This is a genomic window from Pseudomonas sp. NFACC14 (genome assembly GCF_900106885.1).
Classification (GTDB): domain Bacteria; phylum Pseudomonadota; class Gammaproteobacteria; order Pseudomonadales; family Pseudomonadaceae; genus Aquipseudomonas; species Aquipseudomonas fluorescens_AA.
Genome location: NZ_FNOA01000015.1, coordinates 1 through 53775, shown reverse-complemented (window position 1 = coordinate 53775; position 53775 = coordinate 1). Strand labels below are relative to the sequence as shown.

Below are 53775 nucleotides of genomic sequence, written 5' to 3'. Positions count from 1 at the left end.
GTCGCAGCGTGTGGTGATGGCCACGGCGATGGAGATCAGCTCGCGGGTCTTGGCATCGAGCACGTTGTTTTCAGCCGCGGCTTCGTCCAAGGCCATGTAGGCCTTGACCATCTTCGGATTGCTCTTGCCCAGGGCGCCAAAGGCGCTCTTGATGGTGGGCAGCAGTTCGGACCAGTTATTGAACATAGCGTTGACTCCTGTGAAAGAGGCGGGAGGTGAGCCCCTGTAGTCTTGACCATCCGTGACGATCAAGCCCGGTTCAGCGATGAAAAAGATCGGCACGCCCGGTTCAGGGCGCCCGGGCCGGCAGTAGCTTGAGGGTGGCGCGAGTATTGGCGACCACTTCTTCCTCGGCCAGGTGCGCCTGGTAATAGACCCCTTCGATGTACGCCTCGGCCTGATCCTCGTAATGCTTGTCGAACGGCACGCCGCTCTGGCCGACGGGGTTGATGGTGACGCTATGGCTTGGGTCGGCGAAGTCGATGATGCGCCGGGTCGAAGGCCCGTAGGTTACCGGCCACGGCGCCGGGCCGATCCTGGCGGAGAGGTTGTTGGGCACTTCATGGGTACCAGGGGCGGCAAACGGCCCCACGTTGAAGACACGGTCCAGCGGCTTTTGCTGGCCCAGCGGATGACCATGGGTCAGGGTGTGAGCCTTGCCCCATTGCCATTGCGTGGCATCGTCGCCCAGGGTGGCCCGCAGGTGCGCCAGGCTTTTCTTCCAGGCGACACTCACCGTGTCGGCACGGGTTTCGGTGCCCAGGGTCGTGCGGTCATCCCACCAGGGTGAATCCTTCGAGGCCGCCAGGCGTGGCAGGGCCGCGTCGATCACCCGGGTCGACAGCGCGGTGTCGAAGAACCCATCGCCCAGTTCATCGTGCAGGGCGGCGTCGGCCAGGTTGAACAGGAACTGGTTGAACAGCGTGGCGCTGATGGAGTCCAGCGGGTAATCGCCCGGCCATTGGGCCAGTTGTTCCACCCATTTGCGTTCCTGCGGGTCGCTGACCACTTCACGCAGCACCGGCAACAACGGCGCGAGCACGCGAGGGCCGTAGGCGGTGGTGGTGCCCAGTTGCAGCTTCTGGGTGCTTTGGATGTCCCATTTCGCCTGCTTGTCGCTGAGCTGCTGGTTGAGTTGCTGGCCGCGGTCGGCGAGGTTGTAGTAACCGGGGATCTCGATGCCGCTGGCCGGCACGGGCTGGAAGTTGGCCGAGACGATGTAGCCCCGCGCCGGGTTCTCTTCCTGGGGGTTGCTGCTGAACGGGTAGAAGCCTTCCTTTTCCGATTCCGCGCTGCTGCCATCGAGGATGAACCCGGACTTCACGCCGGCGGGGCGCTTGGGCAGTTGCGCGGCGGCCCACCAGCCGATATCGCCCTTGGCATTGGCCCACACCACGTTCAGCCCAGGGGCATGGATCTGGGCCGAGGCGCCACGGGCCTTGGCCAGGGTATCGGCGCGGTTGAGCTGGTAAAAGGCGTCGAGGATCGGATTGCGACTTTCCAGGAACCCCCACCACATGGCGACCGGGGTCTTGCCGGCGTTCGCACCGAGGGCATCGTTGACGATCGGACCGTGGGGCGACTGGCGCAGCACCAGCGTCACCGGCGCCTGGCCCTTGACCGCGATCTGCTGTTCGCTGCGGGTCATGTCCACCCATTGGTCGCGGTACCAGACCTGCTCGGGGTTGTCCGGATTGACCTTCTCGGCGATCAGGTCCAGGTCGTCGTTCTGGAACATGGTGATGCTCCAGCCGAAATCCTTGTTCATGCCCAGCGTCGCAAAGGGCATCAAGGCTTGATAGTGCCCGTAGAGTTCGAAGCCCGGCGCGGACAGGTGCGCCTCGTACCACACCGACGGCGTGGAAAAACGGATATGCGGGTCGCCCGCCAGCAACGGCTTGCCGCTGTGGGTACGGCTGCCGGCGACCGCCCAGGCGTTACTGCCCTCGAACTGCGGCAGGCCGTTTTCCGCCAGGGCCTGTTCGCTCAGGCGGGCCAGGGCATTGAGGTCTTTCCAGTCGGCGGCGGCCAGGGGCAGGCCGCGCTTGGGACCGTCGGCCAGCACGCCCTGGGGCTGCCAGTCGAGGTCGAAGATGTTCAGGTACTCGGCGCCCAGTTGATCGCGCACGTAGGTCAGCAGCGGTTCGGTACGGAACGCCGCCGCGAAGCTGTAGGCCATGTAGCCGGTAATGCTCACGGTGTCTTCGGCCGTAAAGGGGCGCTTGGGAATGCCCAGCACATCGAACTCCACGGGCCGGGTGTGGCTGTCCTGGTAGGCGTTGATCCCGTCCAGGTAGGCCTGCATGGCGACCCAGGCCGGAGATTGCGGGTCTTGTTCGGTCACATAGGCCGCGGCGCGCTCGCGAATGCGCAGGCTGCGCATCAGTTTGTCGGTGTCGAGCAGCTTCGGCCCCAGCACCTCCGCCAGTTCGCCCCGGGCGAGACGACGCATGATCTCCATCTGGAACAGCCGGTCCTGGGCATGGACATAGCCGAGGGCGCGGTACAGGTCGGTTTCGTTCTCGGCGCGGATATGCGGCACCCCACGCTCGTCGTAGCGCACCGTCACCGAGCCCTGGAGCCCTTGCACCTGCATCGTGCCCTGGCGGGTGGGCTGCTTGCTGTAGAGGTAGCCGCCCGCGACGATGATGGCGGTGACGACCAGTGACAGGAAGGCGATGAGGGTGCGTTTCATGGTGATTCCTTATTCTGATGACAGCGGTTCCATGGTCTCGCTGTTGATTCCCTGTTTAGCATGCCACTGTTTTCCTGCGCATCGCCCCTCGGAGGGATTTCTTATTCTTTGGCGGATGTGTCCTCGCCCCACGGACAATAACAACCCACCGCCATCGTATGGGTCGCATTGACTGCCCGGCCAGCGCTCAACGCTTCGAGAATCGGCTCGATGAAGCTGTTGCTCGAATTGCAGGTCAGACCTTCACTGTAAGGGCCGAAATACGCCAGCTGGCCGCTGTGATCCCAGATCGCCACCGCTGGGCTGGCAGGAATCTGGCTTGAACCCGGAAGCGTCGGGAGGGTTTTCAGGCTGTTCAATGTGGCCGGCAGTTGACCTTGGCTGCCCGCTTTTTGCACGGCATAAAACTCAACGCCTTGCGGTACATACTTATCGACCAGTTCGGCCAGGTGCTGTTGGTTGCCAACGTTGCACGGGCAAGCCGGGTCCCAGAAATGCACCAGGCGGATCGCGCCAGGGCCGGCCAGCTCGGTGGGCAGGCGCAGAGGGTCGCCGGAAAACACCGCAGTGTGTTGACTGAAGGCCCGCAGGAAACGGCCCTGGAACCAGTCGTAGGCCACCCACAAGACGACGGCGCATCCGAGGGCAAGCAGGCTGGCAAGCAAGGTCGTGCGGTGGGACGGGCGCATGGAGTCGATCCTCTGAAGCCGCGTAGCTTGCCATGCTTGCCGCGACAGATGAATATCGCAGGCCTGTAAAGTCTGTTTCGCGCGATGCGCCCATGCCTGGAAACCTTGATGCCTGCCACTTTCGACCCCGATCTCCTGCGTGCCAGCCTGCAACCGCTGGCCCGGTGGCAAGCCCTGTCCGAGCAAGCCCAGGCTTACCAGCGGTTCTATGGGCTGGATTTTCCCCTGCGCAGTGTGCGCAAAGGGTTGGGGCGTTTCGAGGTGGGCGGGTATGAGCTGGTCAGCCAGGTCTGGTGGCCGGAGAAAGCCGTGGCGACATTGTTTGTGTTCCACGGTTACTACGATCACATGGGGTTGTACCGGCACTTGATCGAGTGGGCCTTGGAGCAGAAGTTCGCGGTGATCGCCTGCGACCTGCCGGGCCATGGCCTGTCCAGCGGCGAACGCGCCAGCATCGAGGATTTCGCCGAGTACCAGGCCACCTTGCAGGGGCTGTTGGCCGAGGCCGCGACGCTGGACCTGCCGCACCCCTGGCACCTGTGCGGGCAAAGCACCGGCGGGGCGATCGTGGTCGATCACGTGCTCAACCAGGGGGCGCAGAGTCCGGCCCAGGGCCAGGTCATCCTGCTGTCACCCCTGGTGCGGCCACGGGCCTGGGGCTGGTCGCGCCTGAGTTATTACTTGCTCAAGCCGTTCGTGACCGGTATCGCCCGGCGTTTCAGCGAGAACTCCAGCGACCCGCAGTTCCTGCCATTCCTGCAAGCCGACCCGCTGCAACCGCTGCGCCTGCCTACTGCCTGGGTGGGGGCATTGGCGCGATGGATCAAGCGTATCGAAGCGGCCCCGAGCAGCCCGCGCCAGCCATTGATCGTGCAGGGGCAAGCGGACATGACGGTGGATTGGGCGCATAACCTGCAAGTGCTGCGCGCAAAGTTCGACCGGCCGCAGGTGTTGATGTTGCCTGAAGGGCGGCATCATCTGGCCAATGAGGCTTTGGCGTTGCGGCAGGAGATGTTCGGGTTCTTGAGTAAGCGGATGAGTCGGTTCCGGGGGTGACCTGGATATAGCTATCGCGAGCAGGCTCGCTCCCACAGGGGGATTGGGTGAAATCGAATATTGCGACCGGCCACGATCCAATGTGGGAGCGAGCCTGCTCGCGATGGCGTAATCCCAGGCACTGGAGTTCTATCTACTGCCCCAGATTCTGCCCCACCGCCAACCCCGCCCGAATCGCCGCCAGGGCGGCCTGATAGTAAGCCTGGCCCTCGGCCGATTCGGCGAAGGTGGCGAACTCTTCCAGCTCGGTATCCGACAAGTCACGGTAGACGTACAACAACGTGTTGTTGAGGTCCGCGCCGATCTGCTCCATCAGTCGCTGGCGCTGGCCGTTGAGCATGCCTTGGGCCTGGCCGGCCCCCAGCAGGCCGGGGATCATCGAACTCAGGCTGTCGGCCGCCACGCCGGCGATCGCCAGGCTGACTTCGGCGCCGGCTTCGCGGGCGGGCAGAGCCTGGGCCAGGTGGCCGATGATCAACAGGCGGTTGTCGCTGGCTTGCATCTTCGGCAGGCCCTTGGCGTTTTTCGCCAATTGATCGCGCCGGGTCGCCAGCAACTCGGCCGCCACGACCTTGCGGCCCAAGGGCGACTGGAAAAAGGCCAGGGCCGGGTTCGGGTCTCGAAGCTTGCTGCGTAATTGCGCCTCGGCCCGCTGGTCCATGGCCTGGGGGGCGAAACGTTGATTGCTGTTGTTGACCAGCGCCTGGAACACCGCCGGCGGCAGGCTGCTCTGATAGCGCTGCTGGGCGGCGCTCAAGGCATCATTGAAATGCGCCCGCTGTTCCGGCCAGCCGGCGACCTTGTACAACTGGTCGTAGCTGTCTGCCCAGGCGGGCAAAACGCAGAACATCAACAGTGAGAAAAGCAAACGGCGCATAGGGACTCCTGTCAGCAGCCGACTATTCTCCGTGGGGTGTGGGGTCTTGTCGAGAATTCGTATCAAGTTCCTACGGTGGTGCTATCCGACGCAGCGAAGCCGCTGCGTGGCGCTGTCGGTTTTGCAGGCACAGGCATACTATGCGCGCCATGCGAATACCTTCTGATCACCCGCTGCTGTTACGTATCGTCGACGACCTGGCCGAGCGCGGCTGGTCGCAGCAGAACCTCTTCCTGCCGGACGCGCTGACCCGTGCCCTGGCGGCCGAATGCCGCCAGCGTGCCGCCGAGGGTGAGCTGGCTCCGGCAGCGGTCGGACGCGGGCCGTTCTCGGAGATTCGCGAAGGCATTCGCGGTGATCGCATCCAGTGGATCGAACCCGGCCAGGCGCAAGCCTGCGACCGTTACCTGGGGCTGATGGACAGCCTGCGCGAGGCGATGAATCGCGGGTTGTTCCTGGGGTTGGAGGATTTCGAAAGTCATTTCGCCCTGTACCCGCCCGGTGCGTTCTACCTCAAGCACGTCGACCGCTTCCGCGATGACGACCGACGCGCGGTGTCTGCGGTGCTCTACCTCAATGACGATTGGCTGCCGGAGCATGGCGGCCAGTTGCGCATGTATCTGGAGGATGGCGTGGAGCGTGACGTGGTGCCCACCGGCGGTTGCCTGGTGGTGTTCCTGTCGGGCGACATCCCCCATGAAGTACTGCCGGCCACCCGGGATCGCCTGTCCTTGACGGGGTGGTTCCGACGCCGCGGCAACGAGTTGTTCTGACGATGGAAAAGATCCTGGTCAGTCGCTGCCTGCTCGGCCATCGCGTGCGCTACGACGGCGGTGCCAGCGGGCCGTACGATCAACTCCGGCACTGGCTCGACGAAGGCCGGATCGTGGCGCTGTGCCCGGAAGTCGCCGGCGGCCTGCCCACGCCCCGGGCGGCGGCGGAGATTCCCGGCGGGCAGGGCGGGCAAGTGCTCGACGGCCACGCAGCCGTGATCACTACCGACGGTGAAGATGTCAGTGCGCAGTTTTTGTCGGGCGCGTATCAAGCGCTGGAACAGGTGCGTGAACACGGCATCCGTATCGCCGTGCTCAAGGCCAACAGCCCGTCGTGCGGCAATCTGCTGACCTATGACGGGACGTTCAGCGGTGTGAAGGTCAGTGGCGAAGGCGTGACGGCGGCGTTGCTCAAGCGCCATGGGGTGCAAGTGTTCAGTGAGCTGGAGTTGGCTGAAGCGGCGGCGGCCCTCAAGGCCTTGAACAACGACTGACTACGGGGCAGCGCTGCTTTTTTGTGGTGAGGGGATTTATCCCCGTTGGGGTGCGAAGCGCCCCCAAAATGGTTGAACGCTATTGACCTGACAAACCGAGGTGCCAGGTTTTGGGGCTGCTGCGCAGCCCAGCGGGGATAAATCCCCTCGCCACAAACTGTGTCCACCTTATCTCCGGTTCAGGCAGGGGATGTCTAGAGCTGCTCAGCCAACTGCTCGATCAGCTCCTGGCGTTCTGCCTGGCTCAACCGCGCCTGGGGATTGAGGGATGACCATTGTGGGTGCGCCCGGGCCTTGTTCAGGGCGTCGGGCAGCTTGCCTTCGCGCCAGGTCTTGTCTTGGGGCGTGGCGATGCGGATGCTGTCCATCGCCGCGTGGCCGCGCAGGTTGAGGGCTTGCAGCAATTGTCGTTGGCGCAAGGCCAGCAGGCGCAGCACGCCATCGTCCACCGTCAGTTCCCGTTGCCCCTTGAGCTTGCCCATCAGCCGGTTGCCGTAGCTGCGGGCGGTTTGCAGGGTGCCGCCGACAATGGCCCCGGCCAGGGCGGCGGCACCGAGGGTCAGGCCGCCCACCAGCAAGTCCACGCCGGCACCGGCCGCCGCCCCTGCCGCGATTCCGCCGCCGACGCGTACGCCCAGTTGCTTGAGGGTTTCAGGGTTGAACAAATCATCGCCCCAGCGTCCGTCGAGCAGCGGCAGGTCGCTGGCGGCAGCGTCCTGGGAGCGAAACGCGTAGAGCTTGAGCAGGGCTTCGACGCAGCGCTGTTCGCGCTGACGCACCGCGTTGCGCAGCTCACTGATGGCCTCGCGTTCCAGCTCGGCATCATTGGCCACGCTGCGTCGGCAGGCAGCGCAGTCGATCAGCAATTCGGCGATCAAGCGCGCCGCGCTCTGCTGGCGGGCCAGGCGTTGGGCCTGTTGGTCGGCGACCAGTCGCTCCAGTTGCCCACGGGCGCTTTCCAGCAACAACGCGAGGCTTTCATAGAGGCGCCGCTCGCCGTCCTCGGGCGGGGCGACGCTGTCAAAGCGCACCAGGGCGTGCAGCCCCAATCGCGCCAGGGCTTCACGCCAGTCGGGCTCGCGATGGTGGGCGCTGCTGACGAAATTCAACACCGGCAGCAGCGGTTTGCCACAACTGGCGAGGACTTCCAATTCATCGCGGTACTTGGCCAGCACCGGCTCACGGGCGTCGATCACATACAGCCCGGCGTCGCTGGCGAGCAGTTGCCGCAGCACCTTGGCTTCCTGTTCGAAGCGTTGCCGCGCCTCGCTGCCCTCGAGGAAGCGAGCCAGGCGCGCCGGGCCGTCCAGGCGTTCGCCAGGGCGCTCCAGGCGCTCGAGGTAATCGAGCAGGGCGATGGCGTCTTCCAGGCCCGGCGTGTCGTACAGTTCCAGCAGCGCTTCGCCGTCCACCGACAAACGTGCGCCCTCGACGTGCCGGGTGGTGCTCGGACGGTGGGACACCTCACCGAAGCCGACGTCGCGGGTCAAGGTACGCAGCAGCGAAGTCTTGCCCACGTTGGTGTGGCCGACCACGGCCAGCTTCAGCGGCTTCATGGGGTCAGTCATGGCCGGTCTCCAGCCAGTTCAAGGGCATGCAGTCGGCGAAGGGCAGTTGCAACTGTTGCAGTGCGTTGTGCCAGTCGCCCAGGCGTTCGGCGTCCAGGGCTTCGCCGAGCGGGGCCTGCAACAGCCAGACGCGGGTGGCGCTGGCACTGCGGGCCAGCTCGGCGATCAACGCCAGGCTGCCGCGGTCCGGTGAACGGCGGGGGTCACAGGCAATGGCCAGGCGTGCGGGTGGAAAGCGCGACAGTTGCTCCAGGAGTTTGTGGCGCGACTCGCGGCTGTCGAGGATGCCGGCGCTTTTCACGGTGTCGGGCAGTTTCGGTGGCCAGGGCCGATCGTCCAGTTCGATCGCCACCAGCAGCGCGCCGTCGCTGTCCATCGCACCGACGGCACTTTCGATGGGGTGCAACTGCGCGGGCGCGGCGTCGTTGACGCCCAGGCGTTCGCTGCTGGGCATCAGCCGTTCACGCAATTGGGCGTAGCCCGGCAGGTTCAAATCCAGGTGCAATGTGGCGCGACCGCGTCGCCAGCGCCACAGGCACAGCAACGCCAGGCCCAGGCGCGGCAGCACGCCATAGACCAGCAGCACGCCGACCAGCCAGGCGGCCCAGGCCTGGCGGGCGCTCTCGATGTCCAGGGCGCCGTCGCCGCTGGCGCGGATCATCTCCACGGACGGCACACTGAAGCCCAACAGGGCTGGCAGCGCGCCGAGGCCTCGGGTCATGGCGACGAAGGTCTCGCTGCCGAGGAGGGTGGTTTCCCAGACAAAGCCATAGCGCCGGGTCGCCATCAGCATCAGCAGGATGACCAGCGCGCTGAGCATCGCCAGCAGCCACACGCCATTGACCAGCGCACCGAGGGCCCAGCGATTGAGTTTGTGCCGTTGCAGCAACAGCAGCAGGGCCGGTGCCAGTTGGGCGGCCTTGGCATCGCGGGCGAGTTTTTCGCTGAGCCACAGCCACAGGCGCCCCAGCGCTGCACCTTGCTCGCCCGCGAAGATCAGGCCCAGGACCCAACCGACGAGCAGGATCAGGTTCAGTCCCAGAAGACTGCCCAGTGCCCAGAACACATTGACCGGTGTTTGCCCATCGCCGAGGGCGGCGAACCCGAGGCCGGCGCCGCTGACGATGGCGAGCACCGCCAGCACGATCAGCGCCAGGCGCGCCCCTTGCAGCCAATGGCGCAGGGCTTGGGTGAGGCCATCGCGCTCGGCCAGCCAGCGGGCGCGGTGGCGGATGCGGGTGGAGAGATCGCCGCCCGCCGCGCGGGCCAGGCGATTGGCTTCCTGGTCCTCGAGGGGGCCGGCGTGTTCTTCACGCAGGCGGATCGTCTCGGTCAACCAGAGGTTCTGCAGTGCTGTCACGGGGGCTTCCGTTGCTCGAATGAGGGTTGAGCATAACCGCTGTGATGCCTGTCGGGGTACGCCGGGCCTCTGGTATCCTCGCGGCCATGAAAAAAACTCTCCCCTTAAGCCTGATCGCAGCCCTCGGTGAAAACCGCGTGATCGGCGTCGACAACAGCATGCCCTGGCACCTGCCGGGGGATTTCAAATACTTCAAGGCCACCACCTTGGGCAAGCCGATCATCATGGGGCGCAAGACTTGGGATTCCCTTGGCCGACCGCTGCCCGGGCGCCTGAACATCGTGGTCAGTCGCCAGCCGGACCTGGTGCTGGAGGGCGCGGAAGTGTTTTCCACCCTGGAGGCCGCGGTGGCGCGAGCCGAGGCGTGGGCCCTGGAGCAGGGCGTCGATGAACTGATGTTGATCGGCGGCGCCCAGCTGTACGCCCAAGCCCTGGCGCAGGCGGATCGACTGTACCTGACCCGCGTGGCGCTGAGTCCGGAGGGGGATGCCTGGTTTCCGGAATTTGATTCGACCCAGTGGGAGCTGGTCTCGAACCAGCCGAACCCGGCGGAAGGGGACAAGCCGGCCTACAGCTTCGAAGTGTGGGAAAAGCTTTAAAAGCATCGCGAGCAAGCTCGCTCCCACATGGATTGCCAGTGATCACCAATACTGTGTCCACTGAAGATTCAGTGTGGGAGCGAGCTTGCTCGCGATAGCGATCGTTCAGGTGCCACCCATCAAGCCTGCACCAACTCCCCATGCTCCTCGGCATCGAGCAAGGCCTTGTCAGTCTGCTGCATCACCTGGCTGGTAATCGCCCCGGCGGTGATCGAGCCACTGACGTTCAACGCGGTACGGCCCATGTCGATCAAGGGCTCGACGGAAATCAGCAAGGCCACCAGCGCGACCGGCAAGCCCATGGCCGGCAGCACGATCAGTGCGGCGAACGTCGCGCCGCCACCGACCCCGGCCACCCCGGCTGAACTCAACGTCACGATCGCCACCAGCGTCGCGATCCAGACCGGATCCAGCGGGTTGATGCCCACGGTCGGCGCGACCATCACCGCCAGCATGGCTGGATAAAGGCCGGCGCAACCGTTCTGGCCGATGGTGGCGCCGAACGAGGCGCTGAAGCTGGCAATCGCCCGTGGGATGCCGAGGCGGCTGGTCTGGGCCTCGATGCTCAACGGGATGGTGGCCGCGCTGGAGCGGCTGGTGAAGGCGAAGGTCAGCACTGGCCAGATCTTGCGGAAGAAGCGCAGCGGGTTGATCCCGGCAGCGGACACCAATAGGCCATGGACCACGAACATCAGCCCCAGGCCGAGGTACGACACCACGACAAAGCTGCCGAGCTTGATGATGTCCTGCAGGTTGGAGCCGGCCACCACCTTGGTCATCAGCGCCAGCACACCGTACGGCGTCAGCTTCATCACCAGGCGCACCAGGCGCGTCACCCAGCTTTGCAGGGTGTCGATGGCGTTGATCACTTTCTGGCCTTTCTCCACGTCATCCTTGAGCAACTGCAACGCCGCGACACCGAGGAACGCGGCGAAGATCACCACGCTGATGATCGACGTCGGCTTGGCCCGCGCCAGGTCGGCAAAGGGGTTCTGCGGAATGAACGAAAGCAGCAGTTGCGGGATGTTCAGGTCGGCGACCTTGCCGGCGTAGTCGCTCTGGATCACTTGCAGGCGCGCCAATTCCTGGGTGCCGGCCACCAGGCCTTCGGCGGTGAGGCCGAACAGGTTGGTCAGGCCGATGCCGATCAGCGCGGCGATGGCGGTGGTGAACAATAGCGTGCCAATGGTCAGGAAGCTGATCTTGCCCAGGGACGAGGCGTTATGCAGGCGGGCCACGGCGCTGAGGATCGACGCGAAGACCAGCGGGATCACGATCATTTGCAGCAATTGCACGTAGCCGTTGCCCACCAGGTCGAACCAGCCGATCGAGGCCTTGAGCACCGGGTTGCCGGCGCCATAAATCGTGTGAAGGGCGATACCGAACACCACGCCCAGCACCAGTGCCAGCAGCACTTTCCTGGCCAGGCTCCAAGTGCTATGACGGGTTTGCGCCAGGCCGAACAGCAGGGCGAGGAATACCAGCAGATTGAGGATCAGCGGCAGATTCATCAAAAGAGCTCCATCAGACTTTAGCCAGTCGCCTGAAGCCGCGACTGCGAGCCGGGGAGCCTAACAGCCTGATAACTAATGAATTAATACTAAAAAAGCATGTAGATTGTCGTTTATGGAATAAGGCAGTGACGTTTACGGATACGCGACTGGCGTGATCAAGATGTAAGCGGTCGCCCACAGGCGAGGACTGTCACAAGCATTTGTTAGCGTCGGATTCTTTGAACCCGGGAGAAATGCCGATGAAACTCGCACCTCGTTTTCTCGCTGTCGCCTTGAGTCTTGGCCTGGCCGGCCAGGTGCTCGCCACCGAACTCAAGCACTGGCCGGCGGAACAGGCCAAGGCCCTGGACGCGATGATCGCGGCCAATGCCAACAAGGGTAACTATGCGGTGTTCGACATGGACAACACCAGTTACCGCTACGACCTTGAGGAATCGTTGCTGCCGTTCATGGAGAACAAGGGCCTCATCACCCGCGAAAGCCTGGACCCGTCCTTGAAGCTGATGCCGTTCAAGGACACGGCCGATCACAAGGAAAGCCTGTTCAGCTACTACTACCGCCTGTGCGAAGTGGACGACATGGTCTGCTACCCGTGGGTGGCCCAGGTGTTCTCGGGCTTCACGCTCAAGGAGCTCAAGGGCTATGTCGATGAGCTGATGGCGTCCGGCAAGCCGGTGCCGACCACCTATTACGATGGCGACAAGGTGGTGCAGTACAACGTCAACCCGCCGAAAGTCTTCACCGGCCAGGCCGAGCTGTACAACAAACTGATGGAAAACGGCATTGAGGTCTATGTCATGACCGCCGCTTCCGAAGAGCTGGTACGCATGGTCGCCGCGGACCCGAAATACGGCTACAACCTCAAGCCGCAGAACGTGATCGGCGTGACCACGTTGCTCAAGGACCGCAAGACCGGCGAACTGACCACCGCCCGCAAGCAGATCACCGCGGGCAAATATGACGAGAAGGCCAACCTTGATCTGGAATACACGCCTTACCTTTGGACCCCGGCGACCTGGATGGCCGGCAAGCACGCGGCGATCCTGACGTACATCGACGAATGGAAAAAACCGGTGCTGGTGGGCGGCGACACGCCGAGCAGTGACGGCTACATGCTGTTCCACGATGTGGACGTGGCCAAGGGCGGCATCCACCTGTGGGTCAACCGCAAGGACAAGTACATGACCCAGATCAACGGCATGATGGCCAAGCACGCCGCGGCCCAGGCCAAGGAAGGACTGCCGGTGACGGCGGACAAGAACTGGGTGATCGTCAAGCCGGAAGATATCCAGTAAGCCCCACCCCCTTGTGGGAGCGAGCTTGCTCGCGATGGCGTCGGCTCAGCAGCATCCTTGTTGGCTGACACACCGCCATCGCGAGCAAGCTCGCTCCCACATTCGATTGTCGGTGTGCTCAGGATTTGCGCTCATCGCAAAAAAATGCCCCGCACTTGGCGGGGCATTTTTTATTGCAACGAACGACGCTTACAGGCCGTCAAGCATCGCCTTGTTACGCACCGCACCCTTATCGGCGCTGGTGGCGAGCAGGGCGTAGGCCTTGAGGGCCGTGGTGACTTTGCGCGGACGCACTTCCACCGGCTTCCAGCCCTTGTTGTCCTGTTCGATGCGGCGCCCGGCCAGTTCTTCGTCGCTGATCAACAGGTTGATCGAGCGGTTCGGAATGTCGATCAGGACCTTGTCACCATCGCGCACCAGGCCGATGGCACCGCCAGCCGCCGCTTCCGGCGAAGCGTGGCCGATGGACAGGCCCGAGGTGCCGCCGGAGAACCGACCGTCGGTCAGCAAGGCGCAGGCTTTGCCCAGGCCTTTGGACTTCAGGTAGGACGTCGGGTAGAGCATTTCCTGCATGCCCGGGCCGCCTTTCGGACCTTCGTAGCGAATGATCACGATGTCGCCGGCCTTCACTTCGTCGGCGAGGATGCCGCGCACCGCGCTGTCCTGGCTTTCGAAAATCTTGGCGTTGCCTTCGAAGACATGGATCGACTCGTCGACGCCGGCGGTTTTCACCACGCAGCCGTCCAGGGCGATGTTGCCGTAGAGCACGGCCAGGCCGCCCTCCTTGGAGTAAGCGTGCTCGACGCTACGGATGCAGCCGTTTTCACGGTCGTCGTCCAGCGTCTCCCAGCGGGTCGACTGGCTGAACGCGGTTTGCGTCGGGATACCCGCCGGGCCGGCCTTGAAGAAGTGATGCACGGCCTCGTCGGTGGTCTGGGTGATGTCCCACTTGGCGATGGCCTCGGCCATGCTCTTGCTGTGCACGGTCGGCAGGTCGGTGTGCAACAGGCCGCCACGGGCCAGGGAGCCGAGGATGCTGAAGATCCCGCCGGCGCGGTGCACATCTTCCATGTGGTACTTCTGGATGTTCGGCGCGACCTTGCACAGTTGCGGCACATGACGGGACAGGCGGTCGATGTCGCGCAGGTCGAAATCGATCTCGGCTTCCTGGGCGGCGGCCAGCAAGTGCAGGATGGTGTTGGTGGAACCGCCCATGGCGATGTCCAGGGTCATGGCGTTCTCGAACGCCTTGAAGTTGGCGATGTTGCGCGGCAACACCGACTCGTCGTTTTCGCCGTAGTAGCGCTTGCACAGCTCGACGATGGTCCGGCCGGCCTGCAGGAACAACTGCTCGCGATCGCTGTGGGTGGCCAGGGTCGAACCGTTGCCCGGCAGGGCCAGGCCCAGGGCTTCGGTCAGGCAGTTCATCGAGTTGGCGGTGAACATGCCGGAGCACGAACCGCAGGTTGGGCAGGCGCTGCGCTCGTATTCGGCAACCTTCTCGTCAGAGGCGCTGGAGTCGGCGGCGATCACCATGGCATCGACCAGGTCGAGGCCGTGGCTGGCGAGCTTGGTCTTGCCCGCTTCCATCGGGCCACCGGAGACGAAGATCACCGGGATGTTCAGGCGCAGGGCGGCCATGAGCATGCCTGGGGTGATCTTGTCGCAGTTGGAAATGCACACGATGGCGTCGGCGCAGTGGGCGTTGACCATGTATTCGACGGAGTCGGCGATGATCTCGCGGCTCGGCAGCGAATACAGCATGCCGTCGTGGCCCATGGCGATGCCGTCGTCCACGGCGATGGTGTTGAATTCCTTGGCAACGCCGCCGACGCGTTCGATTTCCCGGGCAACCAGTTGGCCGAGGTCCTTGAGGTGGACGTGGCCGGGTACGAACTGGGTGAAGGAGTTGGCAATGGCGATGATCGGCTTCTTGAAGTCGTCATCCTTCATCCCCGTGGCACGCCACAAGGCACGGGCGCCGGCCATGTTGCGGCCATGGGTGGATGTTTTCGAGCGGTAATCAGGCATGGAGCACTCCGGGCGGCTAATCAGGTACTTATCAGGTATCAATGGGGAAGTGAGCTTCTGTCGACGTCTGGAGCACCCGGGTTTGGCCGTGTGTCCGGAAGTGGCCGATGACTTTGCAGGATCGCTGCGCGCCTCGGCATGAGCTCATAAACCCGCCGGGGATGAATGGCGATGAATGCCACGATTCTACACCGCTGGCGCCAGGATGAAATGACGCAAAGCGCTGATCGGGCGCCAATGTCGTGCACGGGATGACGACTGGCAGGGTTCAGCCGGCCAACAGCCCCCTGTCACGCTGCCGGACCAGGGCATTGAGCGCCAGCCCCAGCAGGCTGAGCAAGACCAGGCACAGGGCCAGGGTGAGTTGCAAGTCCAGCGGGGTGAGGCTGATCGCGGCACTGGTCAGCCCGCCGACGATGAAGATCAGCACACTGCCGGCGGAGGCGGATGTGCCGGCCCGCTCGGGAAATCTGTTCATGGCTTGGGTGTGGGCGGCTGCGCGGGCGATGGTCGTCCCGGTGGTGCACACGATCATGGGCAGCAACAGGGTGGTGACTGACAACCCCAGTTGATTGGCAAGCCCCAGCATCAGGAGGCCTGCGGCGAGGATCAGGGCCAGTCCCGTGATGATTTGCGTCTGTGGATCGATTCGATTGCTCAGCGCGGACGCTACCGCGCCCCCGCCGATGTAGGCCAGCCCATAGCCCAGCAGCGCCAGGGAAAAAGCCTCGGAGGAGAGGCGCAACTGATCGATCAGGACCAGCGGCGAGATGACGATGAACGAAAAATGGCAGGAAAAAGCCAGCGCCGAGGTTAACCAATAGGCCATGAAGCTGAAGTCGCCGCAGACCTTTCGATAGGATGCGATGAAGTCCAGGCGCCTGGGTCGGCTGTCTGCCACAGGGCGTTGAAGTAAACGACTGGCGCTGATGAATGCACCGATGGCCAGGGCAATGAACACCAGGAAGCTGCCTCGCCAGCCCATCCAGCTTTGCAGTCCGGTGCCGGCCAGGGGCGAAACGGAAATGAAAATCCCCCCGCAGGTGACCAGAAAGATTCGCAGGCGCTGCTGTTCCCGACCGGTGAACAGGTCTTGGATCAGCGCTTGGGACAGCACGAAGCAACCGCATCCCAGGGCCTGGACGACACGCAAGAACAGAAAGGCCCCGTAACCGTCGGCGAGCACGCAACCGGCGGCTCCAACGGCGGAAACGGCGATCCCGATCAACAGCAGGGTTTTTCGTCCCATGACGTCGGAGAGCGGGCCGACCAGCAGCTGGGAAAGGGCAATCCCTATCGCGAACAGGCTGACAGACAGGGCAATGTCCGCCGATGAGCGTTCAAAATGCTCGGACAGGGCGGGGAACGAGGGCAGCACGACATCGATGGGAAAGACGCCGAGCAGTGTCAGCGTCAGCAACAAGCCGACGGTGGCCGGTTTGCGGGCAGCCGGGCGATTTTGCGGATCAGTCATTGACGAGGTCCAAGGCGTACCTGAGGGGCGCTTTCAATCCTAATGCGTCATGCCCGCTGGGCGCGGGGGAGATTGAGTAGGAAGGTTCTGGTAATTGCGTGGGAGTTCTCCTGCGAACCTATTCGGTCTGCAAAAAAAATCGCAGCCGAGGCCGCGATCAGAATGCGATTCGAGTGCGCGGGGCGCAGCGCTGCGGCACTGGCCCCGCCCGGTGTCAGCTGTTGGGCAACAACCGGCAGGTGATGCTCTTGATGTAGCGGGTCTCGGCGATGGCCGGGTGTACCGGGTGGTCTGGTCCCTGGCCGCCGCGTTCGAGCAGTTGGATGTTGCGGTCCAGATGACGGGCGCTGGTCAGCAGGATGTTTTGCAGGTCGTCTTCGGGCAGGTGCATCGAGCACGACGCGCTGACCAGGATGCCGTCCTTGCTGAGCAGGCGCATGGCTTGCTCGTTGAGACGGCGATAGGCGCCTTCGCCGTTCTTCAGGTCTTTCTTGCGCTTGATGAAGGCCGGTGGGTCGGCCACGATCACATCGAAACGTTCTTCGCTGGCCTTTAGCTCCTTCAGGGCTTCGAACACGTCGCCTTCGATGCAGGTCAGCTTTTCGGCGAAGCCATTCAACGCGGCGTTGCGCTCGACACCGTCGAGGGCGAAGGCCGAGGCATCGACGCAGAATACTTCACTGGCGCCGAACGCCGCGGCTTGCACGCCCCAGCCGCCGATGTAGCTGAACAGGTCCAGCACGCGCTTGCCCTTGGCGTACGGGGCCAGGCGTGCGCGGTTCATGCGGTGGTCGTAGAACCAGCCGGTTTTCTGGCCTTCCATGACCGGCGCTTCGAACTTCACGCCGTTCTCTTCCAGGGCCACCCATTCCGGCACCAGGCCGAACACGGTCTCGACGTAGCGGCTCAGGCCCTCGGCGTCACGGGCCGCGGAGTCGTTCTTGAACAGGATGCCGCTGGGCTTGAGTACTTGGGTCAGGGCGGCGATCACGTCGTCCTTGTGGGCTTCCATGGTGGCCGAGGCGATCTGCACCACCAGGATGTCGCCGAAACGGTCGACCACCAGGCCTGGCAACAGGTCGGAATCACCGTAGACCAGGCGATAGAACGGTTTGTCGAACAGCCGCTCGCGCAGGGACAACGCCACGTTGAGGCGATGCACCAGCAGGGACTTGTCCAGCGGCAGCTTCACGTCACGGGACAGCAGCCGGGCGCAGATCAGGTTGTTGGGGCTCATCGCAACGATGCCCAACGGCTTGCCGCCGGCGGCTTCGAGGATGGCCTGGTCGCCGGCCTTGAAGCCGTGCAGGGGCGTGGCGGCCACATCGATTTCGTTGCTGTAGACCCACAGGTGGCCGGCGCGCAGGCGACGGTCGGCGTTGGCTTTGAGGCGCAGGCTAGGCAGGGACATGACGTCGCTCCGGAAAAAAGAGCGGGAGTATACCGTGTTGCAACCTTGGCGGGGCTTGCGCTGGACATGTGGCGATGTAGGAGCTGTCGAGTGCAACGAGGCTGCGATCTTTCCCCGGACAATTCCCAAGCGAAAGATCAGAAGATCGCAGGCTTCGCCAGCTCCTACAGGGCAGAGCGTCCCAGGCTTCAGGCGGACAACGCGCTGAGCAACTCGCGGTTGAACGCCGGGATGTCATCGGGCTGGCGACTGCTGATCAACGTGCCGTCCTTGACCACTTCCTGGTCGACCCAGTTCGCGCCGGCGTTGACCAAGTCATCCTTGAGGGTCTTGTAGCTGGTCATGGTCTTGCCCTTGACCAGCCCGCTCGACGCCAGCAACCAGCCGCCATGGCAAATCACCGCAATGGGCTTGCCCGCCGCCTCGAAGCCCTTGACCAGTTTCTGGGCGTCGGGATCGATGCGGATGGTGTCGGAGTTCTGCACGCCACCGGGGAGCACCACGGCGTCGTACTGCTCGACATTGGCGGCCTTGAAGGTCAGGTCGATCGGGAAGTCGTCGGCCGGCTGGTCATGGTTCCAGCCTTTGACCTGGCCCTCGCGAGCCGAAACGATGTCCACCTTGACGCCGGCCTGTTCCAGCGCCTGCTGGGGGCCGGTCAGTTCGGCCTGCTCAAAACCGTCGGTCACCAGGATGGCGACACGTTTATTGTTCAGGAAACCAGACATGGAAAAATCTCCTCAAGCTGAGTGGTTGGGCTGCCGACTCAAGCCTGTATGCAGGCTTGGCTGTCGGCCCTGTAAAGTCCGAAGCCGATGCCTGAAGGAAAGTTCCGCCGATCTACCCGGCGGTGTATCGGATCCATCTTTAAGGGTTAGAATCCCCGCCTGACCCAGAGTGTGCACTCATGTCCAAAGAGCTTTCCGCCGAACAGATCCAACAGTCCCTGCAAGGGATCAGTGTGCCGCCCCAGCCGCAGATCATGGTGGATCTGCAGATGGAGCAGTACATGCCCGACCCGGACCTGGAGACCATCGCCAAGTTGATCTCCCAGGACCCGGGGCTCTCGGGAGCCTTGCTCAAGATCGTCAACTCGCCCTATTACGGCCTGCGCAATAAGATCACCTCGATCCAGCGCGCGGTGAACCTGCTGGGCAGCCGTTCGATCATCAACCTGATCAATGCGCAGTCGATCAAGGGTGAGCTGCACGATGACACCATCGTCACCCTGAACCGCTTCTGGGATACGGCCCAGGACGTGGCGATGACCTGCCTGACCCTGGCCAAGCGTGTCGGCCTGGAGAACGGTGACGAGGCCTATGCCCTGGGGTTGTTCCACGACTGTGGCGTGCCGTTGATGCTCAAGCAGTTCACCAACTACATGAGCGTGCTGGAGGAGGCCTACGCCAATGCCAGCGCCGAGTGCCGGGTGGTGGACACCGAGAACCGTGTGTTCAACACCAACCATGCGGTGGTCGGTTACTACACTTCCAAATCCTGGCGCCTGCCGGATCACGTCAGCCAGGCGATCGCCAACCACCACAACGCCCTGGCGGTCTTCAGCGACGAGTCTTCACGCAACAACAGCCAGCTGAAAAACCTGCTGGCGATCCTGAAGATGTCCGAGAACATCTGTGCGTCCCACCGGGTTCTGGGTAACCAGGCCGAAGACCACGAGTGGGATAGCGTCGGGAGCCTGGTGCTCGACTACATCGGTTTGTCGGAATACGACTTCCAGACCCAGAAACAGGAAATTCGCGACCTCGCCTCTCGTTGAGTGCGCGGCGTCGCCTGACGCGAGAACCTCATGCCAGAACTGCCGGAAGTCGAAACCACCCGTCGCGGTATCGCGCCCCATCTTGAAGGCCAGCGGGTCAGTCGCGTGGTGGTCCGTGACCGCCGCCTGCGCTGGCCGATCCCGGAAGATCTCGACGTGCGGCTCTCGGGCCAGCGCATCGTGCAGGTGGAGCGGCGGGCCAAGTACCTGCTGATCAATGCCGAGGTCGGCACGTTGATCAGCCATCTTGGCATGTCCGGTAACTTGCGCCTGGTGGAGGTTGGCATGCCGGCCCTCAAGCACGAGCACGTGGACATCGAGCTGGAGTCCGGCCTGGCCTTGCGCTACACCGACCCTCGGCGTTTCGGCGCGATGCTCTGGAGCCTCGACCCGCTCAATCACGAGCTGTTGATTCGCCTCGGTCCCGAGCCACTGACCGACCTGTTCGATGGCGAACGGTTGTTCCAGCTGTCGCGGGGGCGTTCCATGGCGGTCAAGCCGTTCATCATGGACAACGCGGTGGTGGTGGGCGTGGGCAATATCTATGCGACCGAGGCGCTGTTCGCCGCCGGTATCGACCCGCGCCGGGCCGCCGGAGGCATTTCCCGGGCGCGTTACCTGAAGTTGGCGATCGAGATCAAGCGCATCCTCGCCCATGCCATCGAGCGCGGCGGCACCACGTTGCGGGATTTTATCGGTGGGGACGGCCAGCCCGGCTATTTCCAGCAGGAGCTGTTCGTCTACGGCCGGGGCGGAGAGTTGTGCAAGGTCTGTGGCACGGGGCTGCGGGAAATCCGCCTGGGCCAGCGCGCCAGTGTCTGGTGCCCACGCTGCCAGAGCTGATTCGTCCGACGGTCTATAGTCAGTAGTCATATTGATTTAGCCGAAGGATCGCCCGATGAAACCGCTTCGACCTGTCGTTCTAGCGCTGCTGCTGAGTGTCGGTTTGCCTGCCCTGGCAAACAGCGGCAGCGGCGACCCGCGCTACACCATCCAGAATCCGCCGGCCTTCGCCATGCTCGGCGACCTGCTGATCGCCCGCCCGCTGCTGCTCGCCGCTACGGTGATCGGGGCTGGCGCATTCGTGGTGTCGTTGCCCTTTACCGCGCTGGGCGGTGGGGTCGGCGATGCGGGGAAGGCGTTGGTGGTGGACCCGGCCAGGGCGACGTTCGTGCGGTGCCTGGGGTGTGTGGGGGAGGGGTTTGAGCGGCAGGAGTGAGGCGGGCAGCTGGATCTTGGGTATTGCTGCTGGCCTCATCGCGAGCAAGCTCGCTCCCACAGGGATCTGCTGTGTTTAGTGCCTGAAGCAAAGCTCCTGTGGGAGCGAGCTTGCTCGCGATAGGGCCGGCACAGACCCTACGAAATACTCTGGCTCAAGCCTTGCCAGTAATCCTGCGATATTTCGCCATCAACTGCTCTTCAGTCTCCGGATGAGCCTCGTCCAGTGGGATGCAATCCACCGGGCAAACCTGCTGGCACTGGGGTTCGTCGTAGTGGCCGACGCACTGGGTGCACAGGTTCGGGTCGATGACGTAGATCTCCTCGCCTTGGGAAATGGCCTCGTTCGGGCATTCGGGTTCGCAGACGTCGCAATTGATGCAGTCGTCGGTGATGATCAGGGACATGCAGGCTCCTGCCGGGGCGTTGGGCCCGGGCATCTGAAAACGTATGGGCGCAATTGTGCCGCATTGGCGAGCGCAGTGCACGCGGGCGCGATGGACTGCGTTGCGCTGCGAGGTGGCTCGCAGCGCCTGCCGGTCATTTCTTGAAGCGCAGGGTCAGCGCATCGGCCACGGCCGGGTGGACAAACTTGGTGATATCACCGCCCAACGCCGCGATTTCCCGGACCAGGGTCGAGGAAATGAAGGAGTAGCGCTCCGACGGCGTCAGGAACAGGCTCTCGACGTCCGGTGCCAATTGGCGGTTCATGTTGGCCAGTTGGAACTCGTACTCGAAGTCCGAGACCGCACGCAGGCCACGCAGGAACACATTGGCGTTCTTTTCCTTGGCGAAGTGGGCCAACAGCGTCGAGAAGCCGACCACTTCCACGTTGGGCAGGTGCTTGGTGACCTCGCGGGCCAGTTCCACACGTTGCTCCAGCGGGAACAGCGGGTTCTTCTTGGGGCTGGCGGCGACGGCAATGATCACGTGGTCGAACAGGCGCGCGGCGCGTTCGACCAGATCGCCATGGCCCTTGGTAATAGGGTCGAAGGTACCTGGGTACAACACTCGGTTCATCGCGTCGTCCTGGCGGGAGTCCGTTGGGGAGTCGGATGGTATCGCAGCCTTCTCGGTCGGCCAAGTCGGCTGTTGGATAAGAAAGCACTATAGACGCTGCGAATAATCCGGATATTCATGGGTTTTTCAGGCGTTCGGCCAGGGCTGTCGCCAATTGTGCGGTCAGCCCGTACACCGATAATTGCGGGTTGGCGCCGATGCTGGTGGGGAACAGCGAGCCGTCATGGATCGACAGGTTGCCCAGTTGGTGATGGCGCCCCAGGCTGTCGGTGACGGCGGTTCTTGGGTCTTCACCCATGGCGCAGCCACCCATCACGTGGGCGCTGCCCAGGCGCGTGCGGTACAAGGCCAGGTCAAGCCCGTCGATCAGCGTGCGGGCCTCGGCCAGGGTCTTCACGTAGCGGGCGTCGCTGTGCAGGGGCATCACCGCCTTGGCGCCGCCAGCGAATTGTATTTCGGCCATGCTGTGGAAGGCCCGGCGCAAGCCGTCCCAGGCATACGGCGAAACGGGGTAGTCGAGCACCGGCGTGCCGTCGCTGCGCAATTCGACGCGGCCGCCGGGGCTGTCCGGGTGAAAACCGTCGCGCAGCAGCGCGAGCATGGCGTGGGTGTGAGGCAGCCGGGACATGTGCAAGGCGTTCTCGGGGCCGAACCCGCCCAACAGCGTGGCGGCGAGCGCCGGGTGCAAGGGCGGGACTTCGAGCTTGTAGGACATCTTGCCGGTGGTTCCGTCCTGCCATTGGAAGTGATCCGAATAAATCGATTGCGGCGCACCGTAGAACGGGTTGATGACCTCGTCGAATTGCCCGGCGGACATGTTCACCAAGTGCAGGAAGGTGCGTTTGCCCACACGTTCGTGCGGGTCTGGCGCAGCGGAGCGCAACAGCAGGCCGGGACTGTTGATACCGCCGCCCGCCAGCACGTAGTGCCGCGCCTTGACGGTGATGCGCCGCCCGGTGGGCGCCACGCAGCGCTCGTCCATGGCCTGGCACTCAAGGCCGGCAACGGCATCGTTCTTGATCGTCAGGCGTTCGGCTCGCGCCAGGTAAAGCAGCGCGCCACCCTTGTCCAGTGTGGCCGGGATGGTGGTGACCAGCATCGACTGCTTGGCGTTGGTCGGGCAACCCATGCCGCAATAGCCCAGGTTCCAGCAGCCGCGCACGTTGCGCGGGATGACGTGCCAGGCGTAGCCCAATTGTTCACAGCCTTTGCGGATCACGTCGTTGTTGGCGTTGGGCGGAACCAGCCACGGCGCCACGCCCAGGCGTTGTTCCATCTGTGCAAACCAGGGCGCCATTTCAGCACGGCTGTGGCCCTTGACGTTGTGCTCGGCGGCCCAGTGATCGAGGGTCTGGTCGGGCGTGCGGAAGCTGGAGGTCCAATTGATCAGCGTCGTGCCACCGACGGCCCGGCCCTGGAGAATGGTGATGGCGCCGTCCTTGCTCATGCGTCCGAGGCCTTCCTGGTACAGGCTGCTATAGGCCTGGTCTTCGAGCAGTTTGAAGTCATGGCTGGTCTTGAGCGGCCCTTCCTCGATCAGTAGCACCCGGTAGCCGGCAGCACTGAGGATTTCCGCCGTGGTGCCGCCACCGGCACCGCTGCCGACGATGGCCACGTCGGCTTCCAGGGTCAGGTCCTCGGTCAACTGCGCGCCGTTGTAGGTGGTCCAGCCACGGGCCAGGCCTTCGCGGAAGGGATCGGGTACGGGCATGTTCTGGGCTCTCTTATTGTTATGAGGGTGCGATAGGCCCTTGTGGGAGCGAGCTTGCTCGCGATAGCGGTGTGTCAGTCAATCGATCGGTGGCTGATGTGACGCTATCGCGAGCAAGCTCGCTCCCACAGGGGTTGGTTCTGAATTGGTCAAACCGTTGGCGGCCCCGGATACCCGCAATGCGCCCAGGCTTCGGATTGGGTGTACCAGGCCATCATCACCAATTGCAGCAACGAGCAGTGACCTTGCTGTAGCAGATCCAGTGAACTGTTTTCCCATCGCGCGAGGAACTGGCGGATGTCATCGGCGCTGGCGTTTTCCCACGCGCCCCAGACTCCGGTCAGTGGCCCGCGGGTCACGCCCAGCGTGAGCACATCGAACAGCTGGTGCAGGAGCTTGAGCATGGCGGGGGACAGGTGGGCCAGGCTTCTGTCCAGGCTGCCCAGGGTCGCGTCAATGGCGGCAGGGATCTGCCCGACGGTCACTGCGCCGTCCAGCATCACAGGGATGACGGCGCGTAAAAACGCCAGGTCGCTGTCGCGCAGGGCCGTCAGGCCGGCGGCCGGCTGGCTTGGCGAGCAGCCGCTCAGGCTGGCGCCCAGCCCGACGGTGGCCAGGAAGGCGCTGGCGCCGAGGCTGAATTTCAGCAGGCCGCGCCGTGACAGCGGGGGGGTATCGGTGAGGCTGGCGTTCATGATTGTGATCACCCGGGCAGGCACGCGTCAGCGGACAAACAGCTTCTGAATCAGTTTCTGCAAGGGTTTGCCGTAGGGCGGATAAATCAGCTTCGCCGCGTTGAATCGCTGTTTGGTCAGCACGCCCTTGGCCTTGCTGAAGGTCAGGAAGCCTTCATGCCCGTGGTAATGCCCCATTCCCGAGGGCCCGATGCCGCCGAACGGCAGGTCATCCTGGGCGACATGCAACAGCGTGTCGTTCAGGCAGACGCCGCCGGAATGGGTTTCATGGAGCACGCGATGCTGTTCGGCCTTGTCGTAGCCGAAGTAGTAGAGCGCCAGCGGGCGGGGACGCTGATTGATGTAGGCAAACGCCTGGTCCAGATGGTCATAAGGCACGATGGGCAGCAGCGGGCCGAAGATCTCGTCTTGCATGACGGTCATCTCATCGTTGACGTTGAGCAGCAGGCTGTGGGCCATGCGGCGGCCCTGGCCTTGCTCGAACAGCTCGATCAGCAACGCGCCCTTGCCGGTGGCGTCGCTGATGTAGCCATTGAGCCGCGCCAGTTGTCGTTCGTGGATGATGGCGGTGTAGTCCGGGTTGTCCGCCAGGGTCGGATAAAACCTGCGCACCGCCTCGCGATACGCCTCGACGAACTCACCGACGCGGTTCTGCGGCACCAGCACATAGTCCGGGGCGACACAGGTTTGCCCGGCATTCAGGGTTTTGCCGAAGGCAATGCGTTCGGCGGCGTCCTTGATGGGGACATCGACCGACACGATGGCCGGTGATTTGCCACCCAGCTCCAGGGTGACCGGGGTCAGGTTTTCGGCGGCGGCCCGCATGACATGTTTGCCGATGCTGGTGGCGCCGGTGAACAACAGGTGATCGAAGGGCAACTTGGAAAACGCCATGCCGACCTCTGCCTCGCCGAGCACCACGCACACCAGGTCCTGGGGGAAGAACCGGGCGAGCAATTGCTTGAGCAGCAAGCCGGTGGCCGGTGTCGATTCGCTGAGCTTGAGCATCACCCGGTTGCCCGCCGCCAACGCCCCGACCAGCGGCCCGATGGCCAGGAACAGCGGGTAGTTCCACGGCACGATGACCCCGACCACGCCCACCGGCTGATAGATCACTTTGGCTGAGGCCGGTTGAAAGGCCATGCCCACCTTGCGCCGGGAGGGTTTCATCCAGCCCTGGAGGTGCCGGCTGGCGTAATGGATGCCGTGCAGGCTCGGCATCAGCTCGGCCAACAGTGTTTCGTCGGCGCTGCGGTGGCTGAAATCCTGGCTGATGGCGTCGATCAAGGCTTGCCGTTCGTTGCTCAATACCTCGCGCAGCGCCTTGAGCCATTGCCGGCGCTGTTCGGCCGGTGGCATTGGGTGGGCAGCGTAGGCCTGGCGCTGGGCATCGAAGAGCGACCGCAGTTCGTCCAGTTGTTGTTGAGACTCGTGCAGGTAGGCAACGTCGGCAGGCATCGTCAGGCACCGGATGTTATTAGAATGAGGGTTTTCTAGAGCTTATACTCTAGAAAGTCAATGGCATCCGCAACGGCTGTGGGTTTTTCCTGTGACCGATAGGTCGTAAGATGCCGATCAATGCCTTCGTCGAATTAAAGCCCAAACCATGGCCCCACGAATGAAAACCAGCGAGCGCATCGTGCAGAACAGCCTCGAGCTGTTCAACCAACAGGGTGAGCGCAGCGTCAGCACCAATCACATCGCCGCCCACATGGACATGTCCCCGGGCAATCTCTATTACCACTTCCCCAACAAGCAGGCGATCATCGCCGTGCTGTTCAGTGAATACGAGAACCTGGTGGACAGCTTCCTGCGTCCGCCCCAGGGCCGGGCGGCCACGGTGGATGACAAGCGCTTCTACCTGCAGGAGCTGCTGGCGGCCATGTGGCGTTATCGCTTCCTGCACCGGGACCTGGAGCATCTGCTCGACAGCGATCCGGACCTTGCGGCCCGCTATCGTCGGTTTTCCCAGCGCTGCCTGATCCACGGCACCGCGATCTACGAAGGTTTCGTTGCCGCCGGCATCCTGAAGATGGACCGGGTGCAGATCGAATCCCTGACTCTCAATGCCTGGATCATCCTCACGTCCTGGGTACGGTTCCTGTGCACCACACGGGAAAATTTCAGCCACCTGAGCGAACAGGCCATCAAGCGCGGCGTCTATCAGGTGCTGGTGCTGGAAGCCGGTTTCGTGACCGATCAGGCCCGCGAAGCGGTGGATGCGCTGTTCAAGGAATATTACGTCCCCCTGGCCCAGACCCTGGAGGAAGGGCAGTAGGACCGATCCCCGACTTAGCCAAAGGAGCTCACCATGCCCATCGCGCAACTCATCAGCCCCCCAACCCTCGAACAGCGGCGATCACGGCCCGGGCTGGTTATCCTCGACTGTCGTTTTGCCCTGGAAGATTCGGATTACGGCCAACGCAGCTATGCCGAGGGCCACATTGCCGGGGCGTCGTTCGCGGACCTTGAGCGCGACCTGAGCGGGCCAGTGACCAAAGGCGTGACCGGGCGCCATCCGCTGCCCGAGCCCGAGGCCTTGATCGAGCGCCTCAGGGCTTGGGGGCTCGATAACGACAGCGACGTCGTGCTGTACGACGACGGCCCCGGCGCTTATGCCGCGCGGGCCTGGTGGTTGTTGGCCTGGCTGGGCAAGCGCGATGGCGTGTTCATCCTCGACGGTGGGCTCAAGGCCTGGCATGCCGCCGGCTTGCCTTTGAGCCTGGATCCGCCGCAGCACAGTCGTGGGACTTTCACGGGGGCGCCGGATGCGAGCTTGTTGATCGATGCGCAAGCGCTGCAACAACGCCTCGGCGAGTCGGCCATGACCCTGCTGGATGCCCGGGCGTTGCCGCGCTTCAAGGGCGAAGTCGAGCCGATCGACCCTGTGGCCGGGCATATCCCTGGCGCCCAGTGCGCCGCGTTCACTGACAACCTGGGCGCCGATGGACGCTTCTTGCCGACCGCCCAGCTCAAGCAACGCTTCGCCGAAAAACTGGGCGAGCGCTCGCCCACCGAACTGGTGGCGTACTGCGGCTCCGGCGTGACGGCGTGCCATAACCTGTTCGCCCTGTGCCTGGCCGGGTACCCCTTGGGGCGGCTGTATGCCGGCTCGTGGAGTGAATGGATCAATGATCCCCAGCGGGGCGTGGCGAAGGGCGAATAGCTCATCCCCAAAAAGCGAATGTGGGAGCGAGCTTGCTCGCGATGACAGTGTGCCAGGCAATTTCAATGTTGCTGCCCCACCGCTATCGCGAGCAAGCTCGCTCCCACAGGAGATTGCTGGCGAACGCTGAACCGGTGAACACCCCAAAAAAATTGTGGGAGCGAGCTTGCTCGCGATGACGGTGTGCCAGGCAACTTCAATGTCGCTGTCCCGCCGCTATCGCGAGCAAGCGCTCCCACAGGGATTGCTGGCGAACGCTGAACTGGTGAACAACTCCCAGAGGGGATTTGTGTTGTCTGCGAATCGTCAGCCGCGCCTCAGGCTGGCCAACCAATCGGGAATCCGCCGCTCCAGGTAATACCCCGGGCGCCGCAGGGTTCCGTCGACAAACCCGACATGTCCGCCCCGGGCGTGCAGTTCAAGTTGGGTCGAGGTGGATAATTCGTCGGGTTCGGGCAGGCTGTGGGGAAACACAAAAGGATCGTCGGCAGCCTGGATGACCAGGGTCGGTGTGCTGATGCCCGCCATGAAATAGCGGCTGGAGGCGCGGCGGTAGTAGTCCGCGGCATCGGAGAACCCGTGCAGCGGCGCCGTCACCCGGCCGTCAAAGTCCCAGAAGGTGCGCATGTTTTCCAGCGGGCCAAGGGCCGTCAGGGTTGCCAGGCCTTCGTGGCGTCCGTCGTGCTGGAACTGGCGTTGCTTGTTGCGCACATAGGCCACCATCTGTCGCATGAAGTGCGCCTGATAGAACTTGGAAAATCCCTGGCCGATGCGATCGGCGCACTGGTCGAGGCGAAACGGTACCGAGACCGCCACCGCCCCTTGTAACTGGCTGTCGCGGCCGGCCTCGCCCAAGTGCTTGAGCAACACGTTGCCGCCCAGTGAATAACCCACCGCAAACAGCGGCGCCAAGGGCCGCCTGGCGCGCAAGTGGGTAATGGCGGCGGCCAGGTCTTCGCTGACGCCCGAGTGATAGCTGCGGGGCAACAGGTTCGGCTCGCCCGAGCAGCCGCGCCAGTTCAAGGCCACGCTGGCCCAGCCCTGGCGACCGAGCGCCTGCTGCAACCCGGCTACGTAAGGCGAGTTGGAAGAGCCGGTCAACCCGTGCAGCACCAGCACCAACGGCGCCTCGGCGCTGTGGGGGCCGTGCCAGTCGAGGTCGAGGAAATCACCGTCTTCCAGCCACAGGCGCTCGCGTTGACGCTCGATGTGGGTGGTCCGGCGCCACAAGGGACCCCACAAGGTTTGCAGGTGCGGGTTGCCAAGGCCCGGGGCAGGGACGAAACCTTCGGATGCGGCGGACATCATTATTATTCTCGATGCACTGGTCAGCCGTTCAGCCAATGTCCTTTGGCAAACGCTGCCACAACGCGTAGTACACCCGTCCGGATTTCTGCTCGCGGTGCAAGCGCCAGTTGCCCGGCAAGCCCAGGCTGGACGGGGCAGTCTCGCTTTCAGTGTAGACCCAGGCATCCTCGGCAAGCCACTGACGCTCCTCGAGCAAGGTGCAGACCGTTGGCAACAGGTTCTGGTTGAAAGGCGGGTCCAGGAACACCAGGTCGAAAGGCGTTGCCGGTTGGCTGTCCAGGTAACGCAGCGCGTCGGCGGTTTGCACCTGACCGACGGTGCAACGCAGGGTGCCCAGGTGTTCCTTGAGACTGGAGACCGCCAGGTTGCTGGCATCCAGCGCCTGGCCCATGGAGGCGCCACGGGACAGGGCCTCGAGAAACAGCGCGCCGCTGCCGGCGAACGGGTCGAGCACCCGGGCGCCTGCCACGTAGGGCGCGAGCCAGTTGAACAGGGTTTCCCGCACGCGGTCCGGGGTGGGGCGCAACCCCGGGGCATCCGGGAAACTCAGGCGCCGGCTGCGCCATTCGCCGCCGATGATGCGCAACTGGTTCACACCGTTGTGCACGGGTTTCTTGCTGGAATTCGATGGACGGGCCATTAGTGCTCCGGAACCCCGAGCGGTTGCTCGGCAGGTTTGTCAGTAGGGGGCGGCAACGGCTTTTGCGGCACGCTCGGGCCAGCGGTGACGATGACCATTTTATCGGTGCTCAGGTGTTTGTTCAGTGCGGCCTTGACCTGCTCGACCGTCAGTTCCTGGGACTGGCGCATGAAGTCTTCCAGGTAGCTGAGCGGCAAGTCATAGAACCCCATGGCGCCGAGCTGGCCGACGATGTCGGCATTGCTGGCGGTGGACAGCGGGAAGCTGCCCGCCAACTCACGCTTGGCGTCATCGAGTTCTTTCTGGGTCGGGCCGTTCTTGAGGTAATCGGCGAACACGTCCTGCACCAGTTTCAAGGTGCCTTCGCTCATCTCGGCACGGGTCTGCAGGTTGATCATGAACGGGCCGCGGGCCTGCATCGCCGTGAAGCCGGAATACACGCCGTAGGTCAGGCCGCGTTTTTCGCGGACTTCAGTCATCAGCCGCGTGCCGAAGCCACCGCCGCCGAGGATCTGGTTGCCCAGGGACACCGCGGCATAGTCCGGATCGTCGCGGTCGATGCCCAGTTGCGCGAGCATCAGGTTGGTCTGCTTGGACGGGAACTCGATGTGGCCGATGCTCGCCTTCAGTTCCACCGGTGGCGGGGTTTTCGCCAGGGCCGGGCCTTTGGGCAGCGCGGCGGACACCTGGTTGGCAATCGCTTCGGCTTCGGCGCGGGACAAGTCCCCCACCAGTGCGATCACTGCGTTGCCGGCGGCATAGGCCTTGGCATGGAACGCCCGGGCCTGGGCCAGGGTGATCGGTGGAATGCTCTCGGCGGTGCCGTCGCTGGAATGGGCGTAAGGATGCTCGCCGTACAGGCGCTTCATCAGTTCCAGGCCCGCCAGTTTGCCGGGGTTCTGCTTCTGGTACTCGAAACCGGCGAGCATCTGGTTCTTGATCCGGGCGAAGGAGTCGGCAGGGAACGTCGGTTTGCCGACGACTTCGGCGAACAGCTTCAATGCCGGCTCACGCTTGTCGACTGCGCTGAGACTGCGCAGGGACGCCACGGCCATGTCCCGGTAGGCGCCGTTGCCGAAGTCCGCGCCGAGGCTTTCGAAGCCTTGCGCGATGGCGCTGACGTCCTTGCCGGCCACGCCTTCGTTGAGCATGGCGTTGGTCAGCAGGGCGAGGCCGGGGGCGTCGCCGTCCTGGCTGCTGCCGGCGGCGAAGGTCAGTCGCAGGTCGAACATCGGCAATTCCCGGGCTTCGACGAACAGCACCTTGGCGCCGTCAGCGGTTGTCCAGGTTTGCACGTCGAGCTGGCGCCGACTGGGCGCCTTGTCGTTCAGTTCGGCCAAGGATTGCAGCTTGTTGCCGGACTTGGCCTTGTCCAATGCCTGGCTGGCGTTGGAGTCGCTGGACGGCGACAGGTAAAAGGCCAGGGCGCCGGCCAGGGCGATCAATACCAGGCCGATCGGCACCAGGCGCGATGATTTGCGCTCATTCATGAGCTTTCTCCTCGGGCAGGACGTGCGCAACGCTCAGGCGCGAGCGGGTGAAATACAGCTGGGCTGCCTTCTGGATGTCTTGCGGGGTGACGCTTTGCAGTTCGGCGAGTTCGGTGTCCATCAGCTTCCAGGACAAGCCGACGGTTTCCAGCTGGCCGATGGCGGTGGCCTGGCTGGTGATCGAGTCGCGCTCATACACCAGGCCGGCGATGACCTGGGCGCGTACGCGTTCCAGTTCGTCGGCGGTCGGGGCGGTGGTTTTCAACTGCTCGAGCAAGCGCCACAAACCTGCTTCTGCCTGGGCGAGGGTTTTGTTTTTCTGCGTGTTGGGCGTCGCCGACAAGGTGAACAACGAGTCGCCGCGGGTGAAGGCGTCGTAGCTCGACGAGCCGCCGGACACTAATTCTTCGCCGCGCTCCAGTTGGGTCGGGATCCGGCCGCTGTAGCCGCCGTCCAGCAGGGCCGAGATCAGCCGCAGCGCGTTGACCGACGCCTTGTCCGTCGCGGTGGCGATGCTCGGCACGTTGAAGGCCAGCATCACGCTGGGCAGTTGGGTCTGCACATGCAGGGTGATCTGGCGTTCGCCGGGTTCGGCCAGTTCCAGGGGGATTTTCGCGACCGGCACCGCGCGCCGGGCAATCGGGCCGAAGTAACGCTGGGCCAGGGCCTTGACCTCCTCCGGCGTCACGTCGCCAACCACCACCAGGGTCGCGTTGTTCGGGGTGTACCAGGACTCGTACCAGTGGCGCAGTTCCTCGACGGTCATCCGGTCCAGGTCGGCCATCCAGCCGATGGTCGGCGTGTGGTAGCCGCTGGCCGGGTAAGCCATGGCCTGGAAGCGCTCGTAGGCCTTGGACATGGGCTTGTCGTCGGTGCGCATGCGGCGCTCTTCCTTGATCACCTCGATCTCGCGGCTGAACTCCTCCGGCGGCAGGCGCAGGCTGGCCATGCGGTCGGCTTCCAGTTCGAAGGCCACGCCCAGGCGGTCGCGGGCCAGCACCTGGTAGTAGGCGGTGAAGTCGTCGCTGGTGAAGGCGTTCTCTTCGGCACCGAGGTCGCGCAGGATCAGCGACGCTTCGCCGGGGCCGACTTTTTCACTGCCCTTGAACATCATGTGCTCAAGGGCGTGGGACAAACCGGTCTGGCCTGGCGTTTCGTAGCTGGAACCGACCTTGTACCAGACCTGGGACACCACCACCGGCGCACGATGGTCTTCGCGCACGACGACCTTCAGGCCGTTGTCGAGGGTGAACTCATGGGTGGGTTGTGGGTCGGCAGCCAAGGCTGAAAGAGGCAGACAAACTGTGCTGAGCAGCAGGCCTGCGGCGCGGCGGGCAAGAGCATTCATTCGTGTTTAAACCTGTTGGGTTGCCTGCTAGGTCTTAGCCTCGGCAGGCGAGGAGGTGCTAGGATACTGATCCGTTTTACTGGCGGCCACGCCTATCGGGCCTTTTATCGGCCCGGGGTTGTCTGGGTTCTGCGGAGAAACCCTGGGTTTGCTCGTTGATCCCGGCGTTTTCGCCGATGATGCCGTACCAGTCCTTCGAAAAAATCGACTTTGAGGCGTCCTGGGGACGCTTCGACAAAATGTTGCGCGTGAACAAGCTGGATGAAACGCAGTCTGTTCAGCATTGAATATTTATCACCGAGGCGCCCTCGTGGCGCTTCGCTACCGTGAGATAGCCGTCCTCCATGTTTGGTTCCAACGACGACAAGAAGACCCCAGCCGCGGCTGGCGAGAAAAAAGGCCTGTTCGGATGGCTGCGCAAGAAGCCGCAGGATACCGTCGTCGAACAGCCACAAGCGCTGCCTGAGCCCGCCGCCGAGGCAGTGGCCGAAGAAGCGGCGCCCATTGTCCTGCCGATCGCCGAGCCGGTGCTGCAACCGGTCGAGCCTGAGCCCGTTGTCGAGCCGATGGCCGAGCAGCCGCTGACCCCGCACGCCGAGCAAACGCCCTGGCTGACCTTGCCGGTGGCGGAAGAGCCCGTCGCGCTGGTCGAGGAAACGGCACCCCATATCACCCCGCCGATTCCAGCGCCGACACAGGTTGTCGAGGCGCCGGTCGTCGAAGCCTTCATCGAAACGCCTGCCGCCGTCGTTGCACCCGTGGTTGCGCCTGCCGCCCCCGGGCCGGCACCTGCCGTGCTGGAAGCCGAGCCCGTCCGCAGCGCTGAGGAAAACAAGGTCGGCTTCTTCGCCCGCCTCAAGCAGGGCTTGTCCAAGACCAGCGCCAGCATCGGCGAAGGCATGGCCAGCCTGTTCCTGGGCAAGAAAGTCATCGACGACGAATTGCTGGAAGACATCGAAACCCGCCTGCTGACCGCCGATGTCGGTGTCGAGGCCACCTCGGTGATCATCCAGAGCCTGACCCAGAAGGTCGCGCGCAAGCAGCTGACCGACGCCGACGCCCTGTACAAATCCCTGCAGGGCGAGCTGGCCAGCCTGCTCAAGCCGGTGGAAAAGCCGCTGGTGATCGCCTCGCAGAACAAGCCGTTCGTGATCCTGGTCGTTGGCGTCAATGGCGCCGGCAAGACCACCACCATCGGCAAGCTGGCCAAGAAGCTGCAGCTCGAAGGCAAGAAAGTCATGCTCGCCGCCGGCGACACCTTCCGCGCCGCCGCGGTCGAACAGCTGCAAGTGTGGGGCGAGCGCAACAAGATCCCGGTGATCGCCCAGCACACCGGCGCCGACTCCGCTTCGGTGATCTTCGACGCCGTGCAGGCAGCCAAGGCCCGTGGCATCGATGTGCTGATCGCCGACACCGCCGGTCGCCTGCACACCAAAGACAACCTGATGGAAGAATTGAAGAAGGTGCGCCGGGTGATCGGCAAGCTCGACGCCGACGCGCCTCACGAAGTGCTGCTGGTCCTGGACGCCGGTACCGGCCAGAACGCCATCAACCAGGCCAAGCAATTCAACCAGACCGTCGAACTGACCGGGCTGGCCCTGACCAAGCTCGACGGCACTGCCAAGGGCGGGGTGATTTTCGCCCTGGCCAAGCAGTTCGGCCTGCCCATTCGCTACATCGGCGTGGGCGAAGGCATCGACGACTTGCGCACCTTTGAAGCCGAGCCCTTTGTCCAGGCACTGTTTGCCGAACGGGAGCATTCATGATTCGTTTCGAACAGGTCGGTAAACGCTATCCGAACGGTCACGTCGGCTTGCATGAGCTGAGCTTTCGGGTCCGTCGGGGCGAGTTTCTGTTTGTCACCGGCCATTCCGGTGCCGGTAAAAGCACCTTGCTGCGCCTCTTGCTGGCGATGGAGCGGCCTTCCACTGGCAAACTGCTGCTGGCCGGCCAGGACCTGAGCACCATCAGCAATGCCCAGATCCCCTACCTGCGGCGGCAGATCGGCGTGGTATTCCAGAATCACCAGTTGCTGTTCGACCGCACGGTGTTCAACAACGTGGCGCTGCCGTTGCAGATCCTTGGCCTGTCCAAGGCCGAAATCATCAAGCGTGTGGACTCGGCCCTGGAGCGCGTGGCCCTGTCGGACAAGACCGACCTGTACCCGGGCGACCTGTCCACCGGCCAGCAACAGCGCGTCGGCATCGCCCGCGCCATCGTCCATCGCCCGGCCTTGCTGCTGGCGGACGAGCCCACCGGTAACCTCGACCCGCGCCTGGCGGCGGAAATCATGGGCGTGTTCGAAGACATCAACCGCCTGGGCACCAGCGTGCTGATCGCCAGTCACGACCTGGCCCTGATTGCCCGCATGCGTCACCGCATGCTCACCTTGCAGCGCGGACGCCTGATTGGTGACGGGGAGGCTGGCGTATGAGTGCTACTCGCAGCCCGAAGGTGGCCGAACGCGTGGCCCCGAAGGCCTCCGATCCGCAGCCGCAAAAGAAAAAGCGTGACGATGACGACGGCCCGGACTTCGCTACGCTGCTGCGCGCCTGGATCGAAAGCCATCGCGCCAGCCTGCTGGACAGCCTGCGGCGCCTGGGCAAGCAGCCCATCGGCAGCTTTTTTACCTGCATGGTGATGGCGGTTGCCTTGAGCCTGCCCATGGGCCTGTCATTATTGCTGAGTAATGTGGAGCGCCTGGGTGGCTCCTGGCAGCGCGCGGCGCAGATTTCCCTGTACCTGCAGATGGACGCCAGTCCCGCCGAAGGCCAGGCATTGGGTGAGCAGATCAAGGCGATGCCGGGTGTGGCCGAAGCCGAGTACATCGGCCGCGAGCAGGCGCTGGAAGAGTTCCAGCAACAGTCCGGCCTGGGCGACGCGCTCAAGGAGCTGCCGGAGAACCCGCTGCCGGGCGTGGTGCTGGTGACGCCGAACGAGGTCGACAAGCCCGCCCTTGAAGCATTAAGACAAAGACTTTCCGAGTTGCCGAAGGTACAACAGGCGCAACTTGATCTAGTCTGGGTCGAGCGTCTTGCGGCGATCCTCAAGCTCGGCGACCGGTTTGTCTTCGGTCTGACGGTGCTGCTGGTTTCTGCATTACTTTTGGTGATAGGCAATACCATTCGTCTTCATATTGAAAACCGCCGCACCGAGATAGAAGTGATTAAACTCGTGGGCGGCACGGACAGTTATGTACGCAGGCCCTTCCTTTATATGGGGGCGCTGTATGGCTTCGGTGCGGGGATTCTGTCCTGGGGCGTATTGGCGTTTGGCCTGGACTGGCTGAACGATGCGGTAGTGGGGCTGGCCGGTTTGTACGGCAGTGATTTTGCGCTGGCCGGAGTGCCAGTCGCCGACGGTCTGTCGCTCTTGCTTGGCGCGGTGCTGTTGGGTTATATCGGTGCATGGATTGCGGTCGCACGCCACTTGCGTGAGCTTGCGCCAAAATAGTGTTTTTTGCGCGTATTGACCTTTCGGTTTTTGTGGGAACTTGTCTTAGGGTTCCCGGTCAATTTTCGCAGTGCTGAACTGCACGAGTTATGTGAGTCGGAGGTTTTTTCGTATGACCACTTCTTTGCAACCTGCTTATGCTCTGGTCCCGGGTGCGAACCTGGAGGCCTATGTGCACACGGTGAACAGCATCCCCTTGCTGACGCCCGAGCAGGAGCGTGAACTGGCCGAGAGTCTCTATTATGAGCAGGATCTTGAGGCGGCTCGGCAGATGGTGCTCGCCCACCTGCGTTTTGTCGTACATATCGCCCGCAGCTATTCCGGCTACGGGCTGGCCCAGGCCGACCTGATCCAGGAAGGCAATGTCGGCCTGATGAAGGCGGTCAAGCGCTTCAACCCGGAAATGGGTGTGCGCCTGGTGTCGTTCGCCGTGCACTGGATCAAGGCGGAAATCCACGAGTTCATCCTGCGCAACTGGCGCATCGTGAAAGTCGCCACCACCAAGGCCCAGCGCAAGCTCTTCTTCAACCTGCGCAGCCAGAAGAAGCGTCTGGCCTGGCTGAACAACGAAGAAGTCCACCGCGTGGCTGAAAGCCTGGGCGTAGAACCCCGGGAAGTACGCGAGATGGAAAGCCGCCTGACCGGCCATGACATGGCCTTCGACCCGGCCGCCGAAGCGGACGACGACAGCGCTTTCCAATCGCCGGCCAACTACCTGGAAGACCACCGGTATGACCCGGCGCGTCAATTGGAAGACGCCGACTGGAGCGACAACTCCAACACCAACCTGCACGAAGCCCTGGAAGTGCTGGACGAACGCAGCCGCGACATCCTCTACCAGCGCTGGCTGGCCGAGGAAAAAGCCACGCTGCACGACCTGGCGCAGAAGTACAACGTGTCGGCCGAGCGGATTCGCCAGCTCGAGAAGAGCGCGATGAACAAGCTCAAGGTGTCGATTGCGGCTTGACCTGCGATAGCAGCCATAGAAACGCCCCGATCAGCGATGATCGGGGCGTTTTTGTCTGTGCCAATGATTTGAATTCACTGCCGACCCTGTGGGAGCGAGCTTGCTCGCGATGAGGCCATTACATTCAACATCAATGGTGGCTGTCGAACCGCCATCGCGAGCAAGCTCGCTCCCACAGGGATTTTTCAGTGTCTGCGCTACTGCGCCCAAGGCGCTCGCCGCGAACGATCGAGCTCCAGCAGGTAGCTGTCACCCCCCAGCTGGCTCATCTGCTGGCGAATCCAGCCCGCCCGCCGTAGCACATAGGGGCTCGGCCGGCTGGCGCTCCATTTCCGCGGGTTGGGCAATACCGCCGCCAGCAGGCTGGCCTGTTGCCGGGACAAGGCGTCGGCGCTGGTGCGGAAGTGATGGCGTGCTGCGGCTTCCGCCCCGAACACACCGTCATCCCACTCGACGCTGTTGAGGTACACCTCAAGGATCCGCTGCTTGGGCCAGAGCACTTCGATCAGCGCGGTGAACCAGGCCTCCAGGCCTTTGCGCAGCCAACTGCGGCCCGACCACAGGAACAGGTTCTTGGACACTTGCTGGCTGAGGGTGCTGGCGCCGCGAATCGAACCGCCACGCCCATTGTGAGCGAAGGCGGCCTGGATCGCGCCAATGTCGAAGCCCCAGTGCTCGGGGAATTTCTGATCTTCACCGGCGATCACCGCCACCTTGAGGCTGTCGGAAATCCGGTCCCAAGGCTGCCAGGTGCGTTGCAGGTCGATCGGCTCACCGCCGAACCAGGATTCAACCTTGCGCTCGATCATCAGCGCCGTGAACGGCGGCGGCACCACGCGAAACAGCAGCACCAGCACGACGCTGCCGACGGCGAACCAGAGCAGGGCTTTAAGGAATCGTCGAAACAATAAACGCAGCATAGAGATGGCTTGGCCGAACCCGTCGAGCGGGCCATTATACAGACCCTGTCCACCGAGTCTGACTGGAGTTCCCATGTTGCGTAGCTTTCTGATGCTGGCGGCTTTTTTCGGTTTCACGGGCGTGGCGCTGGGGGCATTTGCCGCCCATGGCCTGAAAAATCGCCTGAGCGCCGATTACCTGGCGATTTTCCACACCGGCGTCACCTACCAACTGGTGCACACCCTGGCGTTGCTGGGCGTTGCGCTGCTGGCCACGCACATTCCCGGGCGGATCGTCACCTGGGCCGGGATCTCCTTTGTCATCGGCATCCTGTTGTTCTCCGGCAGCCTGTATCTGTTGACCCTGACCGGCATCAGCAAGCTGGGCATCATCACCCCGTTGGGCGGCGTGGCGTTCCTGATCGGTTGGCTGTGCCTGGGGCTTGCCGCCTGGCGGCTGGGCTGACCGGGCAGTCCATTTCATGACGAATGGCTTGGGTCGCCCTGACTGATCGGGCTAGAATGCCAGCCCCTAAAAATGATGGCGGCATCCGGCATGCGCATTCAGTTGAACGGCGAACCCCTTGAACTGCCCGACGGTGAAACCGTTGCGGCCCTGCTGACCCGTCTGGAACTCGCTGGACGTCGCGTCGCGGTGGAGCTCAATCTGGATATCGTCCCGCGCAGCCAGCACGCCGAAACCACGTTGAACGACGGCGATTCGGTCGAAGTGGTCCACGCCATCGGTGGCGGCTAGTCGCCTCGGTTTCGCAGCATTTCGCAAGAACCTCACCCCAACAGAGGATTTCCCATGAGCATCGTTCGTAGCGACAAGCCCTTCGTCCTGGCCGGTCGTACCTACCAGTCGCGCTTGCTGGTAGGCACCGGCAAATACCGCGACATGGAAGAAACCCGCCTGGCCATCGAGGCCTCGGGCGCCGAGATCGTGACCGTCGCCGTGCGCCGGACCAACATCGGCCAGAACCCGGGCGAACCGAACCTGCTGGATATCCTGCCGCCGGATCGCTACACCATCCTGCCGAACACCGCCGGTTGCTTCGACGCCATCGAGGCCGTGCGCACCTGTCGCCTGGCCCGTGAACTGCTCGATGGCCACAACCTGGTGAAGCTGGAAGTGCTGGCGGACCAGAAAACCTTGTTCCCCAACGTGATCGAAACCCTCAAGGCCGCCGAAACCCTGGTCAAGGAAGGTTTCGACGTGATGGTCTACACCAGCGATGACCCGATCATTGCCCGTCAACTGGCGGAAATCGGCTGCATCGCGGTCATGCCGCTGGCCGGCCTGATCGGTACCGGCCTGGGGATCTGCAACCCGTACAACCTGCAGATCATCCTGGAAGAAGCCAAGATCCCGGTGTTGGTGGATGCCGGTGTCGGCACCGCCTCCGACGCCACTATCGCCATGGAGCTGGGTTGCGAGGCGGTGCTGATGAACTCGGCCATCGCCCACGCCCAGCAGCCGGTCCTGATGGCCGAAGCCATGAAACACGCCATCGTCGCCGGTCGCCTGGCGTACCTGGCCGGCCGCATGCCGAAAAAACTCTACGCCAGCGCCTCCTCGCCGCTGGATGGTCTGATCAAGTAAGAGCCATTGATGACTGAATCGAACGACACGCCGGTCCTGCCGGAAGAAGGCGAAGAGCGCCAGCACCGCCGCATCAAGAGTTTCGTGATGCGCGCCGGGCGCATGACCGAAGGCCAGCAGCGTGGCCTGGAGCAGGGCGCGCCGCTGTTTGTCCTGCCCCTGGCCGATGCGCCGGTGGATTTTGACCAGGTGTTCGGCCGCTCGGCCCCGCGCTCGCTGGAAATCGGCTTCGGCATGGGCCACTCGTTGCTGGAAATGGCCGCCGCTTCGCCGGAGCAGGATTTCATCGGGGTGGAAGTCCACCGTCCCGGCGTCGGCGCGCTGCTCAACGGGGTGTTGACCCAAGGGCTGACCAACCTGCGAGTCTACGATTGCGACGCCATCGAAGTGCTCAACCGCTGCGTGGCCGACAACAGTCTCGACCGGCTGATGCTGTTCTTCCCGGACCCTTGGCACAAAAGCCGGCACCACAAGCGCCGTATCGTCCAGGCGTCGTTCGCTGAACTGGTGCGCAGCAAGTTGAAGGTCGGCGGTGTGCTGCACATGGCCACCGACTGGGAACCCTACGCCGAGTACATGCTGGAAGTGATGAACGTCGCCCCGGGCTATCGCAACCTGGCCGAAGACGGCAAGTGCGTGCCCCGTCCGGCCGAACGGCCGATCACCAAGTTCGAGCGCCGTGGCGAACGGCTGGGGCATGGGGTTTGGGATTTGAAGTTCGAAAAGGTGGCGTAAGCATCAGGCGGTAAAAACTGTGGGAGCGAGCTTGCTCGCGATGAGGGCATGACATCCAACATCAATGTTGACTGTTATACCGCCATCGCGAGCAAGCTCGCTCCCACAGTTGTTTTGTGGTGTCTGGGGGATCAGCGCCGATCCGCCACCACGCCAATCAACACCAGCACCACCAACAACACCGGCGCCAGGCTGTAGTTGTTGAACTGGCTCAAGCCCCTGACGATCCATGGCGTGGCATAGATCAGCGCGGCACCGCTGCCGATCATGCACAGCAGGGCGATCAAGGGGACGCGCAAGGCGCCGGCGATGCTGCCCAGGCGTTGGTCGACCCAGCCCTTGATGTCGGCACCAAACAGCACCAGCAGGCAGCCTACCAATGCCAGGGAGATTTCCGACAGGTTGCTGCGGCTCCAACGGGACACGGTGGCCAGCAGGTCGAGTACCAGATCCATTCGATTTCCTTGTGTTGATCAGCTCAGAAATGTCTGCAGCAAGTCATTGAGAAACAGCTGTCCGCGCTCGGTGGCCGCCAGACGTGTCGGTTCGACCTGCAACAACCCGCTTTGTTCGGCCTCGCGCCGGCCTTCGGCCAGGCTTTGCAGGGGCAACCCGGTGCGTTCCGGGTACAGTCGCGCGTCCACGCCTGCGGTCAGGCGCAGGGCGTTCATCAGGAACTCGAACGGCAGTTCTTCATTGGCCAGGGTTTTCTCGCCAGCCTGGAAGCTTTTGGCCGGATTGAGATAGTCCTTGGGCAGTCGGGTCTTCCAGGTGCGCACGATGCGCCCGTCCGGATGGCTGAGCTTGCCGTGGGCGCCGGCGCCTATGCCGATGAAGTCGCCGAAGCTCCAGTAGTTGAGGTTATGCCGCGCCGCCCGACCGGGCTGGGCGTAGGCCGAGACTTCGTATTGGACGTAGCCGTGTTCGGCCAGCAAGGCCTGCCCGGCTTCCTGGATATCCCACAGCGTGTCGTCTTCGGGCAAGGTCGGCGGCTGATTCCAGAACACCGTGTTCGGTTCCAGCGTCAACTGGTACCAGGACACGTGGGTCGGCTTCAAGGCAATGGCCTGGCGCAGGTCGCTCAAGGCATCGTCGAGGGACTGGTCGGGTAGCCCGTGCATCAGGTCCAGGTTGAAGTTGTCGAACCCGGCCTGGCGGGCCATGCCGGCGGCGCGTATCGCTTCGTCACCGTTATGGATGCGCCCCAGGGCTTCGAGCTTGGCCTGCTGGAAGCTCTGGATGCCGATGGACAGGCGGTTGATGCCCAAGGCCCGGTAAGCGACGAATTTTTCTTGCTCGAATGTGCCGGGGTTGGCTTCCAGGGTAATTTCGATGTCCTGGGCGAACGGTATCCGCGCCTCGACCCCCTTGAGCAATCGGCCCAGGGCCTGGGCACTGAACAGGCTCGGGGTGCCGCCACCGAAAAAGATCGAGCTCAGCGGGCGACCATGGACCGCGTGCAGATCCTGGTCGAGGTCTGCCAGCAAGGCGTCGACGTATTCCTCCTCCGGCAGCTGCGGGCTGGCGGTGTGGGAGTTGAAGTCGCAATACGGGCATTTGCGCACGCACCACGGGATGTGGATGTACAACGCCAGGGGCGGCAACACCGGCAGTGGCGCCCGGGGCGTTTGTACACCGCCATGGATCAGCGGTGCGGGAGCGTCATCGATCATTGCAGGCCCAGGCGTTGACGCAGCAGGGCCATGGCGCGGGCGCGGTGGCTCAGTTGGTTCTTTTCCACCGGCCCCAGCTCGGCGCTGGAGCAATTGCGCTCCGGCACCCAGAACAACGGGTCGTAGCCAAAACCGTGCTCGCCGCTGGCTTGGGTGAGAATGCGCCCGTGCCACAGGCCTTCACAGAGGATTGGCAGCGGATCGTCGGCGTGGCGCACCAGGGCCAGTACACAGACGAACTGCGCGCCGCGCTCGGCTTCGGGCACGTCCTTGAGGGCATCGAGCAGCTTGGCGTTGTTCGCAGCGTCTCCTTTGCCGTCAGCGTAACGGGCCGAGTAGATGCCCGGTGCGCCGCCGAGGAAGTCCACGGCCAGCCCGGAATCGTCGGCGAGCGCCGGCAGGCCCGAGATGCGTGCGGCATTGCGGGCCTTGAGGATGGCGTTCTCGACGAACGACAGGCCGGTCTCTTCCGGTTCCACCTGGCTGAATTCGCCAATCGAGCGCAACTGCACCGACCCGCCGAGCATGGCCTGCAGTTCCTTGAGTTTGCCGGCGTTGTGGCTGGCCAGTACGAGTTGGGTGAGGTTCATCATTCGCCGGGGAACAGTTCCTGGTTGAAGTTGATGGTGTTGATCTTGTCGCCGGTTTGCACCTTGATCTCGAAGGTGCGGGTTTCCTGTTGGTCCACTGGATACTGGGCGATGTAATAGATCGCGTCTTGTTCGGTGATCTGGCGGAAGGAGAGGGGGACTGTCTTGCTGGTCAGGTCCTTCACCGTGCCGCTGACGTCGGCGATCAACGGCTTGCCGCTTTTGATCACCGAGACATTGATTACCCCTTGGTTCTTGCTGCGAATCAGCTCGGCAGCCTTGGCGATGTCCGGTGTCAGGAAGGTGGAGTTGAACGTGTTGTAGTGCACGGTGATATCACCGAACACTTCCTTGCGCTCGCCCTTGATGACGTCGGCGGCCATGGCGCCAACGCTCAGGCAAGCGGTGATGAGAAACAACGCTAGACGTTTCATGTCGTGCTCCTGGTGAGGCCGGGGCTTACACCGCGACCTGGTAATCGGCAAGGCCTGGGCTGCTGACCCGATAGATGCCTATTTCACCTAACAGATTAGGCCATAGCTTGCTGGCCCACCCGTGGCGGTGCTGCTGGTCCACGGCCAGGCGATCGATGACCTTGGCTTCACGTTCGCGGCACAGCGCCTCGAAATCCTTGAAGGTGCAGAAGTGGATGTTCGGCGTGTTGTACCAGGTGTAGGGCAGGAAATCCGACACCGGCATGCGCCCCTTGCTCGCCAGGTACCAGCGGCAGCGCCAGTGGCCGAAGTTGGGGAAGGTGATGATGCACTGGCGCCCGACCCGCAGCATTTCGTCGAGGATCTTGTCCGGGTAGTGCACCGCTTGCAGGGCTTGGGTCATGACCACGATGTCGAAGCTGTTGCTGGCGAAGTTGCCCAGGCCCTTGTCCAGGTCCTGCTCGATGACGTTGATGCCCTTGGCGACGCACTCGGCAATGTTGTCCGGGTCGTTTTCCAGGCCGTAGCCGGTGACCTGTTTGTTGTCCCGCAGCCAGGTCAGCAGTTCGCCGTTGCCGCAGCCCAGGTCGAGCACGCGGCTGCCGGCGGGGATCCATTCCTGGATGATGTCCAGATCGGCTCTCATGGCGTCCTCACAGCGTTATACGGTTCATGTAGTTGCCGAACGCCTGCAGGTAGCGCGGGATCGGGATCAAAAAGGCGTCGTGGCCCTGGGGCGCGTCGATTTCCAGGTAGCAGACGTCCTTGCGCGCGGCCATCAGCGCGTCCACCAGCTCCCGCGAGCGCGCCGGGGAGAAGCGCCAGTCGGTGGTGAACGACATCACGCAGAACTTGGCGGTGGCCTTGGCGAAGGTTTTCGCCAGGTCATCGTCGAAGTTCGCCGCCGGGTCGAAGTAGTCCAGGGCCTTGGTCATCAGCAGGTAGGTGTTGGCGTCGAAACGTCCGGAAAACTCCTCGCCCTGGTAACGCAGGTAGCTCTCGACCTGGAACTCGACGCTGTGGAAGTCGTAGTTGAGCTTTTCGCTCTTGAGGCCACGGCCGAATTTCTCGCCCATGGAGTCGTCGGACAGGTAGGTGATGTGCCCGACCATCCGCGCCAGCATCAGCCCGCGCTTGGGGATCACGCCGTGTTCCTGGAACGAACCGCCGTGGAATTCGGGGTCGGTGAGGATCGCCTGGCGCGCCACTTCGTTGAAGGCGATGTTTTGCGCCGACAGCTTGGGGGCCGAGGCGATTGCCAGGCAGTGGCGCACGCGGTCCGGGTAGGTGATGGTCCATTGCAGGGCCTGCATGCCCCCCAGGCTGCCGCCGATCACCGCGGCCCACTGGCCGATACCGAGGCGGTCGGCCAGGCGGGCCTGGCTGTGGACCCAGTCTTCCACGGTCAGCACCGGGAAGTCGGCGCCGAAGGGCTTGCCGGTGTCCGGGTTGAGGCTGCTGGGGCCGGTGGAACCGTTGCAGCCGCCCAGGTTGTTCAGGCTGACCACGAAGAACTTGCTGGTGTCGATGGGCTTGCCCGGGCCGATGCAACTGTCCCACCAGCCGGGCTTGCGGTCGTCGATGCTGTGGTAGCCGGCGGCGTGGTGATGCCCCGACAAGGCGTGGCAAATCAGCACGGCGTTGCTCGCCGTGGCATTGAGGGTGCCGTAGGTTTCGTAGATCAGGTCATAGGCTGGCAACGAACGGCCGCAGGCCAGGGCCAGGGGCTCGCTGAAATGCGCCGTTTGCGGCGTCACCAGACCAACGGAATCGGGGGGAAAGGCAGCTGGCATCGACCCTGCTCGCGTTGAAATGAGGCGTAAGTCTAAAGACCACTGTGGCAGGCGGCAAGCAAAGGGCGGCGCTGATTGTTCCTTGGGTGAAAACCCTGTGTCGGATGAGTTTTTTGTGGCGAGGGAGCTTGCTCCCGCTGGGGCGCGAAGCGGCCCTGTAGGCGCTGCCGAGTGCAACGAGGCTGCGATCTTTCCCAGACACTTGAGTCTCAAGCGAAAGATCAAAAGATCGCAGCCTTCGGCAGCTCCTACGGGGTCAGATCAGCAGCCGCAGGATTTCCGGCATCAGGGTCATCGCCGCCAGGTTGTTGATCACCAGCATGTCGATCAGCTTGAGCACCATGAACGCCAGGATCGGCGAGATATCCAGGCCGCCCAGGTTCGGCACGATGCGGCGGAACGGCGCCAGGGCCGGCTCGCAGATCTGGTTCACCAGTTCGGCCCCCGGGTTATGGCTGCCCGGCGCGACCCACGACAGGATCACGCTGATGATCATGGCGAAGAAGAAAATCTTCAGGAACAGCGCGGTCACGCCAATGATCGACCAGATCAGCAATTGCAGCGGGTTGCCGGTGGTGCCGTAGGTCAGCAGCAGGGTCAGGGCCATCAGCGCCATTTGCACGAGGATCGCCAGGACCAGCGACGACATGTCCAGGCCGAACAGGCTCGGGATGATCCGGCGCAGCGGCTTGAGCAGCGGCTGGGTGGCCTTGACGATGAACTGGCACAGCGGGTTGTAGAAGTTGGCGCGCACCAGTTGCAGCACGAAACGCAGCAGCACGATCAGCAAGTACAGGCTACCGAGGGTTTGCAGCACGTAGACCGCTGCGGTGTTCAATCCAATCATGAATGGCTCCTTATTGGCCCAGTTGTTCGGCCATCTCGGCCGAGCGGTACGCGGCGGCGCCGAGTGCTTTTTCCACCAGGGCTTCGAAGCCCCCGGCCTGGAACGATTTGATGGCCGCTTCGGTGGTGCCGGCCGGCGAGGTCACGCGACGACGCAGCTCGGCCGCATCGACGTCGCTCGATACCGCCATGTGCGCGGCACCGAGTGCGGTCTGCAAGGTCAACTGGGCGGCGGTTTCCCGGGTCAGGCCAAGCTTTTCGCCAGCGGCGGTCATGGCTTCGATCAGCAGGAAGAAGTACGCCGGGCCCGAGCCGGAGACGGCGGTGACCGCGTCCAGTTGCTGTTCGGTGTCCAGCCACAGGGCCAGGCCGACGGCCGACAGCAGGGTTTCGGCCTGCTGGCGTTGCTCGGCGCTCACCCGTGGCGTGGCGAACAGGCCGCTGACGCCTTGGCGCAACAGCGCCGGCGTGTTGGGCATGCAGCGTACGATCGGCTGTTCGCCGAGCCAGTTGTTCATGCTGGCGCAGGTGATGCCGGCGGCAATCGACACCACCAGTTGATGGGGCTTGAGGCTGGGGCGAAGGGCTTCGCAGACGGTTTTCATCGCTTGCGGCTTGACTGCCAGCACGATGACGTCGGCACCGTCGATGGCCTGGGCATTGTCGGCGAAGGTTTCGATGCCGTGCTCGGCACTCACTAGGGTGCGGGTCTCTTCACCCGGATCGCTGGCGCGGATCAGCGAAGCGTCCAGGCCCTTGGCCCGCAGGCCGCCGATCAGGCTGGCGGCCATGTTGCCGGCGCCGATGAAGGCAATACGCGTGTTGCTCATGACAGGTCCTTATAAAGAGATGAGTCGGTCATGTTCAGGATTGACCGTAGTCGCGGGCACCAAACAGGGCGGTACCGATGCGCACCCAGGTGGCGCCTTGGGCAATGGCCGACTCGAGGTCGTGGCTCATGCCCATGGAAAGTGTGTCCAGCGGCAGTGCCAGGCTGGCTTGCAGGCGTTGAACGGCGGCGAAGGCTGCATCCTGGGCGGCACGTTCTTCGGTGGGTTCGGGAATCGCCATCAGCCCGCGCAGCTTCAGGCGCGGCAAAGCGTTGATGGCGCTGGCCAGGGCGGGCAGGTCCGCCGGGGTGCAGCCGGATTTGCTGGCCTCACCGCTGACATTGACCTGGATACAGATGTTCAGCGGCGGCAACTCGGCCGGGCGCTGCTCGGACAGGCGCTGTGCAATTTTCAAACGATCCACGGAATGCACCCAATCGAAGTGTTCGGCGATAGCGCGCGTCTTGTTCGATTGAATGGGGCCGATGAAGTGCCAGATCAAGGGCAGGTCGGTCAATTCGACCTGTTTGCCCAGGGCCTCTTGCAGGTAATTCTCGCCGAAGTCCCGCAGGCCGGCGGCATAGGCTTCACGCAGGGCCTGGGCAGGCTTGGTCTTGCTCACGGCCAGCAGTTGGACACTGCCTTCGGTACGTTGGGCGGTCTGCTCCGCCGTGCGGATGCGCGAACTAACCTGAGCAATGTTGTCTGCTATCGTGGACATAAAGGAAGCGCCAGCGGTGAGGTTCGCGGCATTCTACTGGAATTGAGGAGCGCTATGGATATCACTGAACTGCTGGCGTTCAGCGCCAAACAGGGGGCATCGGACCTGCACCTGTCCGCCGGGCTGCCGCCGATGATCCGCGTGGATGGCGATGTGCGGCGGATCAACCTGCCGGCGCTGGACCACAAGCAGGTCCATGAACTGATCTACGACATCATGAACGACCGGCAACGGGTGGATTACGAAAAGTTTCTGGAGACTGACTTTTCCTTCGACGTGCCGGGCGTCGCGCGATTCCGGGTCAACGCCTTCAACCAGAATCGCGGCGCGGGGGCTGTGTTCCGGACCATTCCGTCGAAAGTCCTGACCATGGAAGACCTGGGGATGGGCGAGGTGTTTCGCAAGGTGACCGAATCGCCGCGCGGACTGGTGCTGGTGACCGGGCCGACCGGTTCGGGCAAGTCCACCACCCTGGCGGCGATGATCGACTACCTCAACAGCCATAAGCACCATCACATCCTCACCATCGAAGACCCTATCGAATTCGTTCACGAACCGCGTAAATGCCTGATCAACCAGCGCGAGGTGCACCGCGACACCCAAAGTTTCTCCACGGCCCTGCGTTCAGCCCTGCGGGAGGATCCGGACGTGATCCTGGTGGGCGAGATGCGCGACCTGGAAACCATTCGCCTGGCGCTGACCGCCGCCGAAACCGGGCACCTGGTGTTCGGCACCTTGCACACCACCTCGGCGGCCAAGACCATCGACCGGGTGGTGGACGTGTTTCCCGGTGACGAGAAATCCATGGTTCGCTCGATGCTGTCGGAGTCGTTGCAGGCGGTGATTTCCCAGGCGCTGATCAAGAAGATCGGTGGGGGCCGGATCGCGGCGCATGAAATCATGCTGGGGACCTCGGCCATTCGGAACCTGATCCGCGAAGACAAAATCGCGCAGATGTACTCATCGATCCAGACCGGCGGTTCGCTGGGGATGCAGACGCTGGATATGTGTTTGAAGGACTTGGTGAACAAGGGCCTGATCAGCCGCGAACATGCGCGGGAGAAGGCGCGGACGCCGGATAACTTCTAGAGGGGCAAGCGGTGTGACCTGTGGCGAGGGGATTTATCCCCGCTGGGGCGCGAAGCGCCCCCCAACAATATAAGGCTTTCACCTTTATTTCAGGCTAGCCATTTGGGGCTGCTTCGCAGCCCAGCGGGGATAAATCCCCTCGCCACAAGGGGGCTGGCAGGCTCTTCTGATCAGCGCTGAACCACGCGCAGCGCACCTGGTTCTTTCGGCAGTACCCGCTTGGCGACCACGTAGTGAGTGTCCCAGTACGGCTTGTTCAAGGTGTCGATGGTCACCGACTTGCCGCGGCGTGGGGCGTGGATGAAGCGGTCGTTGCCCAGGTAGATGGCCACGTGGTTGACCCGGCGGCTCTTGAGCTTGAAGAAGATCAGGTCGCCGGGCTTGAGATCCTTGCGCTCGACTTTCTCGCCGTGACCGGCGGCCATGGCGTTGGACGTGCGCGGCAGGTCGAACGTGGCGTCGTTGAAAGCGTATTTGACCAACCCGCTGCAATCGAAGCCTTTACTTGGGCTGCTGCCGCCCCAACGATAAGGTGTGCCAAGTACATTCACGGCGCGGCTCAGCACGTTGCTGCTCGCTTTGGTCGCCATGGGCGGCACCAGCTTGCTGTTGGCCGTGCCCACGCGCTGGACGCTTGGCTTGTTCTTGCTCGAAGGAGCAGAAACATGGGATTTCGGGGTGTAGCCGTTGACGTTGGGAAGACGTTGCTCACGATTGGTGGCGTGGGCGGCCAGTGGCAATAATAGGCAAATGGTTAGCCATGTCTTGAAAAATGGACGCATTAGGCAAGGCTCTTAAAGGTTAGCGCGCAACTTTATAACAGCTTTTTTCTCGTTCCTGAGGCCGTTTGTCGATTCGGAAGTCGCTACGAACCCCGCATAAATGCGACAAATTGACCCGATTGTCCGACAGAACCCCGACACCACGGGGGTTTGCTTGGTTCAAGTCGTCCAGGACCGCTTGTCGGCGAGACATAAAAAAGTCACACAAAGTCCGAACAAATTTTTCTATCGAGGCAAAAGAGGCCATTCATGAACAGCTATCAGCAGGACGCCATCCGCGATACCCACAGCAAAGTCATCGGGTATCTGCTGTGGATTTTCGGTTTTACCGGCGCCCACCGTTTCTATTACGGCAAGCCGGTCACGGGCACGATCTGGTTCTTCACCTTCGGCCTGCTGGGCATCGGTTGGCTGATCGACCTGTTCCTGATCCCGGCCATGGACCGCGAGGCGGACCTGCGTTTCACCCCAGGGCCGATCGAGTACAGCGTGGCGTGGATTCTGCTGACGTTTCTCGGGGTGCTGGGCGTACACCGGATGTACCAGGGCAAGTGGATCAGCGGGATTATTTACCTGCTGACCGGTGGGGTGTTTTTCCTCGGGGTGCTGTATGACTTCTGGACGCTGAACGATCAGGTGTCGATTCGTAATGCGCAGAAGCGTGGGGCTTTTCAGTAAGACCCAGTCGCCTGTATCGCGAGCAAGCTCGCTCCCACATTGGATCGAGGTGTTCACCCATCATGTGTTCACCAAGATCCCCCTGTGGGAGCGAGCCTGCTCGCGATAGAAACGGCGCGGTATCAGGCCTGGTGGGTGATCCGCCCATCCATCAGGGTATAGCGCACCACTCCCGGCAGGCTGTGACCGAGGAACGGGCAGTTGTCGCCCTTGGAACGCCAGGCTTCGCCGGCCACGGTGGACGCGGCTGGGTCGAACAGCACCAGGTCCGCCGCGGTGCCCACCGCCAGTTTCCCCGCCGGCAATTGCAGCGCCTGGGCCGGGCCGGCGCTCAGGCGGGCCAGCAAGGTCGGCAGGTCCAGCAAGCCGTCCTCCACCAGCGTCAGGGCCAGCGGCAGCAGCAGTTCGACGCTGCTGATGCCCGGCTCGGTGGCGCCGAACGGGGCCAGCTTGGCATCACGCTCATGGGGTTGGTGATGGCTGGAGATGGCCGAGACCACCCCGGACTTCACCGCCTCGCGCAGGCCATCGCGGTCGGCGCGGGTGCGCAGCGGCGGCTGGACGTGGTAGACGCTGTTGAAGTCGATCAGCGCCTCGTCGGTCAGGATCAGTTGGTACAGCGCCACATCGGCGGTCACCGGCAAGCCGCGGGCCTGGGCCTGGGCGATCAACGCCGCGCCGCGGGCGCTGGTCAGCTGGCTGAAGTGGGCGCGCACGCCGCTTTGTTCCACCAACAGCAGGTCCCGGGCCAGGGCCACGGTCTCGGCGGTTTCCGGGATGCCCGGCAGGCCGAGGAAGCTGGCGGTCGGACCTTCGTGGGCCAGGCCACCTTCGGCCAGGTCGTGATCCTGGGAGTTGAAGATCACCGTCAGGCCGAAGGTCGCCGCGTATTCCAGGGCGCGGCACAGGGTGCGGGTGTTGCGGAAACTGTTCAGGCCGTTGCCGAACGCCACGCAACCGGCGTCGCGCAGGGCGATGAGTTCGGCCAGTTGCTCACCGTCGAGGCCCTTGCTCAGCGCGCCGATCGGGAAGACCTTGGTGTTGCCGGCTTCGCGGGCGCGGTCGAGGATCAGTTCGGCCACGGCCGAGGTGTCCAGTACCGGTTTGGTCTGTGGTGGGCAGCACAGGCTGGTCACGCCACCGGCCGCGGCGGCCCGGGTTTCGCTGACGATGCTGCCTTTGCGGCTGTAGCCCGGTTCGCGCAGGGCGACGTTCAGGTCCACCAGGCCGGGCGCGGCCACCAGGCCCTGGGCGTCGAGGATTTCAGCCGCCACGAAACCGGTGGGCGCGGCGCCCAGGGCGACGATCTTGCAGGCATCGATATGAATGTCAGTCACTTGATCCAGGCCGCTGGCCGGATCGATCACGCGTGCGCCGAGAATGCTGAGCTTCACTGGGCGTTCTCCTGGTCGAATTGGCGCTGGGCCGTTTGCCCGCTCATGGCCATGGACAGCACCGCCATGCGGATGGCGATGCCGTAGGTCACCTGGTTGAGAATCACCGAGTGCGGGCCGTCGGCCACCGCCGACTCGATCTCCACGCCGCGGTTGATCGGCCCCGGGTGCATGACGATGGCATCCGGCTTGGCCCCGGCCAGGCGGGCGGTGGTCAGGCCGAACAGGCGGTAGAACTCGCCTTCGCTGGGCAGCAGGCCGCCGGTCATGCGCTCGCGTTGCAGACGCAGCATGATCACCACGTCCACGTCCTTGAGGCCTTCGGTCATGTCGGTGTAGACCTTCACGCCGTATTGCTCGACGCCGATGGGCAGCAGGGTTTTCGGCGCGATCACGCGGATGTCCGGGCAACCGAGGGTCTTGAGGGCCAGCATGTTCGAGCGGGCGACCCGCGAGTGCAGGATGTCGCCGACGATGGCCACCGACAGGTTTTCGAAGCTGCCCTTGTGTCGACGGATGGTCAGCATGTCGAGCATGCCCTGGGTCGGGTGGGCGTGACGGCCGTCGCCGCCGTTGATGATCGCCACTTGCGGACACACGTGTTCGGCGATGAAGTGCGCTGCGCCGGAGTCGCCGTGGCGCACGACGAACATGTCGGCGGCCATGGCTTCGAGGTTGCGCAAGGTGTCGAGCAGGGTTTCGCCCTTGCTCGCCGAGGACGTGGACACGTTCAAGGTGATCACGTCCGCCGACAGGCGCTGGGCCGCCAGTTCGAAGGTGGTGCGGGTGCGGGTGGAGTTTTCGAAGAACACGTTGCACACGGTCTTGCCGCGCAGCAACGGGACTTTCTTCACCGCCCGGGCACCGACTTCGAGGAACGAGTCGGCGGTGTCGAGGATTTCCGTCAACAGCTCGCGGCGCAGGCCGTCGAGGGACAGGAAGTGCCGCAGCTGGCCCTGATCGTTGAGCTGCAGCGGGCGCTTGGTTTCGAGAGGCGTCATCGCGATGGACTCTTACAAGGGCAGTTAAAGGGCAAGGTCTTGCAGTTCGAGTTGCAGCGGCGACGGCCCGGAGAGCTTGACCCGCTCATGGGCGGCCAGCGTCAGCGTCGCGCCGACCACGTTCGGCCGGATCGGCAGCTCGGCGGCGTCCAGGTCCAGCAGGCACACCAGCGTCACGCTGGCCGGGCGACCGTAGTCGAACAATTCGTTCATGGCGGCGCGGATGGTCCGGCCGCTCATCAGCACGTCGTCGATCAGCACCAGGTGCTGGCCTTCGATCTCGAACGGCAGTGCCGAGGGGCGTACTTGCGGGTGCAGGCCGTTCTGGCTGAAGTCGTCGCGGTAGAAGGACACATCCAGGGTGCCCAGCGGCGATTGGCTGCCCAGTGCTTCGAGCAAGGCCTGGGCGACCCAGACGCCACCGGTGCGAATGCCGATGTAGCGCGGTTCGCTGATGCCGCGGTGTTCCAGGTGTGCCGTGAGACGAATCGCCATCTGGCTGATCAGTTCGGCAGGATTGGGCAGGCTCATGCTGGCTCCTTCAGGTTCCCGGGCCGGTGGTGAGTGGCGCGGCTTATCGCTAAAAGAAAGCGCCTTGGCGGCGCTTTGTAAAAAATCAGGTTTCGAACAGGGCGGCGTTGGCGTCGAGCCAGCCTTGCAGCAGCAGGGCGGCGGCGATGGCGTCCACCGGGTTGTCGCGGTAGCTGCCTTTCTGTCCGCCGCGCACCAGGCGCTCACCCTTGGCCTCGAACGTGGTCAGGCGCTCGTCATGGGTATAGAAGGGCAGGTTGTAGCGGCCATTGAGCCGGCGGGCGAACTTTTCGGCGCGCAGGCACATGTCGCTGGGCGTGCCGTCCATGTTCAGCGGCAGGCCGACCACCACGGCATCGGGTTTCCACTCCTTGATCAGCGCTTCGACCTGGTTCCAGTCCGGAACACCGTTCTGCGCCTTCAAGGTACACAGCTCGCGGGCCTGGCCGGTAATGACCTGGCCGACCGCCACGCCGATCTGTTTGGTGCCGTAATCGAAGCCCAGCAGCAAGCGCAGGGCCATCAGGCGTGTCCTGCCTGGCTGGTGAGCAGGCTGAGGTTGACCCCCAACCGGCTGGCCGCCGCTTCCAGGCGCAGTTCGCTGCTGGTATTGAACAGGATGTCGGCGTCGAACGGGCAGGTCAGCCAGGCGTTGTCGGCCAGCTCGGCTTCCAGTTGCCCGGGTTCCCAGCCTGCATAGCCGAGGGCGATCAGGCTTTTCTGCGGGCCGACGCCGTCGGCGATGGCGAACAGCACATCCTGGGAGGTGGACAGCGACAAGCCGTCCAGGTCTACCGTGGCCTGGTATTTGGGGCCCGACGGATGGAGCACGAAGCCGCGGTCGGTCTGCACCGGGCCGCCGATGAAAATCGGCACGTGCTGGCACAAGAGTGGCGGTTCGATCTCGGGCCGCAGTTGCTCAAGGATGTCCGCCAGGTTCAGCTCCTGCGGGCGATTGATCACCAGCCCCATGGCCCCATTGGCCGTGTGCTCGACGATGTAGGTCAAGGTATGGGCAAAGTTCGGATCGGCCATGTGCGGCATGGCGATCAGGAAGTGATGCTTGAGGTAGGTGGGGCTGACGTTTTTCATAGGCGCTAGTGTGGCGGGGCAGGGGCGAACTGACAAGCCGGGAAATGCCTGAGACTGTCACCAATCCCCTGTGGGAGCGAGCTTGCTCGCGATAGCAATTGATCATTCAACACAGAGGTCGACTGGCCGTCTGCTATCGCGAGCAAGCTCGCTTGTATGGTAGGACTTGAAGGGAGGAGGAGGGACAAGGCTCGATTCTGACTGTTAGCCGCAGTACAGACCGTGGGAGATTTCGCCCCTCCTCCTTTCACCCAAGCGCCGATAAAGAATGCATCTGGCCTAAACCGACGATAGGAACAAGCCTGCGTCTCTGGGAGAACCCTTCAAGTGTTCAAACCTTAGCCCGGAGAATTTTCAATGGCAATGCCGGTTTCTGTCACAAAGCCGATGGTGGGCGTGGATGTCGCCAAGAACGAACTGGTGATCTATCACGCCGAACTTGATGTACTGGA

The 53775-nt window shown here is 63.4% G+C and carries 56 protein-coding genes (1 of these 56 only partly in view); 20 read left to right on the top strand and 36 right to left on the bottom strand.

Features of this window, described 5'->3' with window-relative positions; translation table 11 throughout:
- The 3 genes from BLU85_RS20730 to BLU85_RS20720 all read right to left on the bottom strand — a co-directional run.
- Positions 1-186 carry the 5' portion of a carboxymuconolactone decarboxylase family protein gene (locus BLU85_RS20730; protein ID WP_014340738.1) on the bottom strand. 156 nt of this gene lie to the left of the window's left edge, so the window shows 186 of its 342 coding nt (coding positions 1-186); the start codon lies at positions 184-186; its stop codon lies beyond the left edge, outside the window.
- Between the two features lie 103 nt (positions 187-289).
- Positions 290-2695 carry a penicillin acylase family protein gene (locus tag BLU85_RS20725; protein WP_092203137.1) on the bottom strand — a complete coding sequence of 802 codons (2406 nt, stop codon included), beginning with the start codon at positions 2693-2695 and terminating at the stop codon, positions 290-292.
- A gap of 101 nt (positions 2696-2796) precedes the next feature.
- Positions 2797-3384 carry a DUF6436 domain-containing protein gene (locus BLU85_RS20720; protein ID WP_092203135.1) on the bottom strand — a complete coding sequence of 196 codons (588 nt, stop codon included), beginning with the start codon at positions 3382-3384 and terminating at the stop codon, positions 2797-2799.
- A gap of 108 nt (positions 3385-3492) precedes the next feature.
- On the opposite strand from BLU85_RS20720, the gene BLU85_RS20715 reads away from it, so the two are divergent.
- A complete protein-coding gene (locus BLU85_RS20715; RefSeq protein WP_092203133.1) occupies positions 3493-4440 on the top strand; it encodes a phospholipase BipL in 948 nt (315 codons plus the stop codon).
- 133 nt (positions 4441-4573) lie between these two features.
- Here BLU85_RS20715 and BLU85_RS20710 read toward each other — a convergent pair whose 3' ends face one another.
- Positions 4574-5317, bottom strand: coding sequence for a DUF2059 domain-containing protein (locus BLU85_RS20710; protein WP_092203131.1), 744 nt, complete (start codon positions 5315-5317; stop codon positions 4574-4576).
- A 140-nt stretch (positions 5318-5457) separates the two neighbouring features.
- Between BLU85_RS20710 and BLU85_RS20705 the strand changes: the two genes are divergently transcribed.
- Together BLU85_RS20705 and BLU85_RS20700 are read left to right on the top strand one after the other, a co-directional pair.
- Positions 5458-6090: a 2OG-Fe(II) oxygenase gene (locus BLU85_RS20705; protein ID WP_092203128.1), complete on the top strand. Its 633-nt coding sequence runs from the start codon at positions 5458-5460 to the stop codon at positions 6088-6090.
- 2 nt (positions 6091-6092) lie between these two features.
- Positions 6093-6584 (top strand): 2-thiouracil desulfurase family protein, encoded by a 492-nt coding sequence (locus BLU85_RS20700; protein ID WP_092203126.1) that lies wholly within the window; start codon positions 6093-6095, stop codon positions 6582-6584.
- Between the two features lie 194 nt (positions 6585-6778).
- On the opposite strand, the gene BLU85_RS20695 is transcribed toward BLU85_RS20700, so the two are convergent.
- The gene (locus BLU85_RS20695; RefSeq protein ID WP_092203124.1) at positions 6779-8152 is read right to left on the bottom strand and encodes a GTPase/DUF3482 domain-containing protein; all 1374 of its coding nucleotides are present in this window, start codon (positions 8150-8152) and stop codon (positions 6779-6781) included.
- A complete protein-coding gene (locus tag BLU85_RS20690; protein WP_092203122.1) occupies positions 8145-9512 on the bottom strand; it encodes a DUF2868 domain-containing protein in 1368 nt (455 codons plus the stop codon). Before BLU85_RS20690 ends, BLU85_RS20695 begins: the two co-directional genes overlap by 8 nt.
- Positions 9513-9598: 86 nt before the next feature.
- On the opposite strand from BLU85_RS20690, the gene BLU85_RS20685 reads away from it, so the two are divergent.
- Positions 9599-10111: a dihydrofolate reductase gene (locus BLU85_RS20685; RefSeq protein ID WP_092203287.1), complete on the top strand. Its 513-nt coding sequence runs from the start codon at positions 9599-9601 to the stop codon at positions 10109-10111.
- Positions 10112-10230: 119 nt separating this feature from the next.
- On the opposite strand, the gene BLU85_RS20680 is transcribed toward BLU85_RS20685, so the two are convergent.
- Positions 10231-11622, bottom strand: coding sequence for an L-cystine transporter (locus BLU85_RS20680; protein WP_092203120.1), 1392 nt, complete (start codon positions 11620-11622; stop codon positions 10231-10233).
- A 242-nt stretch (positions 11623-11864) separates the two neighbouring features.
- Between BLU85_RS20680 and BLU85_RS20675 the strand changes: the two genes are divergently transcribed.
- Complete coding sequence (locus tag BLU85_RS20675; RefSeq protein WP_092203118.1) at positions 11865-12920, top strand: HAD family hydrolase; 1056 nt, start codon at positions 11865-11867, stop codon at positions 12918-12920.
- A 189-nt stretch (positions 12921-13109) separates the two neighbouring features.
- Here BLU85_RS20675 and ilvD read toward each other — a convergent pair whose 3' ends face one another.
- The 4 genes from ilvD to BLU85_RS20655 form a co-directional block, all read right to left on the bottom strand.
- On the bottom strand, positions 13110-14951 hold the full coding sequence (gene ilvD / locus BLU85_RS20670; RefSeq protein WP_072405931.1) for a dihydroxy-acid dehydratase: 1842 nt from the start codon (positions 14949-14951) through the stop codon (positions 13110-13112).
- Positions 14952-15219: 268 nt separating this feature from the next.
- Positions 15220-16425: an MFS transporter gene (locus BLU85_RS20665; RefSeq protein ID WP_092203116.1), complete on the bottom strand. Its 1206-nt coding sequence runs from the start codon at positions 16423-16425 to the stop codon at positions 15220-15222.
- A 214-nt stretch (positions 16426-16639) separates the two neighbouring features.
- Positions 16640-17836 (bottom strand): class I SAM-dependent rRNA methyltransferase, encoded by a 1197-nt coding sequence (locus BLU85_RS20660; RefSeq protein ID WP_092203114.1) that lies wholly within the window; start codon positions 17834-17836, stop codon positions 16640-16642.
- Between the two features lie 188 nt (positions 17837-18024).
- The gene (locus BLU85_RS20655; RefSeq protein WP_092203112.1) at positions 18025-18564 is read right to left on the bottom strand and encodes a type 1 glutamine amidotransferase domain-containing protein; all 540 of its coding nucleotides are present in this window, start codon (positions 18562-18564) and stop codon (positions 18025-18027) included.
- 233 nt (positions 18565-18797) lie between these two features.
- Here BLU85_RS20655 and BLU85_RS20650 point away from each other — a divergent pair, with 233 nt between their 5' ends.
- From BLU85_RS20650 to BLU85_RS20640, 3 genes are read left to right on the top strand one after another with little or no spacing between them, the layout of a single operon-like run.
- On the top strand, positions 18798-19613 hold the full coding sequence (locus BLU85_RS20650) for an HDOD domain-containing protein (RefSeq protein WP_170847612.1): 816 nt from the start codon (positions 18798-18800) through the stop codon (positions 19611-19613).
- Between the two features lie 30 nt (positions 19614-19643).
- Complete coding sequence (mutM, locus tag BLU85_RS20645; RefSeq protein WP_053188961.1) at positions 19644-20456, top strand: bifunctional DNA-formamidopyrimidine glycosylase/DNA-(apurinic or apyrimidinic site) lyase; 813 nt, start codon at positions 19644-19646, stop codon at positions 20454-20456.
- A gap of 55 nt (positions 20457-20511) precedes the next feature.
- Positions 20512-20832, top strand: a complete 321-nt coding sequence (locus BLU85_RS20640) for a hypothetical protein (protein ID WP_060740179.1) — start codon at positions 20512-20514, stop codon at positions 20830-20832.
- A 154-nt stretch (positions 20833-20986) separates the two neighbouring features.
- Here the strand turns inward: BLU85_RS20640 and BLU85_RS20635 are convergent, their stop codons facing one another.
- From BLU85_RS20635 to BLU85_RS20615, 5 genes are all read right to left on the bottom strand, one after another.
- A complete protein-coding gene (locus tag BLU85_RS20635) occupies positions 20987-21238 on the bottom strand; it encodes a YfhL family 4Fe-4S dicluster ferredoxin (protein ID WP_009683359.1) in 252 nt (83 codons plus the stop codon).
- Positions 21239-21371: 133 nt separating this feature from the next.
- The gene (coaD, locus tag BLU85_RS20630) at positions 21372-21851 is read right to left on the bottom strand and encodes a pantetheine-phosphate adenylyltransferase (protein WP_003177462.1); all 480 of its coding nucleotides are present in this window, start codon (positions 21849-21851) and stop codon (positions 21372-21374) included.
- A 115-nt stretch (positions 21852-21966) separates the two neighbouring features.
- Positions 21967-23562: a GMC family oxidoreductase gene (locus BLU85_RS20625; RefSeq protein WP_092203108.1), complete on the bottom strand. Its 1596-nt coding sequence runs from the start codon at positions 23560-23562 to the stop codon at positions 21967-21969.
- A gap of 149 nt (positions 23563-23711) precedes the next feature.
- Positions 23712-24257 (bottom strand): twin-arginine translocation pathway signal protein, encoded by a 546-nt coding sequence (locus tag BLU85_RS20620; protein WP_092203106.1) that lies wholly within the window; start codon positions 24255-24257, stop codon positions 23712-23714.
- A gap of 27 nt (positions 24258-24284) precedes the next feature.
- Positions 24285-25715 (bottom strand): coniferyl aldehyde dehydrogenase, encoded by a 1431-nt coding sequence (locus BLU85_RS20615; protein WP_092203104.1) that lies wholly within the window; start codon positions 25713-25715, stop codon positions 24285-24287.
- A 148-nt stretch (positions 25716-25863) separates the two neighbouring features.
- On the opposite strand from BLU85_RS20615, the gene BLU85_RS20610 reads away from it, so the two are divergent.
- Both BLU85_RS20610 and BLU85_RS20605 read left to right on the top strand, forming a co-directional pair.
- Positions 25864-26535, top strand: coding sequence for a TetR/AcrR family transcriptional regulator (locus BLU85_RS20610; RefSeq protein ID WP_060740184.1), 672 nt, complete (start codon positions 25864-25866; stop codon positions 26533-26535).
- 33 nt (positions 26536-26568) lie between these two features.
- Entirely contained in the window at positions 26569-27423 is an 855-nt protein-coding gene (locus tag BLU85_RS20605) for a sulfurtransferase (protein WP_092203102.1), read from the top strand.
- A gap of 306 nt (positions 27424-27729) precedes the next feature.
- Here the strand turns inward: BLU85_RS20605 and BLU85_RS20600 are convergent, their stop codons facing one another.
- Genes BLU85_RS20600 through BLU85_RS20585 form a run of 4 tightly spaced genes read right to left on the bottom strand, consistent with a single transcriptional unit; the run spans position 27730 to position 32209 of the window.
- Entirely contained in the window at positions 27730-28728 is a 999-nt protein-coding gene (locus tag BLU85_RS20600; protein ID WP_092203285.1) for a hydrolase, read from the bottom strand.
- A gap of 31 nt (positions 28729-28759) precedes the next feature.
- Complete coding sequence (gene rsmD / locus BLU85_RS20595; RefSeq protein ID WP_092203100.1) at positions 28760-29371, bottom strand: 16S rRNA (guanine(966)-N(2))-methyltransferase RsmD; 612 nt, start codon at positions 29369-29371, stop codon at positions 28760-28762.
- On the bottom strand, positions 29371-30861 hold the full coding sequence (locus BLU85_RS20590; protein ID WP_092203098.1) for a M16 family metallopeptidase: 1491 nt from the start codon (positions 30859-30861) through the stop codon (positions 29371-29373). The genes rsmD and BLU85_RS20590 overlap by 1 nt, the downstream gene beginning before the upstream one ends.
- Complete coding sequence (locus tag BLU85_RS20585; protein ID WP_092203097.1) at positions 30854-32209, bottom strand: M16 family metallopeptidase; 1356 nt, start codon at positions 32207-32209, stop codon at positions 30854-30856. Before BLU85_RS20585 ends, BLU85_RS20590 begins: the two co-directional genes overlap by 8 nt.
- Positions 32210-32553: 344 nt before the next feature.
- Between BLU85_RS20585 and ftsY the strand changes: the two genes are divergently transcribed.
- From ftsY to rpoH, 4 genes are all read left to right on the top strand, one after another.
- Positions 32554-33975, top strand: a complete 1422-nt coding sequence (ftsY, locus tag BLU85_RS20580) for a signal recognition particle-docking protein FtsY (protein WP_092203095.1) — start codon at positions 32554-32556, stop codon at positions 33973-33975.
- Complete coding sequence (gene ftsE, locus BLU85_RS20575; RefSeq protein ID WP_003177474.1) at positions 33972-34643, top strand: cell division ATP-binding protein FtsE; 672 nt, start codon at positions 33972-33974, stop codon at positions 34641-34643. The genes ftsY and ftsE overlap by 4 nt, the downstream gene beginning before the upstream one ends.
- Positions 34640-35662 (top strand): permease-like cell division protein FtsX, encoded by a 1023-nt coding sequence (gene ftsX, locus BLU85_RS20570; protein WP_092203093.1) that lies wholly within the window; start codon positions 34640-34642, stop codon positions 35660-35662. Before ftsE ends, ftsX begins: the two co-directional genes overlap by 4 nt.
- A gap of 112 nt (positions 35663-35774) precedes the next feature.
- Positions 35775-36629 carry an RNA polymerase sigma factor RpoH gene (gene rpoH / locus BLU85_RS20565; RefSeq protein ID WP_003177476.1) on the top strand — a complete coding sequence of 285 codons (855 nt, stop codon included), beginning with the start codon at positions 35775-35777 and terminating at the stop codon, positions 36627-36629.
- A 197-nt stretch (positions 36630-36826) separates the two neighbouring features.
- On the opposite strand, the gene mtgA is transcribed toward rpoH, so the two are convergent.
- Complete coding sequence (mtgA, locus tag BLU85_RS20560) at positions 36827-37549, bottom strand: monofunctional biosynthetic peptidoglycan transglycosylase (RefSeq protein ID WP_060740192.1); 723 nt, start codon at positions 37547-37549, stop codon at positions 36827-36829.
- Between the two features lie 73 nt (positions 37550-37622).
- On the opposite strand from mtgA, the gene BLU85_RS20555 reads away from it, so the two are divergent.
- The 4 genes from BLU85_RS20555 to trmB all read left to right on the top strand — a co-directional run bounded on the left by BLU85_RS20555 (position 37623) and on the right by trmB (position 39869).
- A complete protein-coding gene (locus BLU85_RS20555; RefSeq protein ID WP_072405917.1) occupies positions 37623-37994 on the top strand; it encodes a DUF423 domain-containing protein in 372 nt (123 codons plus the stop codon).
- Positions 37995-38084: 90 nt separating this feature from the next.
- Complete coding sequence (thiS, locus tag BLU85_RS20550; protein ID WP_060740194.1) at positions 38085-38285, top strand: sulfur carrier protein ThiS; 201 nt, start codon at positions 38085-38087, stop codon at positions 38283-38285.
- A 54-nt stretch (positions 38286-38339) separates the two neighbouring features.
- Positions 38340-39134 (top strand): thiazole synthase, encoded by a 795-nt coding sequence (locus BLU85_RS20545; protein ID WP_060740195.1) that lies wholly within the window; start codon positions 38340-38342, stop codon positions 39132-39134.
- A gap of 9 nt (positions 39135-39143) precedes the next feature.
- A complete protein-coding gene (trmB, locus tag BLU85_RS20540; protein ID WP_014340682.1) occupies positions 39144-39869 on the top strand; it encodes a tRNA (guanosine(46)-N7)-methyltransferase TrmB in 726 nt (241 codons plus the stop codon).
- A gap of 131 nt (positions 39870-40000) precedes the next feature.
- Here trmB and BLU85_RS20535 read toward each other — a convergent pair whose 3' ends face one another.
- From BLU85_RS20535 to BLU85_RS20495, 9 genes are all read right to left on the bottom strand, one after another.
- Entirely contained in the window at positions 40001-40324 is a 324-nt protein-coding gene (locus BLU85_RS20535; RefSeq protein ID WP_060740196.1) for a DUF3392 domain-containing protein, read from the bottom strand.
- 18 nt (positions 40325-40342) lie between these two features.
- The gene (hemW, locus tag BLU85_RS20530; protein WP_092203091.1) at positions 40343-41542 is read right to left on the bottom strand and encodes a radical SAM family heme chaperone HemW; all 1200 of its coding nucleotides are present in this window, start codon (positions 41540-41542) and stop codon (positions 40343-40345) included.
- Positions 41539-42135 carry an RdgB/HAM1 family non-canonical purine NTP pyrophosphatase gene (gene rdgB, locus BLU85_RS20525; protein WP_060740198.1) on the bottom strand — a complete coding sequence of 199 codons (597 nt, stop codon included), beginning with the start codon at positions 42133-42135 and terminating at the stop codon, positions 41539-41541. Before rdgB ends, hemW begins: the two co-directional genes overlap by 4 nt.
- Positions 42132-42566, bottom strand: a complete 435-nt coding sequence (locus BLU85_RS20520; protein ID WP_092203089.1) for a DUF4426 domain-containing protein — start codon at positions 42564-42566, stop codon at positions 42132-42134. Before BLU85_RS20520 ends, rdgB begins: the two co-directional genes overlap by 4 nt.
- A 25-nt stretch (positions 42567-42591) precedes the next feature.
- Positions 42592-43212 (bottom strand): methionine biosynthesis protein MetW, encoded by a 621-nt coding sequence (metW, locus tag BLU85_RS20515; RefSeq protein ID WP_060740200.1) that lies wholly within the window; start codon positions 43210-43212, stop codon positions 42592-42594.
- A 7-nt stretch (positions 43213-43219) separates the two neighbouring features.
- Complete coding sequence (locus BLU85_RS20510) at positions 43220-44359, bottom strand: homoserine O-succinyltransferase MetX (RefSeq protein ID WP_092170724.1); 1140 nt, start codon at positions 44357-44359, stop codon at positions 43220-43222.
- Positions 44360-44615: 256 nt separating this feature from the next.
- Positions 44616-45206 carry a YggT family protein gene (locus BLU85_RS20505; protein WP_092203087.1) on the bottom strand — a complete coding sequence of 197 codons (591 nt, stop codon included), beginning with the start codon at positions 45204-45206 and terminating at the stop codon, positions 44616-44618.
- A 10-nt stretch (positions 45207-45216) separates the two neighbouring features.
- Positions 45217-46035, bottom strand: a complete 819-nt coding sequence (proC, locus tag BLU85_RS20500) for a pyrroline-5-carboxylate reductase (protein ID WP_092203085.1) — start codon at positions 46033-46035, stop codon at positions 45217-45219.
- 34 nt (positions 46036-46069) lie between these two features.
- The gene (locus BLU85_RS20495; RefSeq protein WP_092203083.1) at positions 46070-46756 is read right to left on the bottom strand and encodes a YggS family pyridoxal phosphate-dependent enzyme; all 687 of its coding nucleotides are present in this window, start codon (positions 46754-46756) and stop codon (positions 46070-46072) included.
- Positions 46757-46810: 54 nt separating this feature from the next.
- Here BLU85_RS20495 and BLU85_RS20490 point away from each other — a divergent pair, with 54 nt between their 5' ends.
- Positions 46811-47845 carry a type IV pilus twitching motility protein PilT gene (locus BLU85_RS20490; protein WP_092203081.1) on the top strand — a complete coding sequence of 345 codons (1035 nt, stop codon included), beginning with the start codon at positions 46811-46813 and terminating at the stop codon, positions 47843-47845.
- Positions 47846-48015: 170 nt separating this feature from the next.
- Here BLU85_RS20490 and BLU85_RS20485 read toward each other — a convergent pair whose 3' ends face one another.
- Complete coding sequence (locus tag BLU85_RS20485) at positions 48016-48627, bottom strand: C40 family peptidase (protein WP_060740205.1); 612 nt, start codon at positions 48625-48627, stop codon at positions 48016-48018.
- 249 nt (positions 48628-48876) lie between these two features.
- Here BLU85_RS20485 and BLU85_RS20480 point away from each other — a divergent pair, with 249 nt between their 5' ends.
- Positions 48877-49305: an NINE protein gene (locus BLU85_RS20480; RefSeq protein ID WP_060740206.1), complete on the top strand. Its 429-nt coding sequence runs from the start codon at positions 48877-48879 to the stop codon at positions 49303-49305.
- A 122-nt stretch (positions 49306-49427) separates the two neighbouring features.
- Here the strand turns inward: BLU85_RS20480 and BLU85_RS20475 are convergent, their stop codons facing one another.
- From BLU85_RS20475 to BLU85_RS20455, 5 genes are all read right to left on the bottom strand, one after another.
- Positions 49428-50699, bottom strand: a complete 1272-nt coding sequence (locus tag BLU85_RS20475; protein WP_092203079.1) for a dihydroorotase — start codon at positions 50697-50699, stop codon at positions 49428-49430.
- Positions 50696-51700, bottom strand: a complete 1005-nt coding sequence (locus tag BLU85_RS20470) for an aspartate carbamoyltransferase catalytic subunit (RefSeq protein WP_003177495.1) — start codon at positions 51698-51700, stop codon at positions 50696-50698. Before BLU85_RS20470 ends, BLU85_RS20475 begins: the two co-directional genes overlap by 4 nt.
- Before the next feature lie 24 nt (positions 51701-51724).
- On the bottom strand, positions 51725-52231 hold the full coding sequence (gene pyrR, locus BLU85_RS20465) for a bifunctional pyr operon transcriptional regulator/uracil phosphoribosyltransferase PyrR (RefSeq protein WP_060740208.1): 507 nt from the start codon (positions 52229-52231) through the stop codon (positions 51725-51727).
- 85 nt (positions 52232-52316) lie between these two features.
- Positions 52317-52754 (bottom strand): Holliday junction resolvase RuvX, encoded by a 438-nt coding sequence (ruvX, locus tag BLU85_RS20460; protein ID WP_003177497.1) that lies wholly within the window; start codon positions 52752-52754, stop codon positions 52317-52319.
- Positions 52754-53323 (bottom strand): YqgE/AlgH family protein, encoded by a 570-nt coding sequence (locus BLU85_RS20455; RefSeq protein WP_092203077.1) that lies wholly within the window; start codon positions 53321-53323, stop codon positions 52754-52756. The genes ruvX and BLU85_RS20455 overlap by 1 nt, the downstream gene beginning before the upstream one ends.
- Positions 53324-53775: the final 452 nt, after the last annotated feature.

What these genes read in the sequence shown, in the direction of transcription:
- rsmD (WP_092203100.1), bottom strand. Translation starts at nt 29,371, where the DNA reads ATGGCCCGTCCATCGAATTCCAGCAAGAAACCCGTGCACAACGGTGTG.
- BLU85_RS20710 (WP_092203131.1), bottom strand. Translation starts at nt 5,317, where the DNA reads ATGCGCCGTTTGCTTTTCTCACTGTTGATGTTCTGCGTTTTGCCCGCC.
- trmB (WP_014340682.1), top strand. Translation starts at nt 39,144, where the DNA reads ATGACTGAATCGAACGACACGCCGGTCCTGCCGGAAGAAGGCGAAGAG.
- BLU85_RS20610 (WP_060740184.1), top strand. Translation starts at nt 25,864, where the DNA reads ATGGCCCCACGAATGAAAACCAGCGAGCGCATCGTGCAGAACAGCCTC.
- BLU85_RS20615 (WP_092203104.1), bottom strand. Translation starts at nt 25,715, where the DNA reads ATGCCTGCCGACGTTGCCTACCTGCACGAGTCTCAACAACAACTGGAC.
- BLU85_RS20675 (WP_092203118.1), top strand. Translation starts at nt 11,865, where the DNA reads ATGAAACTCGCACCTCGTTTTCTCGCTGTCGCCTTGAGTCTTGGCCTG.
- BLU85_RS20520 (WP_092203089.1), bottom strand. Translation starts at nt 42,566, where the DNA reads ATGAAACGTCTAGCGTTGTTTCTCATCACCGCTTGCCTGAGCGTTGGC.
- BLU85_RS20655 (WP_092203112.1), bottom strand. Translation starts at nt 18,564, where the DNA reads ATGTCTGGTTTCCTGAACAATAAACGTGTCGCCATCCTGGTGACCGAC.
- BLU85_RS20600 (WP_092203285.1), bottom strand. Translation starts at nt 28,728, where the DNA reads ATGTCCGCCGCATCCGAAGGTTTCGTCCCTGCCCCGGGCCTTGGCAAC.
- BLU85_RS20605 (WP_092203102.1), top strand. Translation starts at nt 26,569, where the DNA reads ATGCCCATCGCGCAACTCATCAGCCCCCCAACCCTCGAACAGCGGCGA.
- ftsE (WP_003177474.1), top strand. Translation starts at nt 33,972, where the DNA reads ATGATTCGTTTCGAACAGGTCGGTAAACGCTATCCGAACGGTCACGTC.
- BLU85_RS20660 (WP_092203114.1), bottom strand. Translation starts at nt 17,836, where the DNA reads ATGTCCCTGCCTAGCCTGCGCCTCAAAGCCAACGCCGACCGTCGCCTG.
- BLU85_RS20555 (WP_072405917.1), top strand. Translation starts at nt 37,623, where the DNA reads ATGTTGCGTAGCTTTCTGATGCTGGCGGCTTTTTTCGGTTTCACGGGC.
- BLU85_RS20685 (WP_092203287.1), top strand. Translation starts at nt 9,599, where the DNA reads ATGAAAAAAACTCTCCCCTTAAGCCTGATCGCAGCCCTCGGTGAAAAC.
- BLU85_RS20680 (WP_092203120.1), bottom strand. Translation starts at nt 11,622, where the DNA reads ATGAATCTGCCGCTGATCCTCAATCTGCTGGTATTCCTCGCCCTGCTG.
- proC (WP_092203085.1), bottom strand. Translation starts at nt 46,035, where the DNA reads ATGAGCAACACGCGTATTGCCTTCATCGGCGCCGGCAACATGGCCGCC.
- coaD (WP_003177462.1), bottom strand. Translation starts at nt 21,851, where the DNA reads ATGAACCGAGTGTTGTACCCAGGTACCTTCGACCCTATTACCAAGGGC.
- BLU85_RS20455 (WP_092203077.1), bottom strand. Translation starts at nt 53,323, where the DNA reads ATGAAAAACGTCAGCCCCACCTACCTCAAGCATCACTTCCTGATCGCC.
- BLU85_RS20625 (WP_092203108.1), bottom strand. Translation starts at nt 23,562, where the DNA reads ATGCCCGTACCCGATCCCTTCCGCGAAGGCCTGGCCCGTGGCTGGACC.
- BLU85_RS20485 (WP_060740205.1), bottom strand. Translation starts at nt 48,627, where the DNA reads ATGCGTCCATTTTTCAAGACATGGCTAACCATTTGCCTATTATTGCCA.
- BLU85_RS20720 (WP_092203135.1), bottom strand. Translation starts at nt 3,384, where the DNA reads ATGCGCCCGTCCCACCGCACGACCTTGCTTGCCAGCCTGCTTGCCCTC.
- BLU85_RS20510 (WP_092170724.1), bottom strand. Translation starts at nt 44,359, where the DNA reads ATGCCAGCTGCCTTTCCCCCCGATTCCGTTGGTCTGGTGACGCCGCAA.
- BLU85_RS20665 (WP_092203116.1), bottom strand. Translation starts at nt 16,425, where the DNA reads ATGACTGATCCGCAAAATCGCCCGGCTGCCCGCAAACCGGCCACCGTC.
- metW (WP_060740200.1), bottom strand. Translation starts at nt 43,212, where the DNA reads ATGAGAGCCGATCTGGACATCATCCAGGAATGGATCCCCGCCGGCAGC.
- pyrR (WP_060740208.1), bottom strand. Translation starts at nt 52,231, where the DNA reads ATGAGCCTGCCCAATCCTGCCGAACTGATCAGCCAGATGGCGATTCGT.
- BLU85_RS20585 (WP_092203097.1), bottom strand. Translation starts at nt 32,209, where the DNA reads ATGAATGCTCTTGCCCGCCGCGCCGCAGGCCTGCTGCTCAGCACAGTT.
- rpoH (WP_003177476.1), top strand. Translation starts at nt 35,775, where the DNA reads ATGACCACTTCTTTGCAACCTGCTTATGCTCTGGTCCCGGGTGCGAAC.
- hemW (WP_092203091.1), bottom strand. Translation starts at nt 41,542, where the DNA reads ATGATCGATGACGCTCCCGCACCGCTGATCCATGGCGGTGTACAAACG.
- BLU85_RS20490 (WP_092203081.1), top strand. Translation starts at nt 46,811, where the DNA reads ATGGATATCACTGAACTGCTGGCGTTCAGCGCCAAACAGGGGGCATCG.
- ftsX (WP_092203093.1), top strand. Translation starts at nt 34,640, where the DNA reads ATGAGTGCTACTCGCAGCCCGAAGGTGGCCGAACGCGTGGCCCCGAAG.
- BLU85_RS20695 (WP_092203124.1), bottom strand. Translation starts at nt 8,152, where the DNA reads ATGACTGACCCCATGAAGCCGCTGAAGCTGGCCGTGGTCGGCCACACC.
- BLU85_RS20725 (WP_092203137.1), bottom strand. Translation starts at nt 2,695, where the DNA reads ATGAAACGCACCCTCATCGCCTTCCTGTCACTGGTCGTCACCGCCATC.
- ilvD (WP_072405931.1), bottom strand. Translation starts at nt 14,951, where the DNA reads ATGCCTGATTACCGCTCGAAAACATCCACCCATGGCCGCAACATGGCC.
- BLU85_RS20545 (WP_060740195.1), top strand. Translation starts at nt 38,340, where the DNA reads ATGAGCATCGTTCGTAGCGACAAGCCCTTCGTCCTGGCCGGTCGTACC.
- BLU85_RS20640 (WP_060740179.1), top strand. Translation starts at nt 20,512, where the DNA reads ATGAAACCGCTTCGACCTGTCGTTCTAGCGCTGCTGCTGAGTGTCGGT.
- BLU85_RS20470 (WP_003177495.1), bottom strand. Translation starts at nt 51,700, where the DNA reads ATGACGCCTCTCGAAACCAAGCGCCCGCTGCAGCTCAACGATCAGGGC.
- BLU85_RS20705 (WP_092203128.1), top strand. Translation starts at nt 5,458, where the DNA reads ATGCGCGCCATGCGAATACCTTCTGATCACCCGCTGCTGTTACGTATC.
- BLU85_RS20700 (WP_092203126.1), top strand. Translation starts at nt 6,093, where the DNA reads ATGGAAAAGATCCTGGTCAGTCGCTGCCTGCTCGGCCATCGCGTGCGC.
- rdgB (WP_060740198.1), bottom strand. Translation starts at nt 42,135, where the DNA reads ATGATGAACCTCACCCAACTCGTACTGGCCAGCCACAACGCCGGCAAA.
- mutM (WP_053188961.1), top strand. Translation starts at nt 19,644, where the DNA reads ATGCCAGAACTGCCGGAAGTCGAAACCACCCGTCGCGGTATCGCGCCC.
- BLU85_RS20590 (WP_092203098.1), bottom strand. Translation starts at nt 30,861, where the DNA reads ATGAATGAGCGCAAATCATCGCGCCTGGTGCCGATCGGCCTGGTATTG.
- BLU85_RS20620 (WP_092203106.1), bottom strand. Translation starts at nt 24,257, where the DNA reads ATGAACGCCAGCCTCACCGATACCCCCCCGCTGTCACGGCGCGGCCTG.
- thiS (WP_060740194.1), top strand. Translation starts at nt 38,085, where the DNA reads ATGCGCATTCAGTTGAACGGCGAACCCCTTGAACTGCCCGACGGTGAA.
- BLU85_RS20535 (WP_060740196.1), bottom strand. Translation starts at nt 40,324, where the DNA reads ATGGATCTGGTACTCGACCTGCTGGCCACCGTGTCCCGTTGGAGCCGC.
- ftsY (WP_092203095.1), top strand. Translation starts at nt 32,554, where the DNA reads ATGTTTGGTTCCAACGACGACAAGAAGACCCCAGCCGCGGCTGGCGAG.
- BLU85_RS20505 (WP_092203087.1), bottom strand. Translation starts at nt 45,206, where the DNA reads ATGATTGGATTGAACACCGCAGCGGTCTACGTGCTGCAAACCCTCGGT.
- BLU85_RS20635 (WP_009683359.1), bottom strand. Translation starts at nt 21,238, where the DNA reads ATGTCCCTGATCATCACCGACGACTGCATCAATTGCGACGTCTGCGAA.
- BLU85_RS20495 (WP_092203083.1), bottom strand. Translation starts at nt 46,756, where the DNA reads ATGTCCACGATAGCAGACAACATTGCTCAGGTTAGTTCGCGCATCCGC.
- ruvX (WP_003177497.1), bottom strand. Translation starts at nt 52,754, where the DNA reads ATGGCCCTGCGCTTGCTGCTGGGCTTCGATTACGGCACCAAACAGATC.
- mtgA (WP_060740192.1), bottom strand. Translation starts at nt 37,549, where the DNA reads ATGCTGCGTTTATTGTTTCGACGATTCCTTAAAGCCCTGCTCTGGTTC.
- BLU85_RS20480 (WP_060740206.1), top strand. Translation starts at nt 48,877, where the DNA reads ATGAACAGCTATCAGCAGGACGCCATCCGCGATACCCACAGCAAAGTC.
- BLU85_RS20715 (WP_092203133.1), top strand. Translation starts at nt 3,493, where the DNA reads ATGCCTGCCACTTTCGACCCCGATCTCCTGCGTGCCAGCCTGCAACCG.